Here is a 44,823-nt window from a genome sequence, read left to right as displayed (position 1 = left end):
TAATGGAGCGGGTGAGGAGAATCGAACTCCCGACATCAGATTGGAAGTCTGAGGTTTTACCACTAAACTACACCCGCGTTTTCGTTTCAACTCTTACTATTATACAGAGTTGAAAAACTAAGTCAATAGAAAAGTTAAAGTTTTTTATTTTATTTTATCTGCGCAACTAGTTGTTAAGTTGACGCTTAATTATTATACACAATCGTTTAACTTAATGCAAACAAAAATGTATATGCGGCTGAGAGGACTTGAACCTCCACGGGATAAACTCCCACTAGGCCCTCAACCTAGCGCGTCTGCCGATTCCGCCACAACCGCTTATTAAGATAACGATATCTATTATATTCTCTTTACATTTCTCTGTCAATACGATTATTTAGATTTCTCAATACTTTTTATTTTTATCAACATCCATACTAAATATCTTCTTTTAAATAATGTATGTTTTACTTCTATATAATGAGGGAATTATTATTCTGTCGAATTTGCAAGTCAAAATTTAATGTGCTATACTTTATTTAGAATTATTCTAATTTAATTTTGGAGGTTAATTATGTCAAAACACTATAACCCTGAAGAACAAAAGTTAACGACTCTATTCGGTAACCCTGTAGGTGACCGTGAGAACACAATGACTGTTGGCCCACGTGGTCCAATCGTTATGCAAGATCCTTATTTCTTAGATATGATGGCACACTTCGACCGCGAAGTAATTCCAGAGCGTCGTATGCACGCTAAAGGATCTGGTGCTTACGGTACATTCACAGTAACAAATGATATTACTAAATATACGAAAGCAAAGATTTTCTCAGAAGTTGGTAAGAAAACAGAAATGTTCGCTCGTTTCTCAACTGTAGCTGGTGAACGCGGTGCAGCTGACGCTGAACGTGATATTCGTGGATTTGCACTTAAGTTCTACACTGAAGAAGGTAACTGGGACTTAGTTGGTAACAACACACCTGTATTCTTCTTCCGTGATCCTAAGTTATTCCCAAGCTTAAACCACGTTGTTAAACGTGATCCACGTACAAACGTGAATAACCCGAATTCTCAGTGGGATTTCTGGACGTCATTACCTGAAGCGTTACACCAAGTAACAATTCTTATGACTGACCGTGGTATCCCGTCAGACTTCCGTCATATGCATGGATTCGGTTCACACACTTACGCGATGATTAACGAAGATAACGAACGTGTATGGGTGAAATTCCACTTTAGAACACAACAAGGTATTCGTAACTACACTGCTGAAGAAGCAGTAGATGTTGTCGGTAAAGACCGTGAATCTTCACAACGTGACCTATACAACGCGATTGAAGATGGAGACTTCCCTAAATGGAAAATGTTCATCCAAGTAATGACTGAAGAAGAAGCAAGAAATCATTACCACAACCCGTTCGATTTAACAAAAGTATGGTATAAAGGTGAATTCCCATTAATCGAAGTTGGTGAGTTTGAGTTAAATAAAAACCCTGAGAACTACTTCGCAGAAGTAGAACAAGCAGCGTTTGCACCAACTAACATCGTTCCTGGTCTTGGATTCTCACCAGACAAAATGTTACAAGGTCGTTTATTCTCATATGGAGATACTCAGCGTTACCGCTTAGGTGTAAACCACCACCAAATTCCAGTAAACTCACCAAAAGGTGCGACAAACGTATGTCCATTCAGCCGTGACGGTGCGATGAGAGTTGACGGCAACTTAGGTTCACATATCAACTATTATCCAAATAGTTACGGTGCACACAATTCACAAAAAGATGCAAAACAACCTGAATTAAACTTAGAGCTCGGTCAAGTATATGAGTACGACTTCCGTGAAGACGACGATAACTACTACGAGCAACCAGGTAAATTATTCCGTCTTCAATCTGAAGAAGGTAAACAAACGATCTTCAAAAACACTGCAATTGAAATGGCAGGCGTTGAAGAGCACATTAAAAAACGTCACATCTTCAACTGTTACCAAGCAGACGAAGAGTACGGTAAAGGTGTCGCAGAGGCACTCGGCATCGACATCAACGATGTTGACCTAGTAAATGGAGATCACCCATTCGAAGGTAAACCAGTACAAGTAAAAAAAGACTAATATAAATAACTAAAGAGTGAAGCAAATGCTTCACTCTTTTTTAATTACTTTTTCATCGTTAATGATATTCTATTTTTCTTTTCGTCTACTGATAAAACAGATACTTCAACAATATCTCCACTACTTACAACGTCGAGCGGATGTTTTACATATCGATTAGCTAGTTGTGAAATATGGACAAGTCCATCTTGGCCGACTCCGATGTCAACGAATGCTCCGAAGTCTGTAACATTTCTTACTGTTCCAGATAGCTTCATACCTTCTTTTAAATCCGAAAGTTCTAACACGTCACTTTTTAAAATCGGTGTATCGTACTTATCTCGGATGTCTCTTAAAGGCGCAATTAAACTATCGATAATATCGTTTAATGTCGGAAGTCCGATATCATTTTCTTCACTATATTTACGTTTATCGAGTGTATTTAACTTTTCCTTAATACTCTCTTCACCGAGCTCATCTATCGATGCACCAACTGATTTTAGTAATGCATATGTGTTTTTATATTGCTCCGGGTGAATTGGCGTTTGGTCGAGTGGTTCTTCTCCACCGACAATTCTTAAAAATCCGACAGCTTGCTCAAATGTTTTCGGTCCTAGTCTTTTTACTTTTTTAAGGTCTGATCGTTTTGTAATCCCTTCAGTCTCTCTATACTCTACAATGTTTTTTGAAATTGTTTTATTTAATCCTGAAACGTGTTCTAGTAATTTGTAAGACGCAGTGTTTACATCTACACCAACTTGGTTTACTGCTGTTTCAACGACAAAATCTAATGACTCATTTAAGAATTTTTGGTTAATATCGTGTTGATACTGTCCGATTCCTAATGATTTCGGGTCAATTTTTACGAGTTCAGCAAGTGGATCTTGAATACGACGGGCAATCGATACCGCACTTCTCTCTTCTACTTCAAAATCTGGGAATTCTTCACGTGCTACGTCCGACGCTGAATACACAGAAGCACCCGCTTCATTTACGATAATAAACGGCACTTCTATTTTATATTTCTTTAAAAAGTTTGCAACGAATTCTTCAGTCTCTCTCGATGCTGTTCCGTTACCAATCGCAATTAATGTGACTTTATTTTCTTCAATAATCTCTTTAAAAATCGCTTCGCTTTTATCCGTGTTTTTAGAGCTGTGAGGATAAATAACATTCTTCTCTAAGAACTTACCGTTTGAATCGATAACTGCGAGCTTACACCCTGTTCGAAACGCTGGGTCGACACCTAAAATCGTATGATTTTTAAGTGGTGGTTGTAGAAGTAAACTCTTTAGGTTTTCTTCGAAAATATTTACCGCATGCGTTTCCCCTTTTTTCGTTAACTCATTACGTATTTCACGTTCTAAACTTGGTAAAATTAAACGTTTTAAACTATCGTCGATCGTTTCTTCTATCAATTGCTTTGTTTTACTTTTTTCTTTTAATTCTTGACGGTATAAATAACTCGTAATTTTATCGTCATCATGTTGGAAACCGATGCGTAACACATCTTCTTTCTCTCCACGATTCATTGCAAGTATACGGTGCGATGGTATTGTTTTTACGCGTTCACTATAGTCATAATACATTTCAAAAATTTGCGTTTTGTCATCGTGTTCCTTTTTCTCAGTCGATGTAATTTCTGAGTGATTTTGAATGACGCTTAATATGTACATACGGTGTTGTGGGTTATCCGAAATTATTTCTGCAATTATATCTTTTGCACCTGCAACTGCGTCTTCTATAGTTTTGATTTCTTCGTTAATATATTGTTCTGCCTCTTTATAAATATCTTTAGCGTCAACATCTTGTTTATAAATCATTTCAGCGAGCGGCTCTAATCCTTTACGCTTTGCTTCTGTTGCGCGTGTTTTCTTCTTCTGTCTAAACGGACGATATAAATCTTCAACACGTGCTTGAGATGTTTGACGTAATATTTGATTTTTTAAATCTTCAGTAAGTAGCCCTTGTTCGTCGATTAAGCGAATGACATCTTCTTTTCTTTTTTCTAATTCTTCTAGATAGTTATACTCATCAGAAATTTGCTTAATTGAAACTTCATCAAGTCCGCCCGTTTGCTCTTTTCTATAACGTGCGATAAAAGGCACCGTCGCATTTTCTTCTAACATATTGAGTACGTTTAATACATACTCTGATTTAATTTTTAATTTACTCGATAACTCTTTAACTAATGTTTCGTTCATAATGTCCTCCTAAACAATAAAACCTAATCATTATGATTAGGCTTAAATATCTATATCTGTATTTTTAACAGAATCTCTCAACTTTTTAAGTGCTGCACGTTGTAATCTTGATACATGCATTTGGCTTAAACCGATTTTTTCTCCAGTCTCTTTTTGACTTAAAGATTCTAAAAATGTATATCGTATAATCTGTTGTTCTCTTTCAGATAAAATCGGTAATAACTTTTCTATAAGTAAACGTTCCTCGGTTTGAGCATAATTATCATCTTCCTCACCCATTACGTCGAGTAACGTCACAGATGAACCTTCGTTATCTGCGTCAATCGAGTGATCCACACTTAACGCATTGTAGCTTTGTCCCATCTCCATCGCTTCGAGTACTTCTTCTTCTGTTGCACCGATATATTCTGCGATTTCTTTAACAGATGGTGATCGCTCTAGCTCATTCGTTAACTCATCTGTAGAACGTTTGATTTTTGGACCAAGCTCTTTAATACGCCTCGGGACATGAACACTCCACGTTTTATCTCTTAAATAACGTTTGATTTCACCGAGAACTGTCGGTACTAGAAATGCTTCAAATTTACGCTCAAAAGATAAATCGAATCGTTTAATTGCACCGAGCAATCCAATCATACCGACTTGTACAAGGTCTTCGTGATGTGATTGCCCTTTTGAATATCGATATGCGAGTGACTCGATGAGTTTTTCATAGTGATAAACTAAACGCGTTTGTGCTTCATCGCTTCCTGTTTCTTGATATTCAGTAATTAAGCGATTAATTTCATCACGTGAAAGTTCTTTTCTAGTTTGTGATTGCTCCATCTTTTTGCACCTGACCTTCACCAATGTACTTCACCATACTAATTGTCACACCTTGTGTACGTCTAACGTTCACATCATCCATTAGTGTCTCAATTAGGAAAAGCCCAAGTCCTCCTTCTCTTAAAAAGCTTACAGAATCAGACTCTTCGTACGGTCCAAGTTCTTTTTTTACCGTTTCATAGTCAAAACTTTTTCCAGAATCTTGAACGATAATTTCAACACGACCCTCTGATACCGCAAATCCGATAGTAATTTCATTATCGCTATCAGAATATGCATGCTTCACTGCGTTCGTTACCGCTTCGCTAACAGCAATCTTCGTATCTTCAATTTCTTCGTATGTCGCGCCAGCACTATTTAAAATACCAGATAACGTTAGGCGAACGAGCCCTACGTATTTTGGTTTTGCAGGTATTTTCATTTCTATATATTCATAATTTTTACTCATCTACATTCGCTCCCGATTGCGTGATTTGAATCAAGTCGCTTAGTCCTGTTATTTCAAATAGTTTCATAACACGATCGTTTGCACCTGAAATTCTTAACTCATTATTATACTGATTTAAATCTTTGAGTGTCCCAACAAAAAGACCAAGTCCTGTTGAATCCATATATGTAAGGTCACTTAAATCGACGTGTAAGTTATGAGTGCCTTCTGAGACGATCGGGTTAAATACTTTCTTTAATTCCGGCACTGTATAAATGTCGAGTTCTCCTCCAACTTTCACATAAAATACTTCTTGTGCCTCTTTGACTTCAATCTTAATATTCATAACAGTAATCCTACTCCATTTCAGACAAATATATAGTAATACAATACCCGTATTGATTTTTTAATAAACGTTAATGTAGCGTCTTAATTAAAATACACGTTAAATCATCTTTTCGAGTCTGATCTTGCATACGAGTGAGTTGCTGATATAGATTTCGGACGATATCTTGCGGATGTTCGTCGCGATTATCGCGAATCATATTTTTAACGTCTTCCATATCTATAAAAGTACCGTCGTGCTTTCTTAATTCTGAGACCCCATCAGTGTAAATGAAAATAATATCTTTATCATTAAGTGAAACTGTACTTTCTTTATAGGAAACGCCTTGCATCACACCGAGGACAAGATCTCTCGTATCGAGAGTTTCAAAAATGTCGTCTTCATATCGATATACTAATGCGGGCTCGTGACCAGCACTAGCGTATGTAAGTTCAAAGTTTTTATAATCATAAACGGCATAAAACATCGTAATAAACATATTTTTATTGATGTTTTTTTCTACTAAGTCATTAATTTTCTCTAACACACGGTGAGGGCTATACGTTAAATGTGAGAGTTCTAAAGAGAACTTTAACATCGCCATCGCAATAGATGCAGGGATACCTGAACCGATGACGTCTGCAACTGCGATACCTACTTTATCGTCATATTGTTTTAATATGTTAAAGTAGTCTCCGTTTACTTTTCCTGCAGCAACACTAATTGCACCGAGTTGTGAGTTATCGATAATTGGAATTTCTGACTTTAACATCGTACGCTGAACACTTGCAGCGACTTCTAATTCTTGGTCATGATGATTAATTTGATCGAGCATCGCTCGATAATCACGGTACGTAAATCCGAATGATATCATGACTTCCTCAAGAATTTCTAACGACTTTTTTATTTCTTCACCGTCGTTAATATGTAAATGATTGAGCATTTGAATATGTAAAGATACAATTTCTTCAGGAGAAGTGTCTATTTCAATAACATTTTGACTGAACGTTTGGCATCGTGCGATTGCTTCATCCACTGCATTCTCATAAATGAATAGTTGTAGTATCGTTTCGTATTCTTTTGCAAGTTTATCAATGTAGGTCAATCGTGCTCCTCCTATTCATTAATATGTATGTAATGCTTACTTCGATTTACGATGTTTCTTCTTTTGCTTTTTGTTTGAATCATCGTCTAGTCCAAGGCTGATCTGAATCGCCTTGTCCACTTCTTTCATTTTCTCATCATCTAAATATGTAAGTTTTTCTTGTAACCTAGTCTTATCTATCGTTCGAATTTGCTCTAGCAGTATTACCGAGTTAGTCTTAAACTTATACTTTTCAGCGTTCACTTCGACGTGTGTCGGTATTTTTGCTTTATCAATTTTTCCAGTAATCGCAGCGACGATTAACGTCGGTGAAAACTTGTTCCCCGTATCATTTTGAATAATAACAACAGGGCGTTTACCGCCCTGTTCAGAGCCTTGAACTGGAGAAAGATCAGCTAGGTATACTTCTCCACGTTTCATCTACTCACCATCTTTTTTGTTATTGTTTTTATTTTGTTCATTTTGAAGTTTTTGGGAGTAGATACGTTCTACCTCACATTCAAGATGAAAACCTTCTCTAGCGATTATTAAGTTAAGTTCAGACATCTCTAAATATCCGTCTTTCATAGACTGTTCTATTGATTTGTCTAACATATATGAACTCACAATAATCCTCTCCCTTTATTATCCATAACATTACTTATATTTTAACATAATAAGTAACATTCTCTGAATTATTTTAAGATTTCATTGGATACGTCTATTTCACCAGATTGTTTGTATACGCGTGGTAGTCGTCTCGTTAGTAAATTTGTCGATTCATACGGTATTGTGCCGACGTGTGCACTAAAGCGCTCAAGTGATTGTGGGCTATCGTAATGGTTATCAATAACGATGACTTCATCGCCAACTTTAGCATCTACTTCAATCATCGCAGCATCCATACAAATACGGCCGACAAATGGATAGTGTTTGTCGTTCACTTTTACAGTATATCCTGTATGTTTTCTTAATAAGCCGTCGCCGTATCCGATCGGTATCGTCGCGATTTTCGTATCGCTATCGACGATAAATGTCTCATCGTAACCGACAAAGTCGTTTTTCTTTAATTCGTGCGTATCGACAACTTGTGTAATAAGTCGTAACGCAGGGTTAAGTGGAACTTGTGATTTCTCTTTGACCATTAAACTTGGGTAATAGCCATATAGTGAAATTCCTATTCGAACTGCATTCGTAAAATCACCATCAAACAGTAACGAACCCGCTGAATTTAATACGTGTACAAATTGTGGGCGTTTTACTGATTCTACAATTGTTTTAAATTTGTCAATTTCCTTTTGTGCACCGTAAGACGTCGATGCAGCAAGTGCAAGATGAGAAAAAATACCTTCGTATACGAAGTGATCTGATGCTTCTATTTTTTCAATCATCTCTTTAATTTCTTCAACATCATCTGTACCGTAGCGATTCATATGGCTATTCACTTTAATATGAATCCATACGTTTTTGTCATATTCACCGGTATTATGTTTTAATGCCGCTTCAAGCCACTCTAAATTTGGAGCTGTGAGTGCGATGCGATGCTGGATTGCTTTATTTATATGTTCTGGATTGATGATTCCAAGAATGAGTATTTTAGATTTTATACCGTGCATTCTTAGTTCAATCGCTTCATCGAGTGTTCCAACCGCAAAAAAGTCTACCCCATTTTCTTCTAAAAATTGACTTACTCTTACGGCGCCATGTCCGTATGCATTAGATTTCACAACAGCAATAAATGTCTTATCTTCGTGTAGTCGCTGAACTTCTAAATAGTTACGGTATATTCGGTCTAAATCGACTTCAACGTATGCATCTCGATAAAATCTATCTTCCATAATTATACTCTCCTTAATTATCACTCATTATAATGACAGTCGCTGTCGCGTATTGTTTAGAGTGGGATATTGAAATCAGTGAATTTGTATTTACTATATACGGTTTTCCGTCATCGTCGTTTAAAATCTCAATATGTTTAAAGTTTAAAGCGCCAATTCCTGTTCCAAGTGCCTTTGCGTATGCTTCTTTCCCTGCAAAGCGCCCGGCTAAATACTCAAGCTTTCTCTCGGTATTTTTAATTGACATATACTTTGCGAGTTCTTCATCACTTAAAATACGACGTGCCAAACGGTCGTCTTTATTAACTGATTGAACACGTTCAATTTCGATAATATCTGTGCCGAGACCATTAATCATGTACTTCATCCTCTTTAAGAATTGCTATTTCTCTTTTTCGGTTATCTTTTACGATACTTCGAATCATCGTACGAATTTCATCGGCACGCTCCTTTTCTAATTCAGGGATATACGTGCCACCACCCGCTGTCGATATACTAATTCCTTTTAAGCCGAATTTACTCATGATTGGACCTTCTGTCACGTCTACATTTTGGATTCTAAAAAGTGGAATTACCGTGTGCTTACGGTTAAATATACCATCGTTAACGATGAGTACTTCATCTGTAAATTTAAATTCAAAATACTTATAAAATAAACTTGGGTGAACCCACATTCTATAAATCAGTTCATATAAAAGAAAAAGTCCTGCAACTCCTCCGACAATCATCGCTGGAATGTGTAGAAAGTCAAAGAAATATGCTAGAACACCACAAATTATAATAACGACGAGTGCGATTGAAAGTCCGAATACAGCTTGAATTCTCCAGTAGTTAATCGCTTTTCTAGATACTTTCTCCATTCTGAACTCCCTTTCTTACATAGTCGAATATTTCATTTGCTTCTTTATACTCTAAATGTTTTACGTCAACCGTTGTAGGTATAAGACCAGACGCTGTTTTCACTTCAATAGTTCCGAGGTTTGCACGCTCTGTAAATATCGTTTGGCGAATCGCGCAGTCGATAATTTTACTGCGTTTAAAAATATAGTGACTGCGTTTAAACGAAGATGTCGTTAACATATTTAAATCTCCATTTTCAATACGAACACCGCTATTTTTAGCTGAATATATGCCGCTGATAACAGTTAAAACTATTATAAATACACCGACTAGAAGTGCGATATATAATGCAATCATTTGATCATAGTAATAAAGAATACCACTCGTGATTGAAATGACCATAAAAGGGACCAAGAGCGACACTTGGAAATATCTCCTATATGCCCTAATTGGAACACTCGGTTCAGGTCGTTCGATATTATACTCACTAAAATGTTCATTTAAAAACTTATAACTCTCTCTTTGTCTAATAACAGGTGTCAGCACAACGTCTCCAACGTCTTCATCAGAAAAGTCATTGCTCGTAATTCCGACATATAACGCATGAATTTTAAACAGACGCTCAAATAATCCGTCTTCTCTTACAGAAATATTTTGAATGCGTTTCTTATTAATCGTAATTGTTTTTCTTTCGAGTAAACCGTACTGAATAATAAAGTCATCGTTATGCTTTTTAATTTGGTAACCGTAATATCTGACAAATATGATGATGCCACCGATAATTATTCCAATAAATAAAATGACAATTCCTATCGCAATCAGAATCGGAACAAATAACGTACTTGCGTGTCCTTGGAGAGATTCAATCGCATTTACAATAATCGTATCAAATCCGAAGTACCCGAGTCCCCCAGCGACAGCTGTTAAAAACATTCCTAGTCCTCCACTCGTTGCGATAAGTAATAGCATTTCTTTTGGCGAAATTTCGTAGACGACTTCTGCTTCATTTAATTTAAAATCAGCGCTCTTATTTGTTTCATATGATTCATTTTCAGCTTCTTCATGTACTTGAGAAGAGTGTTCGTCTTCTTTTTTCTGATACACATACGTTCGAATCGACTCTGCCATATCGTATTTCACACCAGATAGGGAAATACTTTCAGCTGGACTTTTAATGTTTACAACTGCAACGTTAAATAGTCGGGCGAGTATTGGTTGAGTAATATCGATACTTTGAATACGATCGATACTTAACTCACGTTCATTCTTAACGAACAGCCCAGATTTATAAATGATCTTGTCTGCTTCAAACCAGTAACGCACTGTCCACTTTTCAATGATACCGGTACTAATTAAAAATATACTGATGATTATTAAGATGATTCCAAAAGCGTTATCTGTTAGTGCACCTTCTTGTAATTTACTCGTTCCGAGGTTGTATATAGTAAGTACGAATACGTACCAATATCTTTTAAATACATCGATTATAGTTAAAAGATAAGATACAGGATGTAATTTATGAACGTTAGACATCACTATCCACCTCTTTTAAACGCGTGATAATCGTATCTTTTAGTTGCTCGGCCCGAACCGTTTCAATTTCTGGTAAACGAACGGTATATGCAGCGTTTGTTAATTTTATTTTCGCGAGATTAAATCGTCTTGCAATAAATCCTTTTTCTAATTCAACGATTTGTACACGTTCAATCGGATACAATGCCGTTTCTATAAAGAAAAAACCTTTTTTAACGATTAAATAATCGTCATATACACCGATTTTTGTAATTCTCGTATATAAAATCGGACGTAATAAAACACGAAATACGATATAGAGTAAAATTAATACGGCATAGATAATCACTGATAATTTAAAATAAAAATCTAATATATAAGACACGAAGATATATATCGTCGGAAGTAAAAAGATAACTAATCCATCGAGCACTGCTCTAAGTTGCATATACGGACGTAGATTTTTATCGACAGATTCCATGCGCACACTCCTTTTTTAATCTATTATACATGAGTTATTTTTTATTATAAATTAAAAAAAGCGCCAGACGGCGCTCTAAACTACTTCATAAATTGTTTAAATGTCTTCTTATGATTCGATCTGTCACGGTTGTCGCGTTTTTGAGGTTTACGACGGTTGTTTCTATCACCTTTTTTACCGCGATTATAGTCTCGACGTTTTCCACCAGACTGTTTTGCTGTTGCACGTCTTGGTAGAGGCTTTTCAAATGATAATTGAATCGCATCGTCTTCTTTTTCGTTGACATATTCGCTCACAAAAGCAGTAATAATATCTAAAGGATCGAACGTTTCGACTAATTTTCTCGATAATTCGTATACTTCTTCGTCGATTTCTTTTCCTTCGTATTTTCTTACTTTATCGATCATGACTTCTGCTTGCGCCGCTTTTACTTCTTCTTTAAATGGTGGACGTAGCGGACGAATCGGTTTACCTTTCGTCTCCTCAATTAGACGTAAGTAACCCATTTCGATTGGGTTAACAAATGTTAACGCGACACCACTTTCACCAGCACGTCCTGTACGGCCGATACGGTGCGTGTAACTTTCAGCGTCTTGAGGAATATCAAAGTTATACACGTGTGTAACACCTGTAATGTCGAGCCCACGTGCAGCAACGTCTGTTGCAACTAAAATTTGTAGTGCGTCATTTTTAAACTTCTTTAATACTTCGAGTCGTTTTGACTGAGTAATATCTCCGTGAAGGCCTTCTGCTAAATATCCTTTAGCAATTAATGCACTCGTCAGTTCGTCTACACGACGTTTCGTACGACCGAATACGATCGCAAGTTTCGGGCGATGAACGTCTAAAAAATCGACGAATACGTCTAGTTTTTCTAACTCTTTCACAATCGTATAATACTCTTCAATTTGTGGATCTGATTGATTTTGGTTCATCGTTTTTACGATTTTCGGTTCATCCATGAAACGTGTGACGAGTTCTTGAATTGCTTTTGGCATCGTTGCACTGAATAGTAACGTTTGACGATTCCCCTCAGGCAGACGGTCCATTATAAACTTAACATCGTCGATAAAGCCCATGTTCATCATTTCATCCGCTTCGTCTAATACGAATTTAGTGATGTGTTTTAGTTTTAACGTACGACGTTTAATATGGTCGATGACTCGTCCTGGAGTCCCGACGATAATTTCAGGGTGTCTTTTTAACTCTGAAATTTGGCGTTCGATTGATACGCCTCCGAAAATAACAGATACTTTTAACTTTTTATATTTAGAAAAATGTTTAAGTTGCTCGCTCACTTGCATCGCAAGTTCTCTTGTCGGCGCTAAAATTAACGCTTGCGTTCCTTGTCCACGCTGGATTGTTTCAACGAGTGGAATACCAAACGCTCCTGTTTTTCCTGTACCTGTTTGTGCTTGTCCTAATATGTCTCTTCCTTCTAATGCGAAAGGAATACTCTCCTCTTGAATCGGAGTTGGAGTTTCAAACCCCATTTCTTCAAGTGCAAGTATTGTTTCATCACTTACACCTAGTGCTTCAAAAAATTTCAAATGTATAGTCTCCTTTGACTCTTAACTATTATCTCATAATGCATAACTACTTAATGCTATCATTTTCACGATCATTGTACAACAACTATTCACTGATCAGTCTTTCGAGTTTCATACCACGAGATGCTTTTAATAGTATGACCGTATTTTCATCTTTTAACGAATTTAAACTATTCTTTAACTGTTCTATCGACTCGAAATGTTGTGTATTTTCTTTTTGAATCGTATCATGAATCGTTTTCGCATGTTCACCATAAGTGAAGATATGTGTAAAGTTGTTATCCTCATTTATATATGCTCCAACCGATTCATGAAGTTGAGCGCTGTATCTACCGAGCTCTAATATATCTCCTAAAACGAGCACTTTGTTTTTATAATCTAAATGACGTACTGTATCAATTGCACTTTTCATCGATGAAGGGCTTGCGTTATACGCATCATTAATAATTAAAGCGCCAGTCTCATCGATATGTTGCTCCATACGCATATTTGTGATCGTTAACTGTTCTAAACTTTTCTTTACATCCGATTCACTAATATTAAAATGCTTGCTAAGAGCGATCGCAAAGCTCGCGTTAACGGCGTTATGCTTACCAAGTGACGGAATTGAATAGTCAAATCCATTTAGTGTAAAACTCACACCGTTTTTATCTTCTTTAACGTTTGTCACAACGAGGTCATTTTTATCAGTTAAACCGACTGTAACCTGTTCATAAGGTGTATCTTTTTTAACAAGATTTTCGAGTTCGACATAGTCATTGGAATAGATAAATAACCCGTCCTCTTTTAAATCATCGACAATTTCATACTTCCCTTTTGCGATGTTTTCTTTAGACCCTAACTTTTCTATGTGAGATTCTCCAACGTTCGTTAAAATCGCAATGTCAGGACGAGCAATGGATGATAGATAATGGATGTCACCAAGATTATCCATTCCCATTTCTAATATCAAAATATCCGTATCGTCTTTCGTATTAAAAATCGTCAGTGGCATTCCAATTTCATTGTTGTAGTTTCCGATTGTTTTTTGAACGTTAAAATGAGGTGCTAATACACATTCGACCATATCTTTTGTCGTCGTCTTACCGTTAGACCCAGTAATCGCAATGACTTTTGTATTTAACGTATTTAAATATCCTCTTGCGATGTCACCAAGTGCTTTTTGAACATCCTTTACTATAATTAGCGGTGCATCAACATCTTCTTTTTCTGATAAAGAAACACATGCCCCTGATTCAATCGCATTCAATATAAAATCATGTCCATCGACATTTTCACCGACAAACGGTGCAAACAAATTATTTGTATCAATCGTTCTCGTATCGATTGAAACTCCGTGAATCTTTGTATTTTCAATTTCTTTTGCTTGATCGTTTAGCTTGCCTCCGCATAGTTCGGAGATTTTTTTAATTGTTAATGATATCATGATATTCATTCCTATAATTTTAATAAAATACTGTTATAATTATTAGATGGACATAAGTCCTACATATTAGATTACCACAGATTTAGGTGAAGCTATTGAATCAAAAAAAGTATTCCCGTCAAAATTTAAATATATTAGCTCGTATTGATTGGACACTTATTTTTATACTTATTATGCTCGCAGCGATCAGCATACTCATTATTAGCAGTGCGATGACGAGCGAACAGTATTCAACAAATTTCGCTCAACGACAACTATTATTTTACTTATTTGGATTTTTAATTGCATTTATTTTAATGCTCATTCCGTTCCATTTTTATAAAGATTATATATGGGGTATATATGCTTTTGGTATTTTGAGTTTAGTGTTTCTACACTTTTCTCCATTTGAAAGTATTACTCCAATTATTAACGGTGCAAAAAGTTGGTATCAGTTCGGTTTTTTTAGTGTTCAGCCTTCTGAATTTATGAAAATCATATATATTATGGCACTTGCATACGTCATCAGCCAACATAACAAATATAAGATTGAAGACGACTTATCATTAGACGTTAAATTACTCGGTAAAATGGCAGTTGTTTCCGCATTACCAATGTTGTTAGTACTATTACAAAACGACTTAGGAACGACACTCGTCATGGTTGCGATATTCTTTGGAATGGTCCTCATATCTGGGATTAGTTGGTGGCTTATTTTACCCGTCGTATTTGTCGTTACGACAGTCGGTGTGTCACTGATACTCGGTATTTTATATCGACCAGATTTAATCGATAAACTCGGAGTACACGCGTATCAGTTCGATAGAATTTACTCTTGGCTACAACCAGAAAAATACATTTCTAACAGTGGTTTCCAGCTGATGAACTCACTCATTTCAATCGGATCAGGTGGAATTACTGGTCGTGGGTATAAGGACGGTATAATTTATATTCCTGAAAATCACACGGACTTTATATTTACAATTGTCGGTGAAGAGTTCGGTTTTATTGGAACGACTTTTGTCGTCATCGTATTACTCTCATTATTATTAAGACTATTTAGAATTTCACTGTTAACACACGACAGTTTCGGTGGATATTTTATAATCGGATTTTTATCGTTACTGTTTTTCCATATATTCCAAAATATTGGAATGACGATTCAACTTGTACCAATTACTGGATTACCGTTACCATTTTTAAGTTACGGTGGTAGTGGTTTATGGGCAAACATGGTCGGAATTGGTATTGTACTTAGTATTTATTTTTATGAAGTATCTGGTAAAAAAGAAGCTCGATTTAACAAATAAAAACGCAAGCAGCTCAGTGAGCTGTTTGCGTTTTTAAATATTATTCTCGTTTAATCTTAACTGTTCTACTTTCGAAATACGATTCATAATTTCTAGTCTTGAAGGGGCAACAGATACTTTGATGCCAAGTTCTTTCAATACTCGAACCGCATCTTTTAGTTTGGATGTGTCATTTTGTTTCATAATGATCTCCCTTCCTATCGAGTTAATTATAATTATACAGACACTGTGGTAATATTACTATAGTTATTCAAAAAACTTTTTACATATTTGTCACGAATACATTAAAAAATTATGAGAGGATTTTTAAAATTGTATTATTTCAGTACATTAATGAATATATCTCAATCCGTTGCTGATTTTTTCTCATCACTTTCGTATGCAACGATTTTTACATTTATCATCTTACTCATTAACTTCGTACTCGCAATTGGTATGATCTTTTGGGAGCGTAAAAGTGCTCAAAGTGTTTGGGCATGGCTATTTGTCCTCTTCTTCATACCAATTATCGGATTTATTTTATATGTCTTATTCGGTCGTACGATATACAATAAAGAAATTTTTAAAATATCCGAAGAAGATAAAATTGGTCTTGAATCACTCGTTACAGAGCAACTCGAAGATATTAAGATGGACAAGCTAACACTTCCGTCAGAAGAAGCTAAAAAACATCGTAAACTGATCCATATGTTATTAAACAATAATCAGTCATTCATAACGTCTAATAACAAAGTAGAGACATTTTATGAAACGACAGAGTTTTTTGATCAGATGATACATGATATAGAAAATGCAAAAGACCATATTCACTTTCAATTTTATATTTTTAGATTAGATTCACTTGGCCAAAGAATTTACGACGCCCTACTTAAAAAGCAAAAAGAAGGGGTTGACGTTAAAATTTTATATGACGACATGGGCTCACGTACTTTAAAACTTAGAAACTTTAAAGAGTTACGTGATTACGGCGGAAAAGTTGAAGCATTCTTCCCAAGTCGTCTCTCTCTTATAAACCCTCGTATGAATAACCGTAATCACCGTAAAAACATTGTTATAGACGGTAAAATTGCATATACGGGAGGTACAAATGTCGGAGAAGAATATATCGGTTTGAGTAAAAAATTTGGCTACTGGAGAGACACGCATATTCGAGTTCAAGGAAACGCTGTAAAATCTCTACAACTACGTTTTATGCTTGACTGGAACTCTCACGCAACGCGTGACAATTTAAAACACCATCCACGTTACTTCCCAGAAATTCCAGTCGTTGGTGATACGACGATGCAAATCGCAGCAAGTGGTCCAGATGAAGAATGGGAGCAAATTAAATACGGTTACTTAAAAATGATCTACTCAGCTAAAAAGTCTATATACATTCAGTCACCGTACTTTATACCTGACCAATCGATGAGAGAAGCGATTAAAATCGCACTCCTGTCAGGCGTCGAAGTTAACATTATGATCCCACCATTTCCTGACCATCCATTCGTATACTGGGGGACGTATCATAACGTTGGAGAGCTTGCGATGATAGGAGCAAACGTCTACATTTATGAGCGTGGTTTCCTACATCAAAAAGTAATGATAATCGATGACGAAGTCGTATCGATTGGATCATGTAATATGGATAACAGAAGTTACGCACTAAACTTCGAAGTCAACGCGTTTATATTCGATGAAAAAGAAGCGATAAAAAATAGACTTCAATTTGAAAAAGATGCGCTACATTCACGCATACTTTCACCGGAAGTCTATCAATCTAGAAGTAAGTGGATTAAATTTAAAGAAGCAATCGCAAATTTAATTGCACCGATACTATAAAAAAAGCTCCGTTTAGCTATAGCTAAACGGAGTTTTGTTATTTCTTCTTTTTGTTTTTATTCGGTAATACTTTTGCACCTTGTGATTTTCTTTCTTTTTCAGCTTGTTCTTTTTCGTGTGCTGCTAAAATCGGCGCCATTTCTTCATCGACCTTTTTACGGTAATATAAGTTACCGATAATCGTTTGAAGGATTAAGAACGCACCACCGACTGCCCAGTATAATGGTAAGGCAGATGGTGAAATCACCGAAATCCACAGAATCATCAGTGGCGAAATAAACATAAATAATCGCATTTGCTTTTGTTGTTCTTCTGGTAAGAACATCATAGATACGTATGCTTGAACCGCGTATACGAGTACCGCGATCGCAATCATAATAATACTGCGCTCTGTTAAGTCCATCCATAAGAATTCTGGATATTTAGTAATACCACCTTCTGATGGATATTTTAAAGCGAAGAATAACGCCATAACGATTGGCATTTGAATTAAGATTGGTAGACATCCAACATTTAATGGGTTAATATCGTGTTTCTTATATAACGCCATCATCTCTTGTTGAACAGCCATTTTTTCTTCTTGCGTCGTCGCAACTTTCATACGGCGCTGAATATCTTCCATTTCTGGTTTAACAATCTTCATCTTCTCACGCATCAACATTTGATTTTTATATGTTTTCATCATGAATGGGAAGATGATTAAGCGCACGATTAACGTTAATACGATAATCGCAAGACCATAGTTATGGTTTAAGTGATCTCCAAGCCAATGAAGTAAGTTGTCCATTGGTTGAACAAATGTATTAAAGAAAAAACCATCTCTGTTTTCAGGCTTCGAGTAGTCACACCCTGCTAAAAACAAGACGAGGCCCATCGTTAACGGTAACAGCCATTTTTTAGCCATAATTTCACCTCTAATTTTATATACAAGAGTGATTGTACCATACTTACAACCACATTTACAGATAAAACATGAGGAAAATAGGCGATATATTTGAATCTACTCAGAAATATTTAATCTTCTTTTATTCATTAATCGCATACTATTCAGAGTAACGATTAAAGTCGCTCCGATATCAGAGAATATCGCAATCCATAAAGTTAACCATCCTGGAATCACGAGTAGTAATGCAATTAGTTTAATCCCTAATGAAAATGTAATATTTTGTTTTATAATTGTTAACGTCTTTTTGCTTAAACGAATGATGTAATGTCGATAAAATGATTCAGTGGACCATTCTTTTTACCGATATCTAGACTGTTTTTTAAACCAGCAGTGACGTATCGCTTCGCTTTTCTAAACGCGTCTTCTAAACTATTCCCTTTTGCAATCTCTGCCGTGATAACTGCAGAAAACGTACTGCCACTTCCACGCTTATTTTTTGTCTGAACGATTGCTTCAGTGAGTTTTAACGACGTCGTCTTCGTATATAAATAATCACACGCTTCACCAGTCATATTACTATCGTTAATAATTACTGCTTTTACACCGATTTCTCTTAAAAAGATTTTCGCTGCTGTTTCGATATCTTTTTCAGTCTCAATATCAATACCTGTTAACGATTTTGCTTCGTTGATGTTCGGTGTCACGACTGCAGCATGATGAAGTAATTGTTGTTTTAACACACTCGTCGTCTCTTCTGAAATAATACGCTGTCCTTCGCGTGTAAAAATGTACGGATCGACGACGAATGGTATATGATACTGTTTGACGTATTTCGTGAGCATTTCAATCATCGGTATGCTCGTGATCATTCCGGATTTCATTGCAAATGGAATTGTGTCATCAAATATACTTTTAAGCTGCTCTTCTAAAAAATCATCTGGTATTTCTAATACATCTTTAATACCACTCGAGTTTTGTGCCGTTAAACTTGTAATTGCAGACATTCCGTATACACCTAAATTTTGAAACGCCTTTAAATCTGCATTCACGCCAGACCCTCCTGTTGGATCATAGCTCGACACAGTGAGCACAATTGGTAATGTCATTGTAGCTCCTCCTTTACTTTACAAAATATTGTTTAATCACTGTCTCTAATACGACAGGTAACTCTTTAAACGCACTCGGCTTTAATAATCTCTCTGTAACTTTATGCGCATCTTTACCGATTGGACCGCAGTTTAATACCGGTGCTGATATTTCTTTAATATCTTCAAAAGGTATCATATACGTCTTATTAAACGTCGGAGTGTTTAAGCTAAATACTCTATCACTTTCATAGCTCGTCGCGTATTTCACATAACTTAAGTCACAAATACCGTTAAAGAAATGTACTTGTTCAACGTTACGATTCAATAGTTTACTCGTTTCTTTTATCGTTTCGACGATATTTTGAACGAGTGTATCTTCTGAACTGTTAGTTGCTGGATAATAAGGCGGAGTGAAAAACGTGACGACTGTTGGTCCTAAATGACGCAGTAACATCATAATTTTGTCGATTGCTTCGATACATTGTAAATGATCGTCTTGATTGTTTGAAATACTTTCTAGTAGTTCACTGACTTTATCTTCCCCAAATTTATCGATTGCTTGTTGAAGTAACTCTTCATACGTACAGACGTTTACATTTACTTTTTCTTCTTTATAAATACCATCGTCAAACGTTTGAATAACTTCATTTACCTCATCCACCGACTCTTTGACAATCGTGTTGAACGTATTAAATATCTCACTCGCATTTTGTTTAAATATAAATAAATTATATAAACTGACCGTTCTAAACGGCGTTTGAACGTCGTAGTGCGCCTTTAAATCACGCATCATCAACGAAACAGGTAACGGTGTTTCTTCACCCTCATAGCGCTCTATAAACGATTTGTTGTATTCCATATTTTTATTGATGAAGCTCATTATGTAATTCGAGCTTAAACCGTTCATCGCGTTACCGACGTGCGTTTCTTTACCGTAAACGTACACTGCAGGCATTAACTTTCCAATCGTTCCAGTATATACGTAGTGCGTATTGTTACCAGGTGCTTGTTGGAATGTCGGTTCACTATTTAAGTGAAGTACGATATTTAAATCTTTTTCTTTTCTTATTTCATTGATTTTTTTAACTGCTGCTAACATTCCTTTAGATCCTACTTCTTCATCAGGCACTGTAACGAGTAATAAGTTTACGTCCCAGTTTTCAAGCGCTGCTTTTTCGATTAAAGACATATGGAGCATAAGACCTGGTTTCATATCCATACTACCACGACCAAAATAATAGTGTCCTGTTTTAATATCAGATACGGCATCATCATTTAAGTACGTATGATCAGATTTAAAAATATCTGTTATTTTATCCATATTAAATGCATGTTGTTTATACTCTCCAAAGTCATCGATACCGACTGTGTCGAAGTGACTAATTAAAACGACTGTATCATTATTTTCATTACCAGCGTAATGTGCAAGGACAGCACGTCGGTCATCTTCAGTATGCGCAAAATATATGTGATCACTATGTGTATTAAAATAATCGAGTTTGAGTAATTCACTCTTTACTAAGTCTGGAAAACTTTTCTCTCCTGTTGAATGTGTGATTGAATCATGTTTAACGAGTGTTTTTAATAACTCTACACGGCTCTCTTCTGTTTGCCATAAACCGTTCATCGTTAAATTCCTCCATTACTTTGTTCTATATATAAGACTACAACTTTTTGACGTCTTTTGATAGCGTTTTTATTTAAAATAAAAAACCGATTAAGAATAATCTTAATCGGTCAAGTAATTATAAGTAAGCACCACATGTTGGCCAAGGTTGTGCACCACGTTGAGCGTATAACATTTGTGCACGCATCGTTTGTTCTTCAGCAGAAGCTTGTGATGCAACACCTGTTCCACCCATTGCTTGCCATGTACCAGCGTCAAATTGATATAGGCCGTGATATGTTCCTGATGCATCTACAATGTTTGGATTTCCACCAGATTCACACGCTGCAAGTCCTGCCCAGTTTAAACCATCGTTAGACGCTTGTTGAACTGGTGCTGATGCATGCGCGTTAGAATTGTCATATGTATCATCATATGTTTCTTCATATGTCTCTTCTTGTTCGTTGTTATAGTTTGTTTCATTCGTTTTAGTATCTTCATATGCTACTTCAACGCTTTTTTCTTCTTTTGCTTTGTCTTTAGCTTTCTTCTTAGCTTTTTTCTCAGCTTTTAATTCGCTTGCTTTTAGTTCTTCTTTAAGTGCAATTTCTTTTTCTACTTTTTTCTCAGCTGTAAATGATTGAACTGATGATTTATATTCTTGTGCGATTTCAGCAACTATTTCGTTTGATTTTGCAGTTGGTTCATCTGCCTTAGCATGCGTTGAAAGTCCCATACCACTCGCTAATATCGCAACTGATCCTAATGCAAAAATTGTACGTTTCATTATATATATGCCCCCAAAATATTGTCTCTTTTTTCAACTAGATACAATACTAACAAATTAAAGCATTTCATAGGTTACAGCTATATAAAGCTTTTACTTTATTTTTACAAAAACATTACAATCAGATGTCTATCATTAACGTTGTCAGATAACATAAAAAACGCCTTAAGATTTCTCTTACGCAGCGTAGAAATCTTAAGGCGAGTGAGTGTGTGTGAGTATGAAAAGAATCTTAAAAAATTTAGTTTACAGCTTTATCAGACAAGTTTGAGAGAATTAGTCCATTCATATTTGAACTAGAAATGTATGTGTCTCCTTTCTTAAACACAATATACAACCAAATATTATTTTCAACAAATCTCAATTTTTTAAATTTATAGAGTGATCCTCTGTAATTTTTAAATTTTAAGTCTTAATTTCGTACAGTTTTTTAAAATACGTCGTTTTTTCATCAAAGTTAGTATAAAAAAAGATCCAGCTTTACTCAGCTGGATCTCCGATTGCAAATGTAATTTCACATTGACATGCTACTTTGTCTCCGACTTTGGCAACAGCTTTACCTTTACCAATCGGCCCTTTAACACGTGTAATTTCTACTGTTAATTCTAAAGTATCTCCAGGTGTCACTTGGTGTTTAAAGCGACACTTATCGATACCTGCAAAAAATGCAAGTTTCCCTTTAAATTGTTCTTCTTGTAATAAAGCAACTGCACCAGTTTGTGCGAGTGCTTCTACGATTAACACTCCAGGCATCACTGCGTATTCAGGGAAGTGTCCTTGGAAGAATGGTTCGTTTCCAGACACTTGTTTAATACCGACACATTTTTCACCTGGGGTAATTTCAACGATACGATCGATTAATAAAAATGGTGGGCGATGCGGAATAATCGCTTTAATTTGGTCATAAGTTAACATATCTTTATCCTCTCATTAGATCTTTTATATGCTGCCACGTTTCAATTCTAAACACTTCAAACGGGTTCCCTAATATGCCATATCCAATCATTAGACCGATGACGACGAGTAAAATTGCGATGTATAAATAGAGTAGTATACGTACAATCATCGGAATTTTTCGATGTACAATTTTAGATGTCTCTTTCATAACTCACCTCTAAATTAAACGTGTTCGAGTTCAGCTTCTGTAACGCGCTCGATATCTGCCCCGAGAGCTTTTAATTTTTTATGAAAATCTACATATCCTCTGTCTAAATGACGAAGCTCTGTAACCGTCGTTTCTCCTTCAGCAACAAGTCCTGCTAATATAAGAGCAGCTGCTGCACGTAGATCTGTCGCTTTTACACGAGCACCATGAAGTTCTTTACCACCGTGGATTACAGCATGATTATCTTGCAGTGAAATATCTGCATTCATCGTATTAAATTCTCTGACGTGCATGAAGCGATTTTCAAAAATAGTTTCAGTAACGATACTCGTACCGTCAATCGTTAATAGTAATGCCATCATCTGACTTTGCATATCTGTCGGGAATCCGGGATGTGGTAATGTTTTAATGTCTGTTGGCTTTAACGGTTCCGATGCATTTACACGGACATTATCCCCATCTTCAATAATTTGAACACCAATTTCTTCTAATTTAGATACGACTGCACTTAAGTGCTCAATGACGATATTTTGAATTAAAATATCACTTCTCGTTATCGCTGCAGCAATCATAAATGTGCCTGCTTCAATACGGTCAGGAATGACTTGATGCTTTGTGCCGTATAACTGATCGACACCTGTAATTTTAATATGTCCAGTTCCTGCTCCAGTTACTTTACCACCCATACGGTTAATATAGTTTTGTAAATCGACAATCTCTGGTTCCATTGCAGCATTTTCAATATGAGTGACACCATCGGCAAGTGCTGCACCCATCATTAAGTTTTGTGTGGCACCGACACTTGGAAAATCTAGATGTATTTTAGCACCTTTAAGACGTCCATCTACTCTACCTTCAATGAAACCATCTAACGTTGTAAACGTGGCACCCATTTTTTCAAAACCTTTTAAATGTTGTTCAATTGGTCTACTACCAATTGCACAGCCGCCGGGCATCGCAACTTCACATTTACCGTAACGACCAAGTAGTGGTCCCATAACGAGCATAGAAGCTCTCATTTTGCTCACTAATTCATAAGGTGCTGATACCGATAAATCTGAACTTGCGTCTACGTATACTTTATCTCTTTCGATTTTAACATCTGCATTTAAAATACGAAGTAGTTCAACTAATGTTTTACAATCTGATAATTTTGGAACATTAGTAATTACCGATTCTCCTTCTGATGCTAAGAGAGACGCAGCTAAAATAGGCAGAACTGCGTTTTTAGCGCCTTCTATTTTTACACTTCCAGCGAGCTTTCGTCCACCCTTAACAATAATTCTATCCATATTCTCACTCCACATATTTCTCATTAATTTAATTCTATAGACTTCTATTTATAGTGTAAAGTATTTAGCTAAATAGTAGTTGTAGGTTTTGTGTTTCTACAAAAATATCAATGATAAAATTCGACATACTCGTCCCTAGAAGAATCGCGAGCAATATGTAAAACATTCTTATTTTAGCAGTATGACCTTTTTTAAAGATCATATCTACTTTTAAACAGTCTAAAATATAAAATGCAAAAATAGAACATGCGATATGTAATATAATTTTCATCAATGCGATTTGAGATAAAAACATTTAAAAACCCCTTAAAAAAAGTCTAAGGTTTCCCTTAGACTTTTTGTTTATTTAAATTGTGCAATATTCAAACGGTTAATTGCTCTTTGGAATGCAAGTTCTGCACGCACTTCATCGATTTCTTCTTCATGCGCACGTTTTAGAAGCTCTTCTGCTCTCTTACGTGCAGCTAGTGCACGATCAGTATCGATATCATCCGCGAATTCTGCAGCTTGAGTTAATACTGTAACTTTGTCGCCACGGATTTCTGCAAATCCATCAGTAATTGCTAAATATTCGAATTGACCATCGATTTTAGCTTTTACACTACCAATCTTTAAAGGTGTCACTGTTGGGACGTGACCTGCCATGACCCCAAGTTCACCTTGCGTTGATTCCAAGATGACAATTTCGCAGTTATCATCAGTAAAAACAGAACCGTTAGGAGTAACTACATCTAATGCAATTGTACTCATATAACTAACCTCCTGTTATTAAACTTCTGCACCCATCTCACGCGCTTTTTCAAGAACTTGTGTCATATCACCAACAAGTCTGAACGCGTCTTCTGGTACGTGGTCGTATTTACCTGCTAAGATTGCTTTGAAGTCTTCAACAGTTTGTTCAACTGGTACGTACGAACCTTTTTGACCTGTGAATTGTTCTGCAACGTGGAAGTTTTGACTTAAGAAGAACTGGATACGACGTGCACGTGCTACGACTTCCTTATCTTCTTCTGATAACTCATCCATACCTAAGATTGCAATGATGTCTTGTAATTCACTATATTTTTGTAAAGTTGCTTGAACTTCACGTGCAACGTTGTAGTGCTCTTCACCAACAACTGCTGGAGATAACGCACGTGACGTTGATGCAAGTGGGTCTACCGCTGGGTAAATACCCATCTCTGAAATTTTACGCTCTAAGTTTGTCGTCGCGTCTAAGTGTGCGAACGTTTGAGCTGGCGCTGGGTCAGTGTAGTCATCGGCCGGTACGAATACCGCTTGAATTGACGTTACTGATCCTTTGTTCGTTGATGTAATACGTTCTTGAAGCTGACCCATCTCAGTTGAAAGTGTCGGTTGGTAACCAACGGCAGATGGAATACGTCCAAGAAGTGCTGATACCTCTGAACCTGCTTGTGTGAAACGGAAGATGTTGTCGATGAATAGTAATACGTCTTGACCTTCCACATCACGGAAGTATTCAGCCATCGTTAATCCTGTTAATGCAACACGCATACGTGCACCAGGTGGCTCGTTCATTTGTCCGAATACCATCGCTGTTTTATCGATTACGCCTGAGTCAGACATTTCAAAGTATAAGTCGTTTCCTTCACGCGTACGCTCACCAACACCAGCGAATACCGAAATACCACCGTGCTCTTGAGCGATGTTATGAATTAATTCTTGGATTAATACAGTTTTACCTACTCCGGCACCACCGAATAACCCGATTTTACCACCTTTAGTGTAAGGTGCTAATAAGTCTACTACTTTAATACCAGTTTCTAAAATCTCTGTCGCTACTGACAGATCCTCAAATTCTGGAGCGTCTCGGTGAATTGGGTTTCTGAGTTCAGATTCAGGAATCTGACCTTTTAGGTCAATCGTTTCACCTAAAACGTTGAATACACGTCCTAAAGTGGCATTACCTACAGGTACTGAAATAGGTTGACCAGTGTTTACTACTTCCATACCACGCTGAATACCATCTGTAGAACTCATCGCAATTGTTCTTACTGTGTTGTCTCCACGGTGAAGCGCAACTTCTAAAGTAAGTGCAATTGAATCTTCTTCAGTTTCACCTTTATGATCTATTGTAAGTGCGTTCATTAACTCAGGTAATTGACCTTCTTCAAAACGCACATCTACAACAGGTCCCATAACTTGGACCACGTGTCCTAAAGCCATTTGAGTTCCTCCTATAAATTATTATTCTTGTGCTTGTGCACCACTTACAATTTCTGTGATTTCTTGTGTAATCGCTGCTTGTCTTAGTCTGTTGTAAGACAATGTTAACTCACCAATCAATTCGTTTGCGTTGTCCGTAGCAGCTTTCATCGCTGTCATACGAGCAGCATGCTCACTTGTTTTTGCTTCAAGTAAAGCACCGTAAATAATAGCTTCAGCGTATTGTGGTAATAATTCTTTTAAAATCGTTTCTTTATCTGGTTCGAATTCATAAGAAGCGAGATGAGTGTACTCATTTTTCGTTTCTATATCATCTTCTGACATTGGAAGTAACTGTCTTACAGTTACTTTTTGCTCGAGGATAGAGATGAATTCGTTATAGATAATATGAAGCTCATCGATTTCTTCATCTTCATATTGACGAATTGCTGCCGCCGCTATTTTTTTCACATCCGAAAATGATGGCTGATCTGGTAACCCTAGACGGTAGTCATCTATCTTATAGCCACGTAATCTAAGTACGTCGTATCCCATTTTACCGAGAACCATAAGTGAAATTTCGTCTTGGTTACCGTTATGGCGTTCATTGATTTCAGTTGTTATTGCTTTAATAACGTTTGCGTTGTATGGACCTGCTTTACCTGTATCACTTGAGATTACGATATAGCCAACACGCTTAACAGGACGTGCAGTTAGCATCGGGTGAACGTTGTTTCCACCTGCTCCAATTGCTTGGATTGTTTCTTCCATTCGGTCCATATACGGACGGAAGTTTTTAGTGTTTTGTTCTGAACGACCGAGTTTTGAGTTCGCGACCATGTTCATCGCACTCGTTAACTGACTCATCTTTTCAGTTGAGTTAATACGACCTTTTATCTCCCTTAATGAAGCCATGATTTCACCATCCTTTATATAAATAGTGTTATTTATTATTTACTGCTGTTAAATAACTTTTTGAATCCGTTAATTGCTGCATCGAATGCTTCGTGATCTGGAAGCTCTGATGTTTCACGGATACCGTTTAATAATTCTTTGTTGTTTGCACTTAGCCACTCTAAGAATTCACTTTCGAATCTTGTAATATCTTGTACTGCAACATCATCTAAATAACCGTTTACTAATGCGTAGAGAATTACTACTTGCTCTTCGACAGGTAGTGGTTGGTTTTCACCTTGCTTAAGTACTTCAACTGTACGTTTACCACGCTCTAATTTAGCAGCTGTTGCTTTATCTAAATCAGAACCGAACTGAGCGAATGCTTCTAACTCACGGTAAGCAGCTAAGTCTAAACGAAGTGTACCCGCAACTTTCTTCATCGCTTTAATTTGTGCTGAACCACCTACACGAGATACTGAAAGCCCCGCGTTGATCGCTGGACGCACACCAGAGAAGAATAAGTCAGACTGTAAGAAAATCTGACCGTCTGTAATCGAGATTACGTTTGTCGGTACGAATGCAGAGATGTCTCCTGCTTGCGTTTCAACGAATGGTAACGCAGTGATCGAACCGCCACCTAAATCGTCATTTAATTTCGCTGCACGCTCAAGTAAACGACTGTGTAGGTAGAATACGTCCCCTGGGAAGGCTTCACGGCCTGGTGGACGACGTAATAGTAATGACATTTCACGATAAGCCTGTGCTTGTTTTGTTAAGTCATCGTATACGATTAATACGTGTTTTCCGTTGAACATGAACTCCTCACCCATAGATACACCCGCGTATGGCGCGATGTATAATAATGGAGCTGGGTCAGATGCACCTGCACTTACTACGATTGTGTAGTCTAATGCACCGTGCTTACGGAATGTTTCAACAGTAGAACGTACTGTAGATTCTTTTTGACCGATTGCTACGTAGATACAAATCATATCTTCGTTTTTTTGGTTTAAAATCGTGTCGATTGCAAGTGTCGTTTTACCAGTTTGACGGTCACCGATAATTAACTCACGTTGACCACGTCCGATTGGTACTAAAGCGTCAATCGCTTTAATTCCTGTTTGTAATGGTTCGAATACTGATTTACGATCCATAACTCCTGTAGCTGGACTTTCTACAGGACGAGTTTTTGTTGTACTAATTGGACCTTTACCGTCGATTGGTTGTCCAAGTGGGTTTACAACACGACCGATAAGTTCTTCACCTACTGGTACTTCCATGATTTTCCCAGTACGTTTAACTTCGTCGCCTTCTTTAATATCATAATATGGTCCAAGAATAACGATACCAACTTCGTCTTCTTCAAGGTTTTGAGCTAATCCTAACACACCGTTAGAGAACTCAAGTAACTCTCCTGCCATCGCATCGTTTAAACCATGAGCAACTGCGATACCGTCACCGACTTCAGTAACTGTACCGACATCTGAGACTTCCATGTCAGCTTCATAGTTTTCTATTTGACTTCTGAGAAGAGCACTAATTTCTTCAGCCTTGATTGCCATAGAAATTTCACTCCTTAAATATTTTTCGTTGTTTTAAAACGGTCTTTAATTTTTCTTAATTGAAGTACAACTGATTCATCGTATACTTTAGAACCAATGAGTACTCTAAATCCACCGATTAAAGATTCGTTTATTTTGTTTTCAATCAGCAATTTGTCATAACCTGTTTTCGCTTTGAAGATTTCTTCAATTTTAGCTACTTGTTCATCTTCTAATTCGTAAACAGATTCCACGATAACTTTCGCCTGATTGTAATGTTCATTGTACAGATGTGTAAATTCTTCGTGAATACGTGACACAATTGAAAATTGTTTCTTCTCAGTGAGTACGAGTAACATATTAAATACATACTCATTCGTTCCTTTGAAGCTGTCACGAATCGTCGTTAATTTTGTTTCTTTAGATATTTTCGGGTTGATTAAAAACTCGTTAATATCATCAACTGTTGAAACCACTTTAGATACTTCGTTTAAATCTAAGCGTGCTTCTTCAAGTTGGTCATGTTTAATTACTACGTCAAACAGGGCATTTGCATACTGTTTAGCTAAACTCATTATCTATCCCCTGCTTCCTGTAGGTACTTGTCAATGAGATCTTTTTGATCTTGTGGAGACAATTCTTTTTCAATCACTTTTTGAGCAATTAAAACAGATAATTCAGCGACTTGGTCGTTGATTTCACGTACTGCTTTTTCTTTTTCTTGCTCAATATCTTTTTGTGCATCAGACATAAGTCTTTTCGCATTTATTGTTGCTTCGTCAATAATTGACTGCTGTTGTACTTTCGCTTCTTCACGAGATTTTTCAAACATTTCACTAACTTCAGCTTGAGTTTGAGATAAAATTTCCTCGTTCTTTTTACGAAGCGCTTCTGCTTCTCGTTTTGCAATTTCAGCGCTCTCGATGTCGTCGTGAATTAACTTTTCACGGTCGTCCATTACTTTTTTAACTGGTTCCCATACGAAATATGAAAGAGCAAAAAGTAGTACTAAGAAGCTCCCGAGTAAAACGAGACCTGTACCAAAAGCCGTTGGGATTGACGACGGTGCAGCGCCTAATATTAATAGTTCCACTATGTACACTCCTTTCAAGAAAGTTCACAATACTTAAGGTTACAAAAGAAACGGCGAAATCTAGACAGACTTCGCCTCTAATTATCTATAGTGCGAACATTAATAAGAATGCAATTACAATCGCGATAATTGGAGTCGCCTCAACTACCCCAACACCGATGAACATGATTGTCATTAATGAACTACGAGATTCTGGTTGACGCGCAACACCTTCAACTGTTTTTGAAACAACTAAACCAATTCCTAACGCACCGCCAAGTCCTGCAAGACCAGCTGCGATACCTGCTGCTAATAAAGCCATAAAAAACTTCCTCCTAAATTATGTTTGTTTATTTTTTTATTTTTTATATTAATGGTCATCTTGCATTTTATGTGCGAGATATACCATTGATAACATGATGAAAATAAATGCTTGTAAAGCACCTATAAATGTTTTAAATCCTTGCCATACCATCATCGGTACGATACCACCAACGAATCCTAAAACTCCACCAGTCGTTACGAGACCAAGTAGTAATGTTAATAGGATTTCTCCGGCGTAAATGTTCCCGTATAAACGTAAACCAAGTGTTAAGTTATACGTAAATTCCTCAAGAATTTTAATTGGTACTAAGAACCAAACTGGACGTGCGTAGTCTTTAGCGTATTCTTTGATACCTTTCATCTTCACACCATAGTAGTGTGTTAAGACAATCATAAGACCTGCAAGTGTTAACGTAACAGTTGGATCTGCTGTTGGTGATTTCCACCAAAGGTTATTCTCAGGCGAAACAAAGGTAAATGGTATACCGATAAAGTTTGCCATGAAAATAAATGAAATTAATGTAAGCGCAAAGAAGTGAAAGCGTGCACCTTCACGCCAAGCAATGTTACTTGAAATAATGCCCTTAACAAAGTTCATTAGCCATTCAACAAAGAGTTGAGGTTTACCTGTTGGCTTAATCGCTAAGTTTCTTGTAAGGAAAAACATTAAGAAAAACACGACTAAACACGTGACAACAATCATAAAGCATGTTGCTAAATCAAAAACGATTGGAATGCCACCGATGTTCACTTCATAAGTCGGAGTTCCGTGATCCATTTCTTCACCTCTTTCATTTTCTAAAATGTCTTACTGCATTCACAAATATAATTACGTAAGTCGACATTAAACCGACAGTAATCGCAATAATATTTAATTCAGCCTGAAATTTATACCAGATAATGCACGCTAATAACACGAGTATTACACGCGTAACAGTTCCTGTTGTAGTCATTCGTTGCTGACTGTGCAATGCTTTATAGTAGTTGGAATACCAACTTAATGCCATAAATACAGAGATAATTGTTCCAACGACTAAACTTTGGACAATTATTCGATCAAAAAAGAATAATGACAAGAACTCTATAACAAAGATGATAATAAAAGCCTTCGCAAAAAAGTTCATAAATCCTTTAAAAAGTGTCATTTTACATTTTCCTCAAGTGTGATTTAGGCATATATGTATTGTTTGCACACTTATAAAGTGTACCTATTACATGCCTAAGTGTCAACGCATTTATTGTTATTTTAATAACATATTATGAGTTCATAAAATCTAATGGTTTTTCTAATATAAAACCATAATAATGTGAAATAATATCGACGATTCGATGACTCGCTTGTCCATCACCATATGGATTTTTTAACTGAGTCATTTCATCATAAATTTCTCGGTTATTTAGTAATCTATTTGTTTCAGTGACGATTTTCTCAAAATCTGTCCCAACAATTTTAAGCACACCACTCTCTACACCCTCTGGGCGTTCTGTGACATCTCTTAAAACGAGTACAGGTTTATTTAGCGATGGTGCTTCTTCTTGTATGCCGCCAGAATCTGTGAGAATAATTTCACTTGCCGCAGCAAAGTTATGAAAATCCATTACATCTAACGGTTCAATTAACTCGATACGGTCGTGTGTTAAATATCGTTGTGCAAGTTCGCGTATTTTCGGATTTTTATGAACAGGGTATACAATCACAACGTCGCGGTGTGTATCAGCAATATGTTTCATCGCTTTAAATATTTGAATCATCGGCTCACCTAAGTTTTCTCTACGATGTGCTGTAAGTAGAATTACTCTCTTATCTTTATATTGAGATAATAATTTACTGTTATAATTTGGATCTACCGTTGTATTTAAAGCATCTATCACTGTATTACCCGTCACAAAAATTGTACTTTCATCGACTTGTTCTTTAAGTAAATTATCTTTTGCACGTAAAGTCGGTGCAAAATGCAAATCCGCCAAACGCGTCGTCAATTGTCGATTTAACTCTTCAGGGTACGGCGCAAATTTATTATACGTACGTAAACCTGCTTCGACATGACCGATACTTACTTTCTGATAAAAAGCTGCCAGTGCAGCAGAAAACGTCGTCGTCGTATCACCGTGGACGAGAACCATATCAGGAGTTTCTTTTTGTATAATCGACTCCATCTCTTTTAATACTTGACTTGTAATGTGAGAGAGCGTCTGTTCTGCTCTCATCACATTTAAGTCATAGTCTGGAGTAATGTTAAATGCATTGAGTACTTGATCTAACATTTCGCGGTGTTGTGCGGTTACGACAACAACCGGTTCTAGATGCTTTGACTCTTTTAATGCATTCACAAGTGGAGCCATTTTAATCGCTTCTGGTCGAGTACCAAAAACGACCATAATTCGCTTTTTCATACGATTACCCCTTATTATTTCGTTCCGAATAGACGGTCTCCTGCGTCTCCAAGTCCTGGAACGATATAACTATTTTCATCGAGTGAGTCATCTAATGCACCGATGTAAATATCCACATCTGGATGTGCTTCTTCTAAAGCTTTTACACCTTCAGGTGCCGCAATTAAACAGATGAATGTCAGTTTAGTTGCACCACGTTTTTTAATCGCAGTAATTGCTTCAACAGCACTTGCACCTGTAGCGAGCATCGGGTCAATGACTAAAATATCTCTTTCCTCAATATCACTTGGAAACTTTGCATAGTATTCCACCGCTTCAAGCGTTTCTGGGTCACGGTATAAACCGATATGGCCAACGCGCGCAGATGGAATAAGCTTATGGATTCCTTCAGTCATTCCTAAACCAGCACGTAAAATTGGTATGAGACAAATCTTTTTCCCGCTTAAACGTTTTGCTGTAGTCGGACCGATTGGCGTTTCAACAGTAACGTCTTCCAGAGATAATTCTCTCGTTACCTCATATGCCATAAGCATTCCGACTTCGTCGACGAGTTCTCTAAACTCTTTTGTCGACGTGTGTTTGTCTCGGATATATCCGAGTTTATGCTGAATTAATGGATGATCCATTACGCGTACTTTTGTCATAGTCTCTCTCCCTATTTGTGGTCATATAACGGATATTTACTAGTTAACTGAACGACTCTGTCGTGAATTCCGTCTAAGCTTTCTCCGTTCTTTTCTTTTGTTAATGTTTCAATGATAATGTCTGCAACTTCTTCCATTTCCGCTTCTTTAAATCCGCGTGTTGTCATCGCAGGTGTTCCCATACGTAAACCACTCGTTACAAATGGTGATTCTGTTTCGAATGGGATAGTATTTTTATTTGTTGTAATACCAACTTTATCTAACGCTTCTTCTGCTTGTTTACCAGTTAAGCCGAATACTTTTGTATCTACTAACACTAAGTGGTTTTCAGTACGTCCTGAAACGATTCTTAAACCGTTCTCTTGTAATTTTTCTGCAAGTACTTTTGCGTTTTTAATCACTTGCTCTTGGTATGCTTTAAATTCAGGTTGTAATGCTTCTTTAAATGCAACAGCTTTTGCTGCAATTACGTGCATTAACGGTCCACCTTGAATACCAGGGAAGATGTTTGAATCGATCTTTCTCGCATGTTCTTTTTTAGTTAAAATAATTCCACCACGTGGTCCACGTAATGTTTTATGTGTTGTTGAAGTTACAAAGTCTGCGTACTCAACTGGGTTTGGATGTAGACCAGCTGCAACTAAACCAGCAATGTGAGCCATGTCTACCATTAAGTACGCACCGACTTCATCTGCGATTTCTCTGAACTTTTTAAAGTCGATTTGTAACGCGTATGCACTACCACCAGCGATGATAAGTTTAGGTTGTTCTTTAATCGCAATTTCACGTAACTCATCGTAGTCAATTGCTTCATCTTCTTTAGATACACCGTAACTTACGATGTTAAATAATTTACCACTAAAGTTTACCGGTGCACCGTGCGTTAAGTGACCACCGTCAGATAAGTTCATACCTAAAATCGTATCTCCAGGGTTTAACACCGAGAAGTACACTGCCATGTTCGCTTGTGATCCAGAGTGTGGTTGTACGTTTGCGTGTTCTGCACCGAAGATTTCTTTTAGACGTTCACGTGCTAGATCTTCAGCAACGTCTACGTACTCACATCCTCCGTAGTAACGTTTGCCTGGGTAACCTTCAGCGTATTTGTTCGTTAACACGCTTCCTTGAGCTTCTAATACCGCTTCTGATACAAAGTTTTCTGATGCGATTAGCTCAATATTTTCATTTTGACGGTCGAATTCCTTTTGAATCGCTTCGTATAGTGCTTCATCTGATTGTTTAATGTAAGACATGTTTGATAACTCTCCTTAATATATAAATTTTATTAATTCATTTAGTTATAATGCGCGCGTTCCCCGCCGATTAATTTCGGACGAGATTTCGCAATTGTAAGTTGTGCTTCTCCGAGCGTTTTCGTATTCACTCGAACAGGAACTTGTACGTGTTTAATATGCATACCAATTAGTGTTTGCCCGATATCGATGCCTAAATCGACATCGACGTGCTCGACTACGACACTATCCTTTAAATGATTAAACGCATATTCACTTAAACTTCCACCTGCACTTCTGTCAGGAACGACAGTTACAATTTGTGATTGTAAATGATTTCTTTCGACTGCTTTTTTAGTAGTAGTCAGTGCACGGTTAATATGTTCACACCCTTGGAAAAACACATCCATATCATATCGTTCAACGATGGGTTCGAATGCTTTGAAAATCACTTCCGCAACTTCCATCGAACTATGTTTACCGATATGTTCTCCTTGTACTTCAGATGTTGAACATCCGATGACGAGTGAGGCATTTGAAAAGAAAAAATCAGCGTCTTCTAACTCTTGAATGATCGTTGTAAGCTCACTGTTCAATTTTTTCAATTCTACGCTCATGTCTACCACCTTCAAATTCAGTTTCTAACCAAATATCAACGATATCTAACGCTAATCCAGTTCCGATTACACGTTCACCCATACATAAAATATTTGAATTGTTGTGCTCTCGTGTAGCGTGTGCAGAAAACGTGTCGTGAACGAGTGCTGCCCGAATACCTTTATGTTTATTCGCTGCGATATTCATTCCAATACCTGTTCCACATACTAAAATACCGCGGTCGTATTCGCTATTTTGAACAGCTTCAGCAACCGGTTTTGCATAATCTGGGTAATCGACAGAATCTGTATCGAATGGCCCAACGTCTTTAACGTCGATTCCTTTATCTTCTAAATGCTGTATGATGGCTGATTTTAAGTTGAATCCACCGTGGTCTGAACCGATAATCACTTTCATTGAAATCATCTCCTAAATATTATTATACATTCTTAAAATGCAGTTTCAAAATCATTCGTTATTACCAGTTTATTTTATCGATATAATGTTTCATCTGATGAAACACACGTGTGTAATCATCCATATTACCGCCAAATGGATCGAGGACGTCTCCACTTTCACCTACATACTCACTTAAAAGATGAACATCCGCATCCTCATTTAACATTTTTACTTGTATATAATGAATTTTTGTCATGACGAGTAGCGTATTGTCGAGCGTGTCCTCATGAGTCAACTGCTCTGGTAGCGTAGAAGGCGAATAATTTTCTCTTTGTATAATCTCCTCACTATACGGACTGACTTGATTGGACGTAACAAATAAACCTCTCGACTCAACTTCTCTGTCCGTCACTGTTTTAGCGTAACTTTCTGCAAGTGGACTTCGGCACGTATTACCTGTACATACAAATATAATCATGCAATCACCCTTTAATAATAGTACTGCCTGTCGCTTTATAAATACGGTTCATCAGCGCTTCAGTTTCACTATTTTGCTTAAATCCGTATATATAGATGATTTCAACATCCGACGCGTCCATATGTCTAAGTGCGGCATATAAATTCTTAGCCGCTTCACGGTAACTTCCTTCGTCTCTGCAAAGACTCGTAAACTGCATGTCTTTGTCGATGTATTGGCGGACAGTTTCTGGCGCGATGACTCCAACTTTATTCTTTTTTATACCTTCAGGTACACGAAGTCTCGTGTTCGAGTTAATGCCGCCTTCAACGACACTCATCGGCTGACGTGGTGCGTAGTGTTTGTACTTCATGCCAGGAGAAATCGGTCGTTCCATCGTATCTTTATGTTCTAAAATCTCTTCTTTTAATACGTCTTGTAACTCTTCGATTGATATGTGTCCTGGACGTGCGACTTTATATGGAAACTGTGTGCAGTCTAACACTGTACTTTCTAGTCCAATCTCAGATTTTTCAGATACGACTACACCAAATATTCTACCGTTTAAGTCGTGAATCACGTGTTCTGCATCTGTCGGAGATGGTTTGCCGCTTAAATTCGCACTCGGTGCAGCGATAGGTATATTTGTGTACTCTAAAATCTTTCGTGCAACTGGATGAGACGGCATTCTTACTGCAACACTATCCATTTCAGCGACTGTATTTGAAGCGATGACCCCATCTTTTAAAGGTAAGATAAAAGAAATCGGTCCAGGCCAAAACGTATCCATGAGTTTTTTTACTTTATCATCGATATAAGACGTGAACGATTCAACTTGCTCGTAGCTATGTACATGGACGATTAATGGATTATCTCCAGGCCGGTTTTTCGCTTGGAAAATTTTAATAATCGCTTCTGGATCTTTTGCATTTGCACCGAGACCATATACTGTTTCTGTTGGAATAGCGATGATTTCTCCGTATTCAAATGCTAGTTTGATTTCGTCCAACTTTTCAATCGTTTCCTCTGTAAGTGGTGCGTTAACGTCTTCAGATGTGATTTCCCATACTTTTGTATTCATTACTTCACCCACTCTATATATAAAATGCGGTCATTACCATTTATATCTTGAATAACTTCGCGCTTAGCGTTCGGCCAATATGTGTCAACAAGCGCAAGCACGTCCTTTTTTTCTTTCCAACCAATTTCAAAAAAAGCTTTCCCACCGTCATTTAAGATTTCGTCTAACGACTCTATCATTTTACGATAAAAATACAGACCCTGTTCTTCAGCGAAGAGCGCGAGCTTTGGTTCATATTTCTTTACAGATAATGACATATCTTCAAGTTCGTCTTCACTAATGTACGGTGGATTTGATACGAGTATGTCGACTTTAATCCCCTGTTCGATGAACGGTTCAAATAGATCACCGTTTAAAATTTTAACGTCGGCTTCAAGATTTTCTTTATTCTTCTTCGCGACTTCTAAAGCATCTTTAGAAATGTCAGATATGTATACGTCTAATTCAGGACGTTCTAATTTGAGTGTAATACCAATTGCTCCGGTACCCGTCCCAATGTCCGCAACGACGCCTGAGTCGGTGTTTTTCAATACGTGCATGACGAGCTCTTCTGTTTCATTTCTTGGGATTAACGTATCGTTGTTCACGTAAAAATTTCTACCGTAAAAATATTGTATGTTCGTAATATATTGAACAGGTTCATCGTTTAACAGTCGTTGTACACCGTTCATATATCGCTTGTAATCATCATCCGTCATTTCATTATGACCGTTTAAAATTAGACTGAGCGTATCCATTGAAAATAAATCGTCTAATAATATGTCTGCAGCGCGCGTTTCTTTACGTGCTGCAGACAATAATTTTTTCGCTTCTTTTAGAGCAATATTAAAACTCGGCATTGTTTAACTCTTCTAATCGAGATTTTTGGTCTTCAATCATGAGTGAGTCTAGTACTTCATCTAAGTTACCATCGATAATTTGATCGAGTTTATTAATCGTTAAACCGATACGGTGATCTGTCACACGGTTTTGCGGATAGTTATACGTACGAATACGTTCTGAACGGTCACCAGTACCAACTGCGAGTTTACGCTTTTCACTGTATTCATCTTGTGCTTCTTGTTGCATCATGTCGTAAATTCTAGAGCGCATAACTTTCATTGCGCTTTCTCTGTTTTTGATTTGTGATTTTTCATCTTGTGACGTTACGACTAAACCTGTCGGTAAGTGCGTAATACGTACGGCAGAGTCTGTCGTGTTAACGTGCTGACCACCTGCACCACTTGAGCGGTACGTATCGATTTTTAAGTCTTCGTTACGAATTTCTACTTCAACTTCTTCAACTTCTGGTAAAACCGCAACTGTTGCTGTTGACGTATGAATACGACCACCTGATTCTGTTTCAGGGACACGCTGAACACGGTGTGCGCCGTTTTCAAATTTTAGTTTTGAATACGCACCGTGACCGTTAATTACGAAGCTAATTTCTTTAAACCCACCTTGGTCAGAAGCACTTTTATCGACGACATCGATTTTCCAACCTTGCGTTTCTGCATAGCGTGAATACATACGGAATAAATCTCCAGCAAAAATTTGTGCTTCGTCTCCACCTGCTGCCCCGCGAATTTCCATAACAACGTTTTTGTCGTCGTTCGGGTCTTTTGGAATGAGTAAAAACTTAAGTTTTTCTTCAAGCTCAGGAAGTAACGCTTCAGATTCTTTGATTTCTTCTTTTAGTAATTCATTCATTTCCGGGTCGTCTGACTCTTCTAACATTTCTTTAGACTCGGCAATCGTTTCTTTATGTGATTTATATTCTCTATACACTTCTACTTTTTCTGATAAATCACTTTGCTCTTTTGAATACTCTCTTAACTTATCCGGATTACTAGTTACATCTGGATCACTGAGCAGTTCATTGAGTTGTTCGTATCTATCTTCTAATATATCGAGTTGATCAAACATATCCTTCGTCCTTTTCTTCTAGATTCTTGTTAATTATATCATAAATTATGTACGTTACCTTGTTATTTACGGTACAAAAAAAGCTACACAGAACGTATCTGTGTAGCTCTTATATCGATTACTCTTCGTTGTTTTGAGATTTGAAACCAAATTTCTTGTTGAAGCGCTCTACGCGTCCGTCCGCAGCTGCGAAACGTTGACGTCCAGTGTAGAATGGGTGACAGTTAGAGCACACTTCTACTTTAATGTCTTCTTCTAAAGTTGAGCCTGTTTCAAATTCAGTACCACATGAACCACAGATAACATTTACTCTGTGATATGCTGGATGAATATCTTGTTTCATAAAACACATCTCCTTTGCCCTGAACCATCTGGAACAGAGTTATTTCGGGTTTTCCCTTTTCTAATACTTAAAATATTATACACGGATGGTTTCAAAAAATCAACACTACAATTTACATAAACGGTTTTCCAGTTCTGCTAGATTCAATCATCTTTTTACGTAGTACTTCAAAGAAGTCTTCGTTTGATTTCGTTTCTTTAATCGTCTTAATAAAACGCTCTGTAAAGTCATGCTTATCTGTAAATAAGTTTCTAAGTTGCCATAAAACTTCAAGCTCTTTTTGTTCTAATAATAAGTCTTCACGGCGCGTGCTTGAACGTTTAATATCAATCGCCGGATAAATTCTACGTTCTGCTAAATTACGATCTAAGTGTAACTCCATGTTACCTGTACCTTTAAACTCTTCGTAGATCATATCATCCATTCTTGAACCCGTATCAACAAGTGCGGTTGCTAATATCGTTAAACTTCCACCCGCTTCAATATTTCTCGCTGCACCAAAAAATGCTTTTGGTTTAAATAGTGACGCAGGGTCTAGTCCACCAGATAACGTACGCCCTGAAGGCGGCACGACTAAGTTATACGCACGTGCAAGTCGCGTAATAGAGTCCATTAATACGATTACGTCCTCGCCCATTTCAACGAGACGCTTACAACGCTCAAGTAATAGTTCTGCAACTTTAACGTGATGTTGTGGATGCTCGTCAAACGTCGAGTACACGACTTCAGCTTCTTCTACAGAGCGCTCGATATCCGTAACCTCTTCTGGACGTTCACCAATTAAGAGAATAAAAAGCTTTGCATCTGGAGAATTTTTAGTAATCGCAGTAGCAATTTCTTTTAACATCGATGTTTTACCTGCTTTAGGTGGCGCGACGATTAAACCACGCTGTCCATATCCAATCGGCGTAATTAAATCCATAATTCTCGTCGAATAATCTTTTGAATTCGTTTCTAACGTAATTTTTGTATCAGGATAAAGTGGAGTTAACGCTTGGAAGTGAGGACGCTTTTTAATTTCTTCAGCGTTATTATCGTTTACGAAGTCGACTTGTAGTAATCCGTAATAATTTTCTTTGTCTTTTGGTTTTCTAACTTTACCAGTAACTTTGTCACCTTTTTTTAATTCGAAGCGACGAATTTGTGACGCAGAGATATAAATATCTTTTTCACCTTTAGAATAGTTCACCGTTCTTAAAAAGCCGTAACCGTCTGGTTGGATATCATCTAAAATACCTTCCATGTAATAGTTACCATCTTGTTCCATCTCAGCTTCTAATATTGCTAAAACAAGTTCTTTTTTGTTTAATTTACTATAGTTTTGAACGTTTAAACTTTTCGCTCTCGCTGTTAAATCTTTCGTCGTATTATTTTTATATAACGCGTCAAACGTTTCATATTTCATGCCTTCATGTACTTTTTCAGTTTCTTCTGACATATGTTACACTCTCTTCTATTTAAAAATTCACTGTTGCCTATTAAGTCAGTCATTATTATACAGTAACATTCTCATAAATTAAAACGAATAAAAAAGTCTAAGATAAAATATCCTAGACTTTAAAAATATAACGATTAATTATCTTCAACGACCATTTTAGGTTTTTTCTTCATTGAGTGTTTACCTTCGATGAAACGAACTGTTCCTGATTTAGCGCGCATGACAAGGCTAGACGTATTTACGTAGTCCCCTTTAAACTGCACACCTTTCATTAACTCACCATCTGTCACTGCCGTTGCAGCGAAGATTGCGTCGTCTCCTTTTACTAAGTCTTCTAATAGAAGCTTCTCTTTTGGATCGACACCCATCGATTTACAACGTGCTTCTTCTTCAGCGTCTTTAGGCATGAGACGTCCTTGGAAGTCTCCGCCAAGTGCTTTGATACCAACTGCTGCAATTACACCTTCTGGTGCACCACCTGAACCGAATAAAATATCGACACCAGTGTAGTCAAAGCAAGTATTAATTGCTGCTGCAACGTCTCCGTTTTCAACGAATTTTATACGCGCACCTAATTCACGCACTTCATCGATAATGTGTTGGTTACGATCTCTTTTAAGTAATGTAACTGTTACTTCTTCGATTGATTTATTTTTTGCTTTTGCGACTGCTTTAACGTTTTCTGTTACTGACGCATCTAAATCGACGTGACCTTTTGCTTCAGGACCGACTGCGATTTTGTCCATGTACATGTCTGGTGCGTGCAGTAAATTACCGCGGTCTGCGATTGCAATAACTGTTAATGCATTCCAGCCACCTTCAGCAACGATTGTCGTACCTTCGAGAGGGTCTACTGCGATATCAATATCTGGACCTTCTTTTGTTCCTAACTCTTCACCAATATATAACATCGGTGCTTCGTCCATTTCGCCTTCTCCAATCACAACAGTTCCGTTCATTGGGATCGTATCAAATACGTGGCGCATGGCTGTCGTTGCAGCGTCATCCGCTTCGTTTTTTAACCCTTTACCGACCCATTTTGCACTTTCAAGTGCTGCGGCTTCTGTGACTCTTACTAATTCCATTGATAAACTACGTTCCATCTATAGTTTCCCCCTCGGTTTTTATCATAGATAATTATAACACACCATTATAAACAGTTTAAAATAAAATAGAGAGTAATTTTACTCTCTATTTATCAATTCAATATGTGCACCTAGTTGCTGTAATTTTTTGATAATATTTGAATACCCGCGCATGATATGGTGAACATTATGAATTCTCGTCGTCCCCTCTGCCAATAGACCAGCAACGACTAAGCAAAATCCTGCACGTAAATCCGATGCATATACGTCTGCACCATTTAATTTTGAAGGATGAATAAAGACAGAACCGCCTCTATTTTCAACGTGCGCATTCATACGGCGTAGTTCGTCGATATGTCTAAAACGTGCTGGATAAATGGTTTCAGTAATTTTACTCGTATCTTCAGCTAAAAATAATAATGGTGTAATCGGTTGTTGTAAATCTGTCGCAAATCCTGGATATGCTTGAGTTTTAATTTCTATAGCTTTATATGCTTTAGGACGTCTCACGATGACGTCGTCATCGTCTATTTCAAGTTCAACACCCGCTTCTTCTAGTTTAGAAAACAACGCGTCTAAATGTTCTGGAATCACGTTTCTAACTTTCACTTCATCTCCAATTGTGGCAGCGAGTGAAATATATGATCCTGCTTCGATTCGGTCCGGGATAATCGTATGCGCCGCACCATTTAAATGCCCAACACCTTCGATACGAATCGTCTCTGTGCCAGCTCCGCGAATGTTTGCGCCCATTTTATTTAACAGTGTTGCCACATCGATAATCTCTGGTTCTCTCGCAACGTTTTCTAAAACTGTACGCCCTTTTGCCATCGTCGCTGCGAGCATTACGTTAATCGTCGCTCCGACACTCACGATATCAAAGAAAATTTTTGTACCGACGAGTTCTTCTGCTTCGATGTGCAGTGCACCGTGCTCATTTTTAACTGTCGCTCCGAGTGCTTCAAACCCTTTGATATGTTGATCGATTGGTCTCGGGCCTAAATGGCATCCTCCTGGTTGACCAATGACTACTTTTTTAAAGCGTCCAAGCATCGCGCCCATCATATAGTATGATGCACGTAATAATTCTACTTTTTCATCTGCTAGTGGAACGTTAACAGCATCTTCCGCATCGACTGTAAGTGTATGATTTGATAACTTCGTTTTTATATTTAAATCTTCTAGTATACTTACTAACGTTTTCACGTCAGAAATATCCGGCAGTCCTTTTAACGTCACTTCACCGCTACTCGCCATTAATGTAGCTGGAATGAGTGCGACGGCACTGTTTTTAGCACCGCTCACATACACTTCACCAGAAAGTGTGTGACCCCCGTTTATTTGAATGACTTGTTCCATGTCTTCCACTCCTGTGTGTCTTCGGTTTACTGGTTATTCCAGTCTTGTAAAAATTGCTCGATTCCTTTATCTGTTAAAGGATGATCCGTTAACTTTTTAAGCACTTTAAATGGAATCGTTGCGATGTCCGCACCTCTTAATGCAGCACCGTGTACATGTCCTTCGTTACGAATCGAAGCGGCGATAATCTCTGTGTTAATATCGTGGATGAAAAAGATATCATGAATATCTTCAATTAGCTGTAATCCGTCTAAACCGATGTCGTCTAAACGACCGATAAACGGTGACACATACGTCGCACCAGCACGCGCTGCTGTTAACGCTTGTACCGTATTGAAAATTAACGTCACGTTCGTTTTGATGCCTTCTTCAGATAACACTTTTACAGCTTTCATACCTTCAGCACACATCGGAATTTTAACGACGATATGTTTATGTAGTTTAGCAAGTTCGCGACCTTCTTCGATCATACCTTCAGCTTCTAGTGAAATAACTTCACCGCTCACAGGCCCATCGACAAGTTCACAAATCTCAACTAAACGATCGTGAAACGATATATCTTTTTCTTTAGCGACAAGTGATGGATTTGTCGTTACACCACTTAATACGCCCCATTTATATATTTCTTCTATTTCATTCATATTCGCTGTATCAATAAAATATTTCATCTCTTTTATGTTCCCCTTTTCACATATATACTGTCATTATAAATAAGTATTTCTCTCTCTTCAACGAATACATCATGATACGATATATTAAACGATATAACTAAAGGAGTTACTATGGATAAAATACTACATACACAAATGACAAATGTGTTTAACACGATAGAAAATCAAGAAGAAGAAATAGAAATCGCTGCACGATTACTCGCTCAAGCAACGATGTCTGAAGGGAACATATTATTAAAGACATTTAACGAAGCCACATTTTTTGAAGATTATTTTTTACACAATGACGAACGTATCCCATCGATTCAACCGTTCCATTCCATCGAAGATATCACAACACCAGACCGTCTATTAATCATCACAAAAGAATATACAGAAGAAGTAAAAGCATTCGTCGATCAACTCGACGACGAGTTTATCGACTACGTCTTAGTTTCAAATACAAATAAAGATAATAAAGCGGAACTCGAAGAAAAGCATCACTTCATCGATTTATCTTCGAAGCGAAAACTCGTACCGATGCCGGACTTTGATCGTGTGTTAAACCCATATGGCACGGCGTTTTTATTCATCTATTATCATTTATATATTCTCATCGAAGAAATGACGAATCCGAAGTATGAATAAGTTCGTCGCATTGTGCTTTTAAGGAACTATTTCACGCAAATTGCTTTTGTGTTAAAAGATGAAAAACTATTTCACGCAAATCACTTTTGTGTTAAAGCACGCTCTCTTAATTTAACGATTAGAGCATTTGCGTTAAC

50 protein-coding genes, 2 tRNA genes and 1 pseudogene are annotated in these 44,823 nt (G+C 37.2%); 4 read left to right on the top strand and 49 right to left on the bottom strand.

Annotation, left to right across the window (positions count from 1 at the left end):
• Positions 1-3 precede the first annotated feature (3 nt).
• Positions 4-77: transfer RNA gene (locus tag HMPREF3029_RS00750), tRNA-Gly, on the bottom strand.
• A 156-nt stretch (positions 78-233) separates the two neighbouring features.
• Positions 234-318, bottom strand: a tRNA-Leu gene (locus HMPREF3029_RS00745).
• Between the two features lie 235 nt (positions 319-553).
• Between HMPREF3029_RS00745 and HMPREF3029_RS00740 the strand changes: the two genes are divergently transcribed.
• A complete protein-coding gene (locus tag HMPREF3029_RS00740; RefSeq protein WP_068128505.1) occupies positions 554-2,089 on the top strand; it encodes a catalase in 1,536 nt (511 codons plus the stop codon).
• A gap of 44 nt (positions 2,090-2,133) precedes the next feature.
• Here HMPREF3029_RS00740 and HMPREF3029_RS00735 read toward each other — a convergent pair whose 3' ends face one another.
• From HMPREF3029_RS00735 to murF, 14 genes are all read right to left on the bottom strand, one after another.
• The gene (locus HMPREF3029_RS00735) at positions 2,134-4,272 is read right to left on the bottom strand and encodes a Tex family protein (RefSeq protein WP_070709228.1); all 2,139 of its coding nucleotides are present in this window, start codon (positions 4,270-4,272) and stop codon (positions 2,134-2,136) included.
• Between the two features lie 42 nt (positions 4,273-4,314).
• A complete protein-coding gene (gene sigB, locus HMPREF3029_RS00730) occupies positions 4,315-5,097 on the bottom strand; it encodes an RNA polymerase sigma factor SigB (protein ID WP_040928273.1) in 783 nt (260 codons plus the stop codon).
• Positions 5,078-5,545, bottom strand: coding sequence for an anti-sigma B factor RsbW (rsbW, locus tag HMPREF3029_RS00725; protein ID WP_070622273.1), 468 nt, complete (start codon positions 5,543-5,545; stop codon positions 5,078-5,080). Before rsbW ends, sigB begins: the two co-directional genes overlap by 20 nt.
• Positions 5,538-5,870: an STAS domain-containing protein gene (locus HMPREF3029_RS00720; RefSeq protein WP_068128511.1), complete on the bottom strand. Its 333-nt coding sequence runs from the start codon at positions 5,868-5,870 to the stop codon at positions 5,538-5,540. Before HMPREF3029_RS00720 ends, rsbW begins: the two co-directional genes overlap by 8 nt.
• A 70-nt stretch (positions 5,871-5,940) precedes the next feature.
• The gene (locus HMPREF3029_RS00715; protein ID WP_083314932.1) at positions 5,941-6,954 is read right to left on the bottom strand and encodes a SpoIIE family protein phosphatase; all 1,014 of its coding nucleotides are present in this window, start codon (positions 6,952-6,954) and stop codon (positions 5,941-5,943) included.
• A 36-nt stretch (positions 6,955-6,990) separates the two neighbouring features.
• Positions 6,991-7,374, bottom strand: a complete 384-nt coding sequence (locus HMPREF3029_RS00710) for a type II toxin-antitoxin system PemK/MazF family toxin (RefSeq protein WP_068128513.1) — start codon at positions 7,372-7,374, stop codon at positions 6,991-6,993.
• A complete protein-coding gene (locus tag HMPREF3029_RS09600) occupies positions 7,375-7,560 on the bottom strand; it encodes a hypothetical protein (RefSeq protein WP_068128515.1) in 186 nt (61 codons plus the stop codon).
• A gap of 68 nt (positions 7,561-7,628) precedes the next feature.
• The gene (gene alr, locus HMPREF3029_RS00700; protein ID WP_070709226.1) at positions 7,629-8,771 is read right to left on the bottom strand and encodes an alanine racemase; all 1,143 of its coding nucleotides are present in this window, start codon (positions 8,769-8,771) and stop codon (positions 7,629-7,631) included.
• Between the two features lie 13 nt (positions 8,772-8,784).
• On the bottom strand, positions 8,785-9,138 hold the full coding sequence (gene acpS / locus HMPREF3029_RS00695) for a holo-ACP synthase (RefSeq protein ID WP_336619819.1): 354 nt from the start codon (positions 9,136-9,138) through the stop codon (positions 8,785-8,787).
• The gene (locus tag HMPREF3029_RS00690) at positions 9,122-9,631 is read right to left on the bottom strand and encodes a PH domain-containing protein (protein WP_070709222.1); all 510 of its coding nucleotides are present in this window, start codon (positions 9,629-9,631) and stop codon (positions 9,122-9,124) included. The genes acpS and HMPREF3029_RS00690 overlap by 17 nt, the downstream gene beginning before the upstream one ends.
• Positions 9,615-11,144: a PH domain-containing protein gene (locus HMPREF3029_RS00685; protein ID WP_070709221.1), complete on the bottom strand. Its 1,530-nt coding sequence runs from the start codon at positions 11,142-11,144 to the stop codon at positions 9,615-9,617. The genes HMPREF3029_RS00690 and HMPREF3029_RS00685 overlap by 17 nt, the downstream gene beginning before the upstream one ends.
• Positions 11,137-11,604 (bottom strand): PH domain-containing protein, encoded by a 468-nt coding sequence (locus tag HMPREF3029_RS00680; protein WP_070709219.1) that lies wholly within the window; start codon positions 11,602-11,604, stop codon positions 11,137-11,139. The genes HMPREF3029_RS00685 and HMPREF3029_RS00680 overlap by 8 nt, the downstream gene beginning before the upstream one ends.
• Before the next feature lie 80 nt (positions 11,605-11,684).
• Positions 11,685-13,154 (bottom strand): DEAD/DEAH box helicase, encoded by a 1,470-nt coding sequence (locus HMPREF3029_RS00675; RefSeq protein ID WP_068128526.1) that lies wholly within the window; start codon positions 13,152-13,154, stop codon positions 11,685-11,687.
• Positions 13,155-13,239: 85 nt separating this feature from the next.
• Positions 13,240-14,580 carry a UDP-N-acetylmuramoyl-tripeptide--D-alanyl-D-alanine ligase gene (gene murF, locus HMPREF3029_RS00670; RefSeq protein ID WP_070709217.1) on the bottom strand — a complete coding sequence of 447 codons (1,341 nt, stop codon included), beginning with the start codon at positions 14,578-14,580 and terminating at the stop codon, positions 13,240-13,242.
• Between the two features lie 86 nt (positions 14,581-14,666).
• On the opposite strand from murF, the gene HMPREF3029_RS00665 reads away from it, so the two are divergent.
• Positions 14,667-15,869 (top strand): FtsW/RodA/SpoVE family cell cycle protein, encoded by a 1,203-nt coding sequence (locus HMPREF3029_RS00665; RefSeq protein ID WP_070709215.1) that lies wholly within the window; start codon positions 14,667-14,669, stop codon positions 15,867-15,869.
• A 33-nt stretch (positions 15,870-15,902) separates the two neighbouring features.
• Here HMPREF3029_RS00665 and HMPREF3029_RS09320 read toward each other — a convergent pair whose 3' ends face one another.
• The gene (locus HMPREF3029_RS09320; protein WP_168161304.1) at positions 15,903-16,052 is read right to left on the bottom strand and encodes an Lmo0850 family protein; all 150 of its coding nucleotides are present in this window, start codon (positions 16,050-16,052) and stop codon (positions 15,903-15,905) included.
• A gap of 150 nt (positions 16,053-16,202) precedes the next feature.
• Between HMPREF3029_RS09320 and cls the strand changes: the two genes are divergently transcribed.
• A complete protein-coding gene (cls, locus tag HMPREF3029_RS00660) occupies positions 16,203-17,690 on the top strand; it encodes a cardiolipin synthase (protein ID WP_068128532.1) in 1,488 nt (495 codons plus the stop codon).
• Between the two features lie 37 nt (positions 17,691-17,727).
• Here cls and yidC read toward each other — a convergent pair whose 3' ends face one another.
• From yidC to fsa, 32 genes and pseudogenes are all read right to left on the bottom strand, one after another.
• A complete protein-coding gene (gene yidC, locus HMPREF3029_RS00655) occupies positions 17,728-18,594 on the bottom strand; it encodes a membrane protein insertase YidC (protein ID WP_068128534.1) in 867 nt (288 codons plus the stop codon).
• A gap of 96 nt (positions 18,595-18,690) precedes the next feature.
• A pseudogene (locus tag HMPREF3029_RS09040) lies at positions 18,691-18,900 on the bottom strand (hypothetical protein); the annotation flags it as partial.
• Positions 18,885-19,682: a bifunctional hydroxymethylpyrimidine kinase/phosphomethylpyrimidine kinase gene (thiD, locus tag HMPREF3029_RS00650; RefSeq protein ID WP_070623750.1), complete on the bottom strand. Its 798-nt coding sequence runs from the start codon at positions 19,680-19,682 to the stop codon at positions 18,885-18,887. The gene thiD and the pseudogene HMPREF3029_RS09040, both read right to left, overlap by 16 nt.
• 13 nt (positions 19,683-19,695) lie before the next feature.
• Positions 19,696-21,291 carry a M20/M25/M40 family metallo-hydrolase gene (locus tag HMPREF3029_RS00645; protein WP_070457027.1) on the bottom strand — a complete coding sequence of 532 codons (1,596 nt, stop codon included), beginning with the start codon at positions 21,289-21,291 and terminating at the stop codon, positions 19,696-19,698.
• Positions 21,292-21,409: 118 nt separating this feature from the next.
• Positions 21,410-22,057, bottom strand: coding sequence for a transglycosylase family protein (locus tag HMPREF3029_RS09690; RefSeq protein WP_070709213.1), 648 nt, complete (start codon positions 22,055-22,057; stop codon positions 21,410-21,412).
• A gap of 480 nt (positions 22,058-22,537) precedes the next feature.
• A complete protein-coding gene (gene fabZ / locus HMPREF3029_RS00635) occupies positions 22,538-22,972 on the bottom strand; it encodes a 3-hydroxyacyl-ACP dehydratase FabZ (protein ID WP_040928290.1) in 435 nt (144 codons plus the stop codon).
• A gap of 4 nt (positions 22,973-22,976) precedes the next feature.
• On the bottom strand, positions 22,977-23,162 hold the full coding sequence (locus HMPREF3029_RS00630) for a DNA-directed RNA polymerase subunit beta (protein ID WP_040928291.1): 186 nt from the start codon (positions 23,160-23,162) through the stop codon (positions 22,977-22,979).
• 14 nt (positions 23,163-23,176) lie between these two features.
• Complete coding sequence (gene murA / locus HMPREF3029_RS00625; protein WP_070623375.1) at positions 23,177-24,454, bottom strand: UDP-N-acetylglucosamine 1-carboxyvinyltransferase; 1,278 nt, start codon at positions 24,452-24,454, stop codon at positions 23,177-23,179.
• A 64-nt stretch (positions 24,455-24,518) separates the two neighbouring features.
• A complete protein-coding gene (locus tag HMPREF3029_RS00620; RefSeq protein ID WP_068128547.1) occupies positions 24,519-24,749 on the bottom strand; it encodes a DUF1146 domain-containing protein in 231 nt (76 codons plus the stop codon).
• A 47-nt stretch (positions 24,750-24,796) separates the two neighbouring features.
• Positions 24,797-25,204, bottom strand: a complete 408-nt coding sequence (locus HMPREF3029_RS00615; protein ID WP_068128549.1) for a F0F1 ATP synthase subunit epsilon — start codon at positions 25,202-25,204, stop codon at positions 24,797-24,799.
• 18 nt (positions 25,205-25,222) lie between these two features.
• Positions 25,223-26,641: a F0F1 ATP synthase subunit beta gene (gene atpD / locus HMPREF3029_RS00610; RefSeq protein WP_068128550.1), complete on the bottom strand. Its 1,419-nt coding sequence runs from the start codon at positions 26,639-26,641 to the stop codon at positions 25,223-25,225.
• A gap of 21 nt (positions 26,642-26,662) precedes the next feature.
• Positions 26,663-27,535, bottom strand: a complete 873-nt coding sequence (gene atpG / locus HMPREF3029_RS00605) for an ATP synthase F1 subunit gamma (protein ID WP_070457035.1) — start codon at positions 27,533-27,535, stop codon at positions 26,663-26,665.
• 35 nt (positions 27,536-27,570) lie between these two features.
• A complete protein-coding gene (gene atpA / locus HMPREF3029_RS00600) occupies positions 27,571-29,079 on the bottom strand; it encodes a F0F1 ATP synthase subunit alpha (protein ID WP_068128552.1) in 1,509 nt (502 codons plus the stop codon).
• A 14-nt stretch (positions 29,080-29,093) separates the two neighbouring features.
• Positions 29,094-29,633, bottom strand: coding sequence for an ATP synthase F1 subunit delta (atpH, locus tag HMPREF3029_RS00595; RefSeq protein WP_068128554.1), 540 nt, complete (start codon positions 29,631-29,633; stop codon positions 29,094-29,096).
• Positions 29,633-30,151 carry a F0F1 ATP synthase subunit B gene (locus tag HMPREF3029_RS00590; protein WP_052327239.1) on the bottom strand — a complete coding sequence of 173 codons (519 nt, stop codon included), beginning with the start codon at positions 30,149-30,151 and terminating at the stop codon, positions 29,633-29,635. The genes atpH and HMPREF3029_RS00590 overlap by 1 nt, the downstream gene beginning before the upstream one ends.
• A gap of 85 nt (positions 30,152-30,236) precedes the next feature.
• Positions 30,237-30,452 (bottom strand): F0F1 ATP synthase subunit C, encoded by a 216-nt coding sequence (gene atpE, locus HMPREF3029_RS00585; RefSeq protein ID WP_040928299.1) that lies wholly within the window; start codon positions 30,450-30,452, stop codon positions 30,237-30,239.
• A gap of 48 nt (positions 30,453-30,500) precedes the next feature.
• Positions 30,501-31,232, bottom strand: coding sequence for a F0F1 ATP synthase subunit A (atpB, locus tag HMPREF3029_RS00580; RefSeq protein WP_040928300.1), 732 nt, complete (start codon positions 31,230-31,232; stop codon positions 30,501-30,503).
• A 13-nt stretch (positions 31,233-31,245) separates the two neighbouring features.
• On the bottom strand, positions 31,246-31,599 hold the full coding sequence (locus tag HMPREF3029_RS00575; RefSeq protein ID WP_070623369.1) for an ATP synthase subunit I: 354 nt from the start codon (positions 31,597-31,599) through the stop codon (positions 31,246-31,248).
• A 112-nt stretch (positions 31,600-31,711) separates the two neighbouring features.
• Entirely contained in the window at positions 31,712-32,848 is a 1,137-nt protein-coding gene (gene wecB, locus HMPREF3029_RS00570; protein WP_070709211.1) for a non-hydrolyzing UDP-N-acetylglucosamine 2-epimerase, read from the bottom strand.
• 14 nt (positions 32,849-32,862) lie between these two features.
• Positions 32,863-33,492 (bottom strand): uracil phosphoribosyltransferase, encoded by a 630-nt coding sequence (gene upp, locus HMPREF3029_RS00565; protein ID WP_070709209.1) that lies wholly within the window; start codon positions 33,490-33,492, stop codon positions 32,863-32,865.
• 11 nt (positions 33,493-33,503) lie between these two features.
• Positions 33,504-34,745, bottom strand: coding sequence for a serine hydroxymethyltransferase (glyA, locus tag HMPREF3029_RS00560; protein WP_040928304.1), 1,242 nt, complete (start codon positions 34,743-34,745; stop codon positions 33,504-33,506).
• 41 nt (positions 34,746-34,786) lie between these two features.
• Positions 34,787-35,341: a TIGR01440 family protein gene (locus tag HMPREF3029_RS00555; protein ID WP_070709207.1), complete on the bottom strand. Its 555-nt coding sequence runs from the start codon at positions 35,339-35,341 to the stop codon at positions 34,787-34,789.
• Complete coding sequence (gene rpiB, locus HMPREF3029_RS00550; RefSeq protein ID WP_070709205.1) at positions 35,310-35,738, bottom strand: ribose 5-phosphate isomerase B; 429 nt, start codon at positions 35,736-35,738, stop codon at positions 35,310-35,312. The genes HMPREF3029_RS00555 and rpiB overlap by 32 nt, the downstream gene beginning before the upstream one ends.
• A gap of 61 nt (positions 35,739-35,799) precedes the next feature.
• Complete coding sequence (locus HMPREF3029_RS00545; protein WP_070709203.1) at positions 35,800-36,198, bottom strand: arsenate reductase/protein-tyrosine-phosphatase family protein; 399 nt, start codon at positions 36,196-36,198, stop codon at positions 35,800-35,802.
• Between the two features lie 4 nt (positions 36,199-36,202).
• Entirely contained in the window at positions 36,203-37,258 is a 1,056-nt protein-coding gene (locus HMPREF3029_RS00540) for an L-threonylcarbamoyladenylate synthase (RefSeq protein ID WP_070709201.1), read from the bottom strand.
• Positions 37,258-38,097: a peptide chain release factor N(5)-glutamine methyltransferase gene (prmC, locus tag HMPREF3029_RS00535; RefSeq protein WP_070709199.1), complete on the bottom strand. Its 840-nt coding sequence runs from the start codon at positions 38,095-38,097 to the stop codon at positions 37,258-37,260. The genes HMPREF3029_RS00540 and prmC overlap by 1 nt, the downstream gene beginning before the upstream one ends.
• A complete protein-coding gene (gene prfA, locus HMPREF3029_RS00530) occupies positions 38,084-39,163 on the bottom strand; it encodes a peptide chain release factor 1 (protein ID WP_068128570.1) in 1,080 nt (359 codons plus the stop codon). The genes prmC and prfA overlap by 14 nt, the downstream gene beginning before the upstream one ends.
• Before the next feature lie 118 nt (positions 39,164-39,281).
• Positions 39,282-39,506 (bottom strand): 50S ribosomal protein L31, encoded by a 225-nt coding sequence (rpmE, locus tag HMPREF3029_RS00525; RefSeq protein WP_040928311.1) that lies wholly within the window; start codon positions 39,504-39,506, stop codon positions 39,282-39,284.
• 112 nt (positions 39,507-39,618) lie between these two features.
• Positions 39,619-40,911 carry a transcription termination factor Rho gene (gene rho, locus HMPREF3029_RS00520; protein ID WP_068128769.1) on the bottom strand — a complete coding sequence of 431 codons (1,293 nt, stop codon included), beginning with the start codon at positions 40,909-40,911 and terminating at the stop codon, positions 39,619-39,621.
• 167 nt (positions 40,912-41,078) lie between these two features.
• Positions 41,079-42,047 carry a class II fructose-bisphosphatase gene (gene glpX, locus HMPREF3029_RS00515; RefSeq protein WP_040928312.1) on the bottom strand — a complete coding sequence of 323 codons (969 nt, stop codon included), beginning with the start codon at positions 42,045-42,047 and terminating at the stop codon, positions 41,079-41,081.
• Between the two features lie 81 nt (positions 42,048-42,128).
• Entirely contained in the window at positions 42,129-43,388 is a 1,260-nt protein-coding gene (locus HMPREF3029_RS00510) for a UDP-N-acetylglucosamine 1-carboxyvinyltransferase (RefSeq protein ID WP_070457047.1), read from the bottom strand.
• 26 nt (positions 43,389-43,414) lie between these two features.
• Positions 43,415-44,056, bottom strand: a complete 642-nt coding sequence (gene fsa, locus HMPREF3029_RS00505; protein WP_068128575.1) for a fructose-6-phosphate aldolase — start codon at positions 44,054-44,056, stop codon at positions 43,415-43,417.
• A gap of 114 nt (positions 44,057-44,170) precedes the next feature.
• On the opposite strand from fsa, the gene HMPREF3029_RS00500 reads away from it, so the two are divergent.
• Positions 44,171-44,686, top strand: a complete 516-nt coding sequence (locus HMPREF3029_RS00500; RefSeq protein ID WP_070457048.1) for a DUF2529 family protein — start codon at positions 44,171-44,173, stop codon at positions 44,684-44,686.
• Positions 44,687-44,823: the final 137 nt, after the last annotated feature.

The sequence above is a fragment of the Nosocomiicoccus sp. HMSC059G07 genome (genome assembly GCF_001815515.1).
Lineage (GTDB): Bacteria > Bacillota > Bacilli > Staphylococcales > Salinicoccaceae > Nosocomiicoccus > Nosocomiicoccus ampullae_A.
This window is presented reverse-complemented; position numbering and strand designations above follow the sequence as displayed.

Coding starts and splice junctions, on each gene's coding strand:
- HMPREF3029_RS00740 (WP_068128505.1), top strand. CDS start 554: ATGTCAAAACACTATAACCCTGAAGAACAAAAGTTAACGACTCTATTC.
- HMPREF3029_RS00735 (WP_070709228.1), bottom strand. CDS start 4,272: ATGAACGAAACATTAGTTAAAGAGTTATCGAGTAAATTAAAAATTAAA.
- sigB (WP_040928273.1), bottom strand. CDS start 5,097: ATGGAGCAATCACAAACTAGAAAAGAACTTTCACGTGATGAAATTAAT.
- rsbW (WP_070622273.1), bottom strand. CDS start 5,545: ATGAGTAAAAATTATGAATATATAGAAATGAAAATACCTGCAAAACCA.
- HMPREF3029_RS00720 (WP_068128511.1), bottom strand. CDS start 5,870: ATGAATATTAAGATTGAAGTCAAAGAGGCACAAGAAGTATTTTATGTG.
- HMPREF3029_RS00710 (WP_068128513.1), bottom strand. CDS start 7,374: ATGAAACGTGGAGAAGTATACCTAGCTGATCTTTCTCCAGTTCAAGGC.
- alr (WP_070709226.1), bottom strand. CDS start 8,771: ATGGAAGATAGATTTTATCGAGATGCATACGTTGAAGTCGATTTAGAC.
- acpS (WP_336619819.1), bottom strand. CDS start 9,138: ATGAAGTACATGATTAATGGTCTCGGCACAGATATTATCGAAATTGAA.
- HMPREF3029_RS00690 (WP_070709222.1), bottom strand. CDS start 9,631: ATGGAGAAAGTATCTAGAAAAGCGATTAACTACTGGAGAATTCAAGCT.
- HMPREF3029_RS00685 (WP_070709221.1), bottom strand. CDS start 11,144: ATGTCTAACGTTCATAAATTACATCCTGTATCTTATCTTTTAACTATA.
- HMPREF3029_RS00680 (WP_070709219.1), bottom strand. CDS start 11,604: ATGGAATCTGTCGATAAAAATCTACGTCCGTATATGCAACTTAGAGCA.
- murF (WP_070709217.1), bottom strand. CDS start 14,580: ATGATATCATTAACAATTAAAAAAATCTCCGAACTATGCGGAGGCAAG.
- HMPREF3029_RS09320 (WP_168161304.1), bottom strand. CDS start 16,052: ATGAAACAAAATGACACATCCAAACTAAAAGATGCGGTTCGAGTATTG.
- cls (WP_068128532.1), top strand. CDS start 16,203: ATGAATATATCTCAATCCGTTGCTGATTTTTTCTCATCACTTTCGTAT.
- yidC (WP_068128534.1), bottom strand. CDS start 18,594: ATGGCTAAAAAATGGCTGTTACCGTTAACGATGGGCCTCGTCTTGTTT.
- thiD (WP_070623750.1), bottom strand. CDS start 19,682: ATGACATTACCAATTGTGCTCACTGTGTCGAGCTATGATCCAACAGGA.
- HMPREF3029_RS00645 (WP_070457027.1), bottom strand. CDS start 21,291: ATGAACGGTTTATGGCAAACAGAAGAGAGCCGTGTAGAGTTATTAAAA.
- HMPREF3029_RS09690 (WP_070709213.1), bottom strand. CDS start 22,057: ATGAAACGTACAATTTTTGCATTAGGATCAGTTGCGATATTAGCGAGT.
- fabZ (WP_040928290.1), bottom strand. CDS start 22,972: ATGTTAACTTATGACCAAATTAAAGCGATTATTCCGCATCGCCCACCA.
- HMPREF3029_RS00630 (WP_040928291.1), bottom strand. CDS start 23,162: ATGAAAGAGACATCTAAAATTGTACATCGAAAAATTCCGATGATTGTA.
- murA (WP_070623375.1), bottom strand. CDS start 24,454: ATGGATAGAATTATTGTTAAGGGTGGACGAAAGCTCGCTGGAAGTGTA.
- HMPREF3029_RS00620 (WP_068128547.1), bottom strand. CDS start 24,749: ATGTTTTTATCTCAAATCGCATTGATGAAAATTATATTACATATCGCA.
- HMPREF3029_RS00615 (WP_068128549.1), bottom strand. CDS start 25,204: ATGAGTACAATTGCATTAGATGTAGTTACTCCTAACGGTTCTGTTTTT.
- atpD (WP_068128550.1), bottom strand. CDS start 26,641: ATGGCTTTAGGACACGTGGTCCAAGTTATGGGACCTGTTGTAGATGTG.
- atpG (WP_070457035.1), bottom strand. CDS start 27,535: ATGGCTTCATTAAGGGAGATAAAAGGTCGTATTAACTCAACTGAAAAG.
- atpA (WP_068128552.1), bottom strand. CDS start 29,079: ATGGCAATCAAGGCTGAAGAAATTAGTGCTCTTCTCAGAAGTCAAATA.
- atpH (WP_068128554.1), bottom strand. CDS start 29,633: ATGAGTTTAGCTAAACAGTATGCAAATGCCCTGTTTGACGTAGTAATT.
- atpE (WP_040928299.1), bottom strand. CDS start 30,452: ATGGCTTTATTAGCAGCAGGTATCGCAGCTGGTCTTGCAGGACTTGGC.
- atpB (WP_040928300.1), bottom strand. CDS start 31,232: ATGGATCACGGAACTCCGACTTATGAAGTGAACATCGGTGGCATTCCA.
- HMPREF3029_RS00575 (WP_070623369.1), bottom strand. CDS start 31,599: ATGACACTTTTTAAAGGATTTATGAACTTTTTTGCGAAGGCTTTTATT.
- wecB (WP_070709211.1), bottom strand. CDS start 32,848: ATGAAAAAGCGAATTATGGTCGTTTTTGGTACTCGACCAGAAGCGATT.
- upp (WP_070709209.1), bottom strand. CDS start 33,492: ATGACAAAAGTACGCGTAATGGATCATCCATTAATTCAGCATAAACTC.
- glyA (WP_040928304.1), bottom strand. CDS start 34,745: ATGTCTTACATTAAACAATCAGATGAAGCACTATACGAAGCGATTCAA.
- HMPREF3029_RS00555 (WP_070709207.1), bottom strand. CDS start 35,341: ATGAGCGTAGAATTGAAAAAATTGAACAGTGAGCTTACAACGATCATT.
- rpiB (WP_070709205.1), bottom strand. CDS start 35,738: ATGAAAGTGATTATCGGTTCAGACCACGGTGGATTCAACTTAAAATCA.
- HMPREF3029_RS00545 (WP_070709203.1), bottom strand. CDS start 36,198: ATGATTATATTTGTATGTACAGGTAATACGTGCCGAAGTCCACTTGCA.
- HMPREF3029_RS00540 (WP_070709201.1), bottom strand. CDS start 37,258: ATGAATACAAAAGTATGGGAAATCACATCTGAAGACGTTAACGCACCA.
- prmC (WP_070709199.1), bottom strand. CDS start 38,097: ATGCCGAGTTTTAATATTGCTCTAAAAGAAGCGAAAAAATTATTGTCT.
- prfA (WP_068128570.1), bottom strand. CDS start 39,163: ATGTTTGATCAACTCGATATATTAGAAGATAGATACGAACAACTCAAT.
- rpmE (WP_040928311.1), bottom strand. CDS start 39,506: ATGAAACAAGATATTCATCCAGCATATCACAGAGTAAATGTTATCTGT.
- rho (WP_068128769.1), bottom strand. CDS start 40,911: ATGAAATATGAAACGTTTGACGCGTTATATAAAAATAATACGACGAAA.
- glpX (WP_040928312.1), bottom strand. CDS start 42,047: ATGGAACGTAGTTTATCAATGGAATTAGTAAGAGTCACAGAAGCCGCA.
- HMPREF3029_RS00510 (WP_070457047.1), bottom strand. CDS start 43,388: ATGGAACAAGTCATTCAAATAAACGGGGGTCACACACTTTCTGGTGAA.
- fsa (WP_068128575.1), bottom strand. CDS start 44,056: ATGAAATATTTTATTGATACAGCGAATATGAATGAAATAGAAGAAATA.
- HMPREF3029_RS00500 (WP_070457048.1), top strand. CDS start 44,171: ATGGATAAAATACTACATACACAAATGACAAATGTGTTTAACACGATA.